We start from the raw sequence: 57,671 nt of genomic DNA on the forward strand, positions 1-57,671 counted from the left end.
TAAAAAAAACACAAAACCATTTGATATTAAAGGAAAAAATAACATAACACATAAGAAAAATAATCATGATGCATTATTTAATGGAAATATAATGTCATATTAAAACCAAATAAATATAACTATTTTTATAAGATTTACCATTGATATCAATTCACACAGTACGTATTATTTTGCCTCTTCAAAAATGAAGAATCTAAAAATTTTTCCTAATCGAAATTTAATATCACTTCATCTGGTTCTGCTGTTTGTGAAATCAATAAACAGTATAAAAAGGGGATGCCGTGTCATATCTTTATTTCCGGCCGATGGGCTATCATAGATATCGGTATAAGCTGTTATCGTTATTTATATCACTAGGTTGCTTAATAACAACAGAAACTGCACAAGCAGATTACGATGCATTAATTCAACAAGCCAGAAATGGCAATACCATCCCCATGCTGGAATATATTCGTCAGGAAGAAAAACAACATCCTCTTTCTTCCTCACAAATTACCGATTGGTTACAAGTTGCAAGTTGGGCCGGGCATGACGAGGAAGTCATTTCTCTCTGGCAACGTTACCGTTCAATGGCTATACCTGCGAGAGGTATGACTGCCGTTGCACGAGCATATCGCAATCAACGCCAATGGCCGCAAGCGATTCAGCTATGGCGCACTGCTTTGGCTTCTGAGGCACAAAACAGTGACATAAAAACGGGCCTGATTATGACGCTCGCCGATGCCAAACAGGATAAAGAAGCCCGGCGTCTGGCAAAAGATTTACTGGCACATCAGCCCAATGCTGCCAATTACCGCCTGATGGCCTATGTCGATCAAGCCGCCGGTCGTACATGGGATGCCATGCAAATGCTCTCTATCGCCCATGAGCAGTTTCCCGATAATAAAGAAGTTACGCTGGACTATCTGTTCAGCTTAAAAAGCAATCGAGTCAGTGCTCCTGCATGGCACTTAGGACAACAACATTCCACACAATTAACCTATGAACAACTGCTAACCCATGAACAACTACTAACCCAAGAACAACTGCGTAGGCTGGAAACCGACGCAGCCGCTGAATTAGTTCGCCTGTCGGTCATCCCCAATCGCAGCGAAAAAGAACGGTTTGATCTCGCTGATAAAGCACTCGCACGTTACGAACATATGCTCAACCAGTGGCATGCTCTGCCCGATGCCCAGCAAGATTATCAACGTGCCCGGATTGATCGTCTTGGTGCTTTACTCTCTCGCCATCGGATGCAGGAAGTGATCGATGAATATCAGAGCTTGCAGAAACAAGTCGGGCAAACGGAAGGGATGAATATTCCAGAATATGCGCAGAAATGGGCAGCTTCAGCCTATCTGAATCTGCGCCAGCCTGATAAAGCACGAGATATTTTGCGTTCCCTGAACTATTCCAATCGGAATATCCCGACGCTTGATAAATCATCATGGGACCATATCCCCCCGGAAGATGATATCGTCCTTTTCTATGCTGATGTGGAAAGCGAACATCACGATCAAGCACAGCAGCTTGCTGCCCACATCAAGCAACGCAACGCTTATAAGGTCAATGTTTTTGGTTCCCCTGTTCCTGTACCTAATGACGGCTGGCTACAAGGACAGCAATTTTTGGCAGAATCAGCGCAATTACGTAAAGATTTACCTGAGGCCGAAAAACGTTTTACCCATTTAGCCCGCACAGCTCCCGGCAATCAGAAACTGCGGGTAGATTTAGCTGCAATTTGGCTGGATCGCGGCTGGCCGCACCGCGCAGAGAGTGAATTGAAACAGGTTGAAGGGCTGGAACCCCGTAACCTGTCTCTGGAAATTCAACAAGGTTATACCGCCTTCGCTTTGCAGGAATGGCATCAGATGGATTTACTGGCTGATGATGCCATTACCCGTGCACCTGAGAATATGCTGGCTAAACGTTTTAACCGGCTGCGCAATGTACATCACATGTCAGAATTACGTATCAAATTCAATCAGGGCATTGACTCCGATAGTCCGAAAAGTGGCAAATACAGTTCAGATATTGACGCTGTACTTTATAGCCCGCCTATTGATGATAATTGGCGTTTGTTTGTCGGCGGGGCCTACAATCGCAGCCAGTTTTCAGATGGCCGGGGTTTGCACCATGATTGGCGCGGCGGTGTGGAATGGCGTTCACGGGATTTTTGGCTTGAAGGCGATATTTCTGCACATAATTATCGTCATGGTGGAAAAATAGGCTTACGCATTGCGGGATGGCATGATTTCAATGACCAATGGCGTTTGGGCGGTTCAGCAGAACGCCTTGCCCGCAACACGCCCTTACAGGCATTGAGCAATAATATTCACGCCAATGGCGGGCAAATTTATACTCGCTGGAGATATAGCGAACGCAGCCAATGGACTGCGCGTTTTGCTCCTTCATTCTTCTCTGATGGCAATCATCGGCTTGAATACGGTATTGACGGCCTTCAACGCCTCTATACCAAACCTTACTTTAAGCTTGATGCGATGTTGGAACTCAGTACCTCACAGAATAGCCGTCATCAGGATACGCCTTATTTCAATCCTAAAAGCGACTTTACGCTTCTGCCTCAACTGGAGGCTGATCACATCATCTATCGGCATTACCAAACTGTCTGGAGCCAGCAATTTGTGGCGGGCATCGGGCAATATTGGCAGCAGAATCATGACAATGGCCTGATCACAGTGCTGGGATATGGTCAACGTATTAAATGGAATGACGTCTTTGATGCAGGTGTGAGGATCACGCTGGATAAACGTCCTTACGACGGTAAACGAGAAAGTAATCTGCAAGCTGCTTTTGATTTAATCTATCGGTTCTAAAGGATTCTTTTATGATACACAACGCATTTCGCCATTGGTTGATGATATCGGCACTGCTAATTAGCCTGTTCATTCCCCAACTCCACAGGATGGCATACGCAGAAAAGCCTGACTTTGTCCCACCAGCACAACGTCCCCTTGCCATGAATGAACGCCCCTGGCCACAAAATGGTTTCGTTGTTCTGGCTTACCATGATGTTGAAGATGATGGTGCAGACCAGCGTTTTATGTCAGTTCGTACCAGTGCATTGAACGAACAATTTGCCTGGTTGCGGGAAAATGGCTACCAACCTGTTACCGTCGATCAAATTCTCATTGCTAATCAAGGAGGAACTCCCTTACCGCCCAAAGCGGTATTACTGACTTTCGATGATGGTTACAGCAGTTTTTACCATCGCGTTTTTCCTTTGCTTAAAGCCTATAACTGGCCGGCAATTCTGGCACCTGTCGGGATCTGGGTTGATGCGCCAGACGGAAAACCGGTCAATTTTGGCGGCTTGATGGTGCCACGGGAACGTTTCACCACATGGAAACAAGTTGCCGAAATGTCCCGCTCTGGTTTAGTGGAAATCGGTTCCCATACTTATCAACATCATTATGGAGCTGTCGGCAATCCACAAGGAAATACGGAGCCTGCCGCAGCCATCCGTATTTACGATCCGAAAACAGGCAAATATGAAAGTGATCACGCTTTTCGCCAGCGGATGGAGAAGGATATCGCAACTATCACTCAAAGGATCGTAACCGCCACTGGCAAGCAGCCGCGTGTTTGGGTTTGGCCTTATGGCATGGACAGCGGCGTTACACTGGAGATAGCCAAACGCCATGGTTACAAGATGGCCCTGACACTGGATGATGGTCTGGCGAACGTCAATAATCTTGATAACGTTCCGCGTATATTGCTTACCAATAATCCTTCCCTGAAAGAATTTGCCGAGCAGGTTATTCAAGTACAAAACAAACCGATCTTACGGATTGTCCATATTGATCTGGACTACGTTTATGATCCTGATCCCATTCAACAGGCAAGTAATCTCGACGAGCTGGTACAACGCATTGCCGACCTCCGCGTCAATACTGTTTTCCTGCAAGCCTTTGCCGACCCTAAAGGCGATGGCAATGTGCGTGAACTTTATTTCCCCAATCGCTGGTTGCCAATGCGGGCAGATTTATTTAACCGCGTCTCCTGGCAACTCCACAGCCGATTAAACATCAATGTTTACGCATGGATGCCAGTGCTGGCATTTGAACTGGACCCTTCACTCCCGCGCGTCATGAGTTATGACGAAAACAATCACAAGCTGTTTATCAATCCAACACAATACCGGCGCTTGTCTCCCTATAACCCGGACAATCGCCAGCAGATCAAAGAGATTTATCAGGACTTGGCTGCCCACGCTATTTTTCAGGGTATTTTGTATCACGATGATGCCGTCATGTCAGATTTTGAAGACGCCAGCCCGGATGCCATCAAAGCTTATCAAGCTGCGGGCTTATCGGCATCCATTGCAGCCATTCGCCAAAATCCTGAACAATTCGCCCGCTGGACTCGCTTCAAAAGCCAATACCTGATTGCTTTTACCGAGGAGCTAACACAGGAACTCAAGTCAGTACGGGGTTATCAGCTTAAAACTGCACGCAATATTTTTGCCCTGCCGGTACTAGAACCCGACAGCGAAGAGTGGTTTGCCCAAAATCTGGATGATTTCCTCGCTCATTACGATTGGGTTGCACCGATGGCAATGCCATTGATGGAAAATGTGCCGCTATCAAAAAGTAATCAGTGGCTGTCCCGCTTGGTGAAAACCATTGCACAACGTCCACAGGCTCTGGATAAAACCGTCTTTGAACTCCAATCCGTAGATTGGCACAAGCCGATGGATAAAAGAGCAATACCCGGACATCAATTAGCAGAATGGATGCGCCAATTACAGCTTAATGGCGCCCAGAATTTTGGTTATTACCCGGATGACTTTCTCAATAATCAACCAGAAATGAACGAGGTTCGCCCTGTTATTTCTCCTGAATGGTATCCACTTAATGATTGATCGAATTCTTGCTTTTATCGTGCTTTGCATTGTCTTGAGCATTCCTCTTGGCATCGCCGCGGCTTTTACCGGTGAAGTCATGCTGAACTTTGTCTTTTTTTGGCCGTTGTTCATGTCTGCTATTTGGATTTCAGGCGGCATTTATTTTTGGTTCTATCGGGAAAGGCATTGGAAACTTTTTGATAAAGAAGTGCCGTCTCTTAATGGTGATCCTCTGATTTCCATTCTGATCCCCTGCTATAACGAAGGGCCAAATGTCCGCGAAACATTGCTGGCAGCATTGAACCAGCGTCATCCCAATATTGAAGTGATCGCGATCAATGATGGCTCAACGGACAGCACCGCTGATGAACTCAATGCCATGGCAAAACAGCATCAAGCCTTGCGAGTCATACACCTGAAACAGAACCAAGGAAAAGCAACCGCGCTTCAGGCTGGCGCGGCGGCGGCTAAAAGTGATTATCTGGTCTGCATTGATGGCGATGCCCTGCTGGATCAGGATGCCGCCGTCTGGCTGGTCAAGCCCATGATCGATCACCCCCGCGTTGGCGCTGTTACGGGCAATCCCCGCGTTCGCACCCGATCCACTTTAGTTGGGCGCGTGCAGGTTGGAGAGTTTTCCTCCATCATTGGCCTGATCAAACGTACCCAACGGGTTTATGGTCAAGTATTTACTGTCTCCGGCGTCGTTGCTGCTTTTAACCGCAGGGCACTTGCTGATGTTGGCTACTGGAGTAATGACATGATCACGGAAGATATTGACGTGAGTTGGAAACTCCAATTGCACCATTGGTCTGTCTTTTTTGAACCCCGTGCCATTTGCTGGATTTTGATGCCTGAAACATTAAGGGGATTATGGAAGCAACGGCTACGTTGGGCACAAGGTGGAGCTGAAGTTTTCCTGAAAAATCTACGTAAATTATGGTCATGGAAATATCGTCGCATGTGGGTGTTATTTGCGGAATTTTGCTGTTCCGTTATTTGGTCATTTACGTTTGCCCTTTCTATCATTTTATTTTTCCTCGGCATGTTCTTCACATTACCGGAAAATATTCGTGTCTATACGCTATTTCCGCCCGGATATACGGGATTGATACTGGCAATCACCTGCCTGATTCAATTTACCGTCAGTTTAGTCATTGAACGACGCTATGAAAAACACGTTGCATCATCGCTTTTCTGGGTGATTTGGTATCCGATGGTCTATTGGATGCTGAATCTATTTACGACACTGGTATCTTTTCCCAAAGTGATGCTCATGGTACGCAGAAAACGTGCTCGCTGGGAAAGCCCTGATCGGGGAATAGAGAGAATCGAATCATGAAAAATCCACTGATTTTTACTGAACAAAGATTATTGCCTCGCCTGATTGATATTTTGCTGACCATTCTGGCCTGGGGCGGTTTTATCTATTTATTCATGCTGGGATTACTTAATTCTTCCCATAACGGCCCCAGACCTTTTGCTGCAATATTCACTTTAGAAGTCGGGGTAATCGCTCTTTATATCACTATTGCTGTATTTAACGCGCTCTTACTCATCGGTTGGGCAAAATACAATCAACGACGTTTCAGAATAGAACGTCGCCATCATCGCCCTACTTTAACTCATGCAGAAGTGGCAAAAAGTCTTACTTTGGAACAAAAATTATTAGATGTCTTGAGACAAAGCAAAGTTTCCAGTATCACTTATGACAATCATGGACATATAATAGGTATCAATGAAAAACCATCAACATAGAGATAGCAATCTATTAATCACCAAAGATATTATATCTTTGAGTTATCAACTTAACGCCAAATAACAATATTTGGTTAGCAATAGATTTCACAGCCTGTCTCAACGGGTGCTACTCATGCCATGATGGGATAGGCTCTTATTTTATTAATCATCTCAACACGATTATTTAGACGATATGAAAGGCAAATACTGGAACTCGTTATGCAAATGATTGAAAGGACTCATCATCTTTGTAAACGTATTGTTTTAAAACTTATGGTTTTTAAACGTATTGTTTTTAAACGTATTGCTTTTAAACATTGTGTTTCCAGATTATTTCTACGGGTATTGACGACCTTGTTCTTAATTAACGTAATATGTCATTCAGCAGCAATGGCTATGCCTGAGGTCAATGAGAAAATCGATGAAAATGTTGCACGGGTAGTTTCTGGGATCATCAGCTATACACACTGGCCTGCTACGCCGACGACGCTGCATTTATGTCTGGTTCCCCCGTCCAATTACATTAGCGTGTTAACTCACATTAATATGATTTCTGATTACACAGAATTACAAATAGAAACGCTGAATTTCAACGTAGGACAATTAATAGAAAAATGTGACATTATTTATTATGGTCTGGTCGATCCGAAGCTTCAACAGCAAGTGATTAGCCAGAAAAATGACAAACCCCTGCTTACGATTGCTGAAAATAACCCACACTGTGAAATCGGTAGCGCATTTTGCCTCAACATAAACAGTAATCAGGCAACATTCGGCCTTAACCTTGATATTCTGACGCGCAGCGGAGTGCGCATAAATCCGAATGTCCTGCAATTGGCGCGTAAGGTGGAATAACCTGTATGAAAAAGCGCTATTCACTGATGCCATCACGCCCTACCTTACGTCAGGCTTTTCACAGGATCCACCTGACCATTACATTCATCATATTGTCGGTAGTGGGTTTGTTCCTATCTTTATTGGCACTGCTTGCCATGCAAAAATATGCCGAAAATAGCCTGAAACTGATCTCCACGACCATCGCCCATACAGCGCAAGCTGCCGTGGTTTTTCAGGATAAAACTGCCGCAACCGAAATATTAGACATGATAGCGGTTCATAATGGTTTTACCGAGGCCAAGATTTTTGATGCCAAACAGCAAGTATTAGCCAGTTGGCAAGCAGATCAGGAAACCAGCACGGGTAATTTTAAAATGTTGGTCGAACGTTGGCTTTTTCCTGAACCTCTTATCCTGCCAATCTATCATCATCAACAAAAAGTAGGATCAGTCTGGTTAGTTGGTAACAGCGACCATATCATCCAATTTATTTATCAGGCACTGTTGGTACTGTTCGTCTGCCTACTGTTCAGTGCCGTGATTTCCCTTTATCTCTCCTTACGCATGCACGATGGTATTGTCAGGGCATTGCAGAATATTACCATCGTCGCCCATGACGTCCGTCAACGGAGAGCGTTTTCACGGCGAGTGCCTTCTGCCCACATTGCTGAACTGCATGAGTTAAGCCAGGTTTTTAACCACCTGCTCGAAGAATTGGAAGAGTGGCAACACCATTTGCAGACAGAAAAAGCCGTTTTAACCTGGCAGGCACAACATGATTCCCTGACCGGCTTACCAAATCGAGCCACCTTTGAGCGCGTACTTTCAACCGTCATGAATGATAAGTTCATGCGCGAAAGTGCAGCGATCTTGTTTATCGATGGCAACAGACTTAAATATGTCAACGACATCTATGGGCATGCAACCGGTGATCACGTTCTTGTCACTATCGCAGCCACTTTAAAAAGAAGGGTAAGGAAAACAGATACCGTCGCCCGACTTGGCGGGGATGAGTTCGCTATCTTACTGCCTTCCGCCGATTTGGAAGATGCCGAACGCGTTGCAAAAAATATCATTCATGCCATGGACACCCCCATTCTTCTCCCTAACGGCCAACACCTGCGTATCACTCTCAGTATTGGTATTGCCTTATCCAATGGTGATTTAACAGCGGAACAACTTTTGTCAGAAGCTGATGCAGCGATGTACCACATTAAGCAACGAGGCGGCGGCTGGTATGTCGCTGATACAGCAAAACTAAACTACCTATCAAGGAACTCATCATGAGTAAAAGTCGTTCTTTTATATTTATTTGTACATTTATCTGCACCCTTTTCCTCAGCGCCTGCCAAAATAACGGCAGACTGACAGCAGCACAAATCGCCGCCCTTAAACAACAAGGCTTTCAACAAACCGATGAAGGCTGGTTATTTGGCATGTCAGAAAAAGTATTATTTGGTAACAACCAGTTTCATTTACGCCCAGAAGGCGAAACAAAACTAAAAGAACTCGCGAGCGTTTTGACCAAAGTTGGCATCCACCACGCACGCCTTGATGGTCATACTGACAACTACGGAGAAGTGAGTTACAACAATCAGTTATCTCTTAAACGCGCTAACACTGTCGCAGATGCCTTGACACAGGGCGGTATGCAGCGCACTAATCTGACAACCCGTGGATTAGGGCCAAGCCAGCCTATTGCTGATAACCGAAGCTCAAAAGGCCGGGCAGAAAACCGTCGAGTCGCCATTGTGATAACGGCACCATAATAGCGACACCATAAAGTAAACAAAATGAATTTAATGCAGTGCTATTTGTGACGAAACTTCCAATAATATATTGATATACCAAATAATAATTTGGCCACGGATGGCAAAGATATTTTGTCTATTTTAATCCTCTCCACTCATTACAAAAATTTTTGCTCAATTCTTCACGTATAACCAAATAGCTATTTCCTGTCCCTAATTTCTTCCTGTAACATAGCCGAGGCGGTTTTATCGACACGGTTTTATCAAAGAAAGAACCGCCTTTTGTAAAGAATAAGTTAATAAAATTTTGCGCATTTAGATAACAAGTCTACGGTTAAGTTATGTGCTTTATCAAAAAGGAGAAATGATGGAGCTGGATCTGAAATCATTCCGATCTTTGTATCGAATGTTCGTGATGTTATTCATCACCATCACTATCAGCACAGGGTTTATATTCTGGAGATTATTCCCCAATTATCAGGACAATATACAGCCAGATAGGAAATTAGAAAGTATATTTATTTTACTGTTTTTACTGACTCTTTTATCTGCGGTGTTTTTTTATAAACACACCAAAACGATTACCATCCCAGAATATCGTTTGAAAAAAGCGATTAAAAACAAGCAATTCATTCCCTATATACAGCCCATTATTTCCAACAAAAACAACAAGATAATTGGATGTGAGATCCTTGTCCGCTGGCAGCACCCAACTCACGGATTATTGGCACCAAATAAATTTATTGCGCAAATTGAAAAATCAGATCTCATTATTCCTTTAACTCATCACCTAATCATCCAAGTACAAGATTACTTCGCACCTATCGCTCATCAATTACCTGAACATTTCAATTTTAATTTCAATATCAGCGCCAGGCACTATAAAGATGCCCGTTTGGTCGATGATTGTCAGTATTTTCTTAACGCCTTTCCGGAAGATTCAGTCAGGCTAATTTTAGAAATTACCGAGCGAGAATTATTAGAGCCAGATGAGAATACAATTAATCTATTCAATAAGTTGGATGAGTTAGGTGTATTAATCGCACTGGACGATTTTGGTACAGGTTATTCTAATTACAATTATTTACAAAAACTTAATGTTAACTTAGTAAAAATTGGTCATAACTTTGTCAGCAAAATGAATACCGATATGATTTCAAAACATATCGTAGAGAATATCATTGACCTTGCCCTGCAATTAAATTTAAAAATTGTGGCAGAAGGCATTGAAAACCAGCAACAGGTAAATCAACTAAAAAACTATTCTGTCGATTATTTACAGGGGTACTATTTTGACCGCCCGATGCCGTTGGAAGAGTTTGTCAGGAAATGGCTATGACGTGGCTTTCCCCTGCAAAAACAATCTTCCAATACTTTCAACTTTCACAGCACTGTTACTATGGTGACAATTTTTAACGATTTTTCGTCATTATTGATACTATTGTGTCAAATTTTCAGATCTGACCATTTCTGTTGCATATGTTGAGCAATGGTCGTCGCTAATGATTTATCAATCCCCAACTTATTGGCAATCGATTGAAAACGACGGGTTTCGTCATAAATTTCTTCGAGCATATTCAATAAAGGCGTAATGCCGGAGAACCCTGCATGCCCGGCTAATTGCTCCAACGCTATAGAGAGCATAAAAAAATGGGTCTACCCAAATAGAACAGTGCCGTGTAATAAGACGGTTTTTGTGTTTTATTAGGGTTCGGTTTCGGACAATTGAGTGCAATCGACTGTTGACATTCCGTGCAGTCGTCTTCGGAAAATGACACAATTTTTCTTGAGCAGAACATAATTCAGGAAGGAGTTTTCCCCCCTTCCTGTGGGATAAATTTATGGTAGGGAGGATATAATGAAAAAAACAGTTATTTTATTTTTTGTGGGGGCATCTTTACCTTCGATGGCGAGTGAAACCCTAGACGTAATAAAGCCAACCGTATTAGTTGCGTTGAAAAATGGCAATGAGCAATATCTTAGCGTATGTGATGCAATAAAAAATAAGTGTGGAAGAAGCGCCTGCACTATCCTGTTAATGTTATCGCTCAGTGTGTTCGCTGGTATCTGGCCTACGCACTAACTTAATATTTTTAGCCTATGCCTATTGGAGCTTTTCAAATATTTGTGTAATTAACTGTTTTTTATGTATTTAATTTATAAACTAAAACGAGTGGTAAAATGGACGATGAAGAAAATAGCAGGCGTATTTAAATGCAGCTCTCGAAAAAATGACAGAGGCTACTTATTGAAGCGTTAAGTAATGTAACCAAGGCCAGAACAATCCTGATAAGAAAAAATGAAGAATAAAAAAGCAACTCCCACACCTCATGATGCCGCCTTCAAAGGGTTCATGGCTCGGATCGAGAATGCCCGCGATTTTTTTGACATTCATCTGCCAGAAAAGATCAAGAATCTGTGTAATTTTAATACATTAAGACTGACTAATTCTTCATTCATTGACAGTCAGTTACGTTCAAGAATGTCCGATATACTCTATTCGGTGAAAACCCAACAGGGTGACGGTTATATTTATGTGCTGGTTGAACACCAGTCCACACCGGATAAAATGATGGCATGGCGAATGATGCATTATGCTTTTATGGCGATGAATCAGCATTTGCAGCAGGGAAATAAGGAGTTGCCTCTGGTTGTCCCCATTTTATTTTATCATGGTGATAACACTCCTTATCCATTCCAAAAAGTCTGGACGCAATGCTTCTCATTGCCTAAACTGGCTGAGGAAATGTACTTCAACCCGTTTCCGTTGGTTGATGTAACCGTCATTGATGATGATGAACTGGTCAATCATCGCAAAATCGCCGTGATGGAGTTGGCGATGAAGCACAAGAATTTGCGTGAGGGTTTTAAAACGGTTACTACACTATTAGCTCATGCCCTTAAACATAACTATAATAGTGACAACGATGTTGTTACTATTCTGAACTACCTGTTTGTTACGATGGATTCGCCACATTTTGAACAAGTGATCCAGCAATTAATAGAACAGGCAGATAGTCATCAGGAGGTCATCATGAGTATTGCACAACGATTGCAGGAAAAAGGTCGGGAAGAAGGTATTCAACAGGGTATGTTGCAAGGTATACGGCAAGGCGAAAAACAAGCATCAATTAATATTGCCCGTACCCTCTTAAAAAATGGCGTCAGTATTGAACTGATTATGGAAAGTACTGGCCTTAGCCGTGATGAACTTATTTCCCTGCAATAATATTTCTTTTCTTCTTGTTGTTTCCTTACCCGCTTTTCAGAGCGGGTAAGTGTAGCGACTCGCGTTTGAAATGCGAGCCGTTATAACTAACGATCCAAATCCTGAATGATATGAAGAATCAAATATAACACGCTGTTTTATTAGAATTTAATAAATTATCGTATTTATTCAACATAATTGGTAATTTATGTAAAAACACATAACCATCATGTTGAAATTCAATCATAATTTTATTGGAAGAAGATATGAAAAAAGTATCGCCATCAAAAAAACAACTCGAATTTAACTTTAAGTAATTCCCAACAAACTCATCAATATTATTAACATCCATTAGATAGACGTGATCTTTTGTATAGGAATCTTCATTGACGATAAAAATATCACCGGAAAGGTATTTCTTGAAATTGATTAGACCCAGTATTTCTGAATCCTCCATTCTGTCCCAATTGCCTATCTTACTCAAAAACTCAAACCTGCTTTCTTGTGCAAACCCCACGTAATTTAGTAATATCAATTCGCCACCAATAATAGGATGTAATATCAAATCAGCTTTATCCATTGTATATTTTTTATAGCTTTCCATACTACTTACCTTTGGCTTATCCAATATATTGGTTAACCATACATAAAATAACCTAATCTTTCCACCTTATTTAAAGGCATTTTTGGCTTCATTTAAGCGCATAGAATTATGCTTTTCAAGAATAATCAAAATGCTTTCACCAGACAATATCAGCTTACTATTTAAAAATAAGAAAAATATATCAAAATCTCTTATGCCAAACATTGAATTATGGCATCTGAATCCATGGCATATTAAAGAGGGAAGAGGGGGATTATAATCCTTGCAACCTGTGACATTAACCTTAGATAACGACTGCATTCATAAAAGCAGAATGTTAAGAGTTGGCGGGGACAACATCTGAGGTTTATCCTCTTGTTTTGACCCGCCTATATACCCGTTAGATTTTTCAGCCGAATATAAATTCAATATAGAGTAATTGTGCAAAAATCATTTTCAATGATATTCAAGACCCAAATTACTTGACATTGAGATTTCAAGTAATTGCAAAGTGGAGTAAGTAGATGTTCTCAAGTTGAATTACCTAACTTTCATAGGTATCAGGAATGGAATGTATAAGCCCGGCGTGACAAGGACAGGTCGTCCGGCTATCCAACGTGCCCGCTAATTTTGTTCCTTTATCCAGAAAAGAAGCAACACCTCCGACAATGGCATAATTTCCTGAATATCTGCCACAAGTCACAGTAGAACCTTCAATAGCTGCTTGTTTTCCATAAAATTTAATGTTGCTGGTTCCGGTAAGAATTGCACCGCCACACGTTGTTTTATCACCAACTGTCAGAAAATTTCCCTTTGCCATATTATTCCCTTCATTTTGATGTTTATTTAAAATAAGTCAGAATATTCCGACTCAGTTTTTTCCATCCTGAATCATTTTGCCTCTATCTATACTTACCCGACTTCGCCAATCAACAAATCAATGTCACCACTGAAAATTTTACTGGCTTTTCTCTACAATATTTTCGGCCAGTGATATGTGGCTGACAGCATATTTCGCCTGCCATGCTTTGGGGTTGATCAAATAATGTTGCCGGAAACGCTTGGAAAAATGACTTGGGCTAGAATAACCCACTGCGGCAGCGACTTCAATGACACTCATCCCTTTCTTCAATAAATCTTCAGCCGTGGTCATACGAACGTTTTCCAGATATTGGTGGAAAGTACGGAAAACAACAGCACGAAATCCCTCTTTTAATTTCCGCTCATTTAAACCCACTGCTTTTGATAATGACTTTATTGTCCAAGGGTAATTATAATCACTGTTAATTATTTTTATTGCATTGTAGACAGCGCGGCGCTGCAAGCCGTTAATCATATTATATTGACAATCATAAATTTGAGCTGTCACACAAGCGAGTATTTCTAATGCCTTTGCCTTCAAATAAACCTTTCTGACATTCCCACTTAATTGACACTCTTCTATTTGATTGACTATCTGCATAAATGGTGGATAGATAGGTCGTGCCATCATCAAGACATCACTATAACTCACATTCTTTTCAAAACCGGCGGTTAGTTTGGTAAAAGAAGGTAATTCCTGAGCTTCAATTTCATTCAGAGAAAAACGAATATCGAGAATATGCCATGCTCCACAGCCAAAGAAATTCATGCCACGTGTCATCGTGGGCGAATAGAAAAATATCATTGTTCCCGGATTAATATCTAAAATATCGCCATTTTCAATCGCCATTTTCCCTTTTCCACTCAGAACAAAAGCAATTGATACCGTTGGTGGCCCTTCACGATATTCTGTGAAGTCTTTATTAAGCTCAAGACAAATCCGGTTTATGTGAATTCCATCAGATAATTCCTCCGTTAACAATGGAGCACTTGTATTATTTTTCTCCATCGGTGAATGTGCGCAGTTATTATAGCCAACAGTGAAAATTCCTAATTTCTCGTTATAGATCGTCTTCATGAGATCCCCTGTAAAATTAGCTTTTTATAGCATGTTCTACAATTAAAACAACAGGTTGTGTGTATGTGAAATCGTCATTATGCTTTTATTTTATATACTTATACATAATGTAAATATCACGCAATTTATCATTAATGATAATCATTATCAATAGTACGCATTGCGCTACTTTTGTCCCTATCCCGTTAGCCTCATTTCACGACTCTCGTTAGTCTCCCTTTCTGTTTTTTCGTTTTACCACACTGTAAAGCATGATTGGAAAGGGCATTAAAAGAGTAATGATATGAAAAAATATGCTAAAGCGTCTGTCTTATGTTGTCTGATTTCACCTGTAGCTGTAGCGGGACATTCGTCTGCAACCACAGAAGATGTTTTGATTGTAACGGCTAACAAACGAGCAGAAACATTAAACAAAATTGACAGCAGTGTCCTGGTTAAAACTGGCGAAGAACTTGAGCAAGCGGGCATTACCCAAGTACAGGATCTTGAGCGGGCTTTCTCAGGTTTGCAAATCCGCTCTCGCGGTAACCGAGCCTATTCGTCAACCACAATTCGGGGTATCAGCTCACCCGATTACTATTCACCTTCCGTTCGAATTTATGTTGATGGCGTTCCCCAAGATCACCAGTTTCTGACACAAGAATTAATCAATGTAGAACGCGTAGAGGTGCTACGTGGTCCTCAAGGCACATTATATGGCGGGAACGCCCAGGCAGGTGTTATAAATATTATTACCCGTTCCCCAAAAGAAGGCCCCTGGCTTAACCTTGCCGGTAATTATTCTAAGCTGAAACAGGGCGGTTCTTTCAGCGGATCAATTCCTCTTATTGAAGACATTCTTTATGGTAGTGCCAGTCTGCGCTGGGTAAAAGAACCCGGACAAATTGATGCCCCAAATCGTGGCGATAAAAATATTGACTCCAGCAAAACCTGGCTCGGCAAAGGGCAACTGACATTTGCTCCAGAAGATTACCCTTTCAGCGCTGAACTTAGCTTTGCTCATGAAGATCTTAATTCACATGAAGAGCTTTATTTAACCGACGAACAATTCCGTCGGAAAGAATACGATGGCCCTATCCCTGATCTGACGCGTCGGGTCAACAGTTATGCACTGAAAGCTGAATATGATTTCGGCAACAATGTATTAACCAGTGTCACTTCCTATCAGGATCGCGATCTTTCCCGTAATTTCATCGGGGGTAAATGGAAAGAGAAACACCACGCGACAACCCAAGAGCTGCGTCTGAAATCCGACTATTCAAATGGGATTACCAGTGTTCTCGGTGGCTGGTTTTCTGATGAAAATAACAAACATCATATCGGCGGCTATGCCGATTACTATGGCGCGGCCACTAACACAATAAAAGCAAAATCACTGGCACTGTTTGGTGAAGTTAAATTACCGGTTGCTTCTCAATGGGATCTGACGCTTGGCGGTCGTTTGTCACATGAAAAATCGCAGATAACCTATGCAGGCCGTTCCGGCAAGATGGCGATTGACGCTTTTAATAACCAAGTTTCCAACAATGAATTCACACCTAAGGCGGCACTGGGTTGGCAGTTGACACCAGATAACCGTCTCTATGTTTCGGCAACTAAAGGTTATAAACCTGGCGGGTTCAATAACATTGTTTCCTTTGCCAGTGATAGGAAGCCTTACGAGACCGAAAACTCAGACAATTATGAACTCGGCTGGCATACGTCGTTCTTTGATAATGCGATAACGTTAAATAGTGCTGTTTATTACATTCGCTCTAAAGACAAACAGATTTATGTTGGCTCTGCTGGTATGCAGTCCATTCGCAATGCTGGCAAAGCGGAAAGTAAAGGTATTGAGCTAAACAGCCAGATTAGGCCAATACAAGGGCTCAGAATTTCGCTTGGTGGTAATGTCGGTAAATCCAATTTCACTCATGCGACCGATACAACAACTGGCGTCAGTTATAACGGTAAACGCCTGCCTTACGCACCCGATGTCATGCTCAATGCAAGTTTCGATTACCTGATTGATCAAACATTATTACCCGGAAATCTCTATTTAAATGCCAGTGCCCGCCACTATTCAAAAAGCTACTTTAATGAAGCGAATACCCTTGAACAAGGGGCATATACCCTCTATGACGCTGCATTAAGTCTGGAAATGGCCCATGGCGTCAATGTAAAACTCTATGGCGAAAATCTGGGTAACAAAAAGTACCGTGTTTCTGGTTTCCGACTAGGAAACGATATGTACATGATTAGTAAGGGATTGAATGTCGGGCTGGATGTGAGTGTTGCACTATGACCAACAATATCTCGACGGACAATTTCTCACACTCTCGTCATATCTCGTTGCTGCTTCTGACTTTGGCTGGTGTTTACACCATCCAAAGCACCATCGGTATGTTTACGTTACAAAGCATGCCCGCATTTCTGCGCAGCCACGGTGTTACCCCGGATAAGATAGGGCTGCTTTATCTGTTGATGTTGCCTTGGGCATTCAAATTTCTTTGGGCTCCCGTTGTGGAACGCTATCGTAAATCAGGCGGGGGGGACACCAACCCCCGCCGCATCATGCTCTGCGGTAATCTGTTAATTGCCCTGCTTTTTGGTTCGATGTCATTAGCAGAACCTGCCGAACATATGCCGCTGATTATCGCGGCTCTGTTTCTGATTACACTTGTCCTGACTGTAGTCGACACCACCACAGATGGTCATGCTATCGACCGGTTATCACCACAGCATCGCCCCTGGAGCAATGTCATGCAGGTCGGGGGAAGTTATCTGGGCGCCATTATCGGCAGCGGCCTGTTTTTATATCTTACTTCACTGTATGGCTGGCATATCGGTGCAGGCATGTTAGTCATCGTGATTCTACTGATGTCACTGCCTATTTTGTTCATTCGGGGATCTCAGGAAAAGAAAGAGCCGGGTGTTGCAAAAGCTTCGGTAAAACCATCCTTAAAGAATGCATTACGCCGTACTCCGGTTAAACAGGCACTGGTTTTAATACTGCTATGCATGATTGGCACACGCCTGTCACTCGGTATGTTCTCCCCGTTTTTGGTGGATCGCGGCGTAGATTTAACCCAGCTTGGCATCATTGCTGCCAGTGGTGGTGCATTAGCCGGATTATCCGGTGTCCTGCTTGGCGGCATCGTGATACGCAAATTAGGTGCCATTCAGACATTATTGGCGCTCATGCTGCTTGAATGTGTGGTATTAGCCGGTATTTTCTGGCTTGCCCGACAACCAGAAGCGCCTCTATCCCTGCTCTCAGCAGCATACGTCTTCATCACATTAATCACGGCTGCCAAATTTGTTGCCTTGTATACCCAGATGATGTCTCTGGCAGCAAGCACTCAATCTGGTGTGGATTTTGCGTTGATGCAGTCCGCAGATATGGGCATTGCCATCATCTGTTCAATGCTGGGGGGCTTGATCGTGACCAAAGCAAGCTATTCCTCCCTTTTCGCTCTTGCATCACTCTTTACCCTGGCCGGCCTGTTCTGGACATTACGCAAACACCGCGATTTCCAAAAGGGCAATATTCAGAAGGAAAGCACTTATGCTCAGTAATGACGCTTCTGTTCAGGGCTCACCAGAGCAACGCGCCGCTGATACTGGCGTCATTAAAGAGTTGTGGACGCTGATGCGCCCCTATCGCACTCTGAGTTACGTCGCGATTGTGCTTGCTATCGTTTCTGCCGGTTTGCAAATACTACCGGCAGCGGTTGCCGGGCTGATTACCCAATCTATCTATGATGGGCAATATGACACATTACTGAGTTACGGCGTCATGTTATTGGGTTTCACTTTTGCCGCCATGTTGACGTTCAGTGGTTCAACGTTTGTTTCTCATTTAATCGCCGCCGACGTTCAGGCTGATGTTCGCCGTAACATCAGCAGTAAGTTGAAGCTCGTTCCCTTGGGCTTCTTCATGCTGACCGACAGCACCGAAATCAAGAAGATGATGTTAGATGACGTTGAACAGCTTGAAGATGGTATTGCCCATATCATTCCAGAGATGTCAGCAACCTTATTCGGCCCACTGATCGCACTCAGTGTCATGTTAGCCATTGATTGGCGATTAGCATTGGCGGCATTCGCCCCGACTTTCGGTGCCTGTTTATTATTCATCTATATTCAGATGAAAGTTCAAACCACTACGCAGCGCTTTTACGCAGCCCAAAATCGTATCGCGTCAACAATGGGTGAAGTGATCAATGCCATTCCGGTGGTGAAAACCTATTCAGGCGGTAAGGTTGCACTACAGCGAGCCGAAGACGCATTTACCGCCCTGACACGGGTTATCGATGTTTGGGTTGAGAAAGTGCAGGTCAAATCCAGCCGGTTTTTTGTGCTGTCCAGCGCTAATCTGTTGTTTGTGCTTCCTTTGGCCGTCTGGTTATTTAACCGACAAGAAATTACTTTATTTGAGTTCACTTTCTTTATTCTGGCTGCGATGGCATTTGGCAATATTGCCTCATCCATGTTTTCTGTCATGACTCGTTTACAACAGCAAGAAGCATTAATCACGCGCTATCGTTGGTTGATGAATCAACCTGAACTCGCGCCATGTACTCAGAGCCAAACGCCTGCCGATCATAGCATTACGTTGCATAACGTCAGTTTCGCCTATCAGGATGAACAGGATAATGTATTAAATAACATCTCGTTTTCCATACCTGCCGGAAATTCACTGGCTCTGGTGGGCGCCAGTGGTTCTGGTAAATCCACAGTCGCCAGCCTGATCGCCCGGCTCTGGGACCCACAACAAGGCAAAATTACAGTTGGCGGCGTTGATATCCGCAATATGGATGAAACAACCCTGCGTAATCACATCTCTTTTGTGTTCCAGCGGGTATTTCTGTTCAACGATACGATAGCCAATAACATACGATTAGCCCGTCCTGATGCTTCACTCGCTGAAGTTGAAGCCGCCGCCGTCGCAGCACAAGCGCATCAATTTATCCAGCAATTGCCACAAGGCTATGACACCGTGCTTAACAACGGTATCAGCCTGTCTGTAGGGGAAAAACAGCGTATCGCGGTTGCCGCCGCTATTCTGAAAAATGCGCCAATTCTTGTCCTGGATGAAGCCACGGCTTATGCCGATCCTGAATGTGAGAAAGAGATGCAACAAGCACTCAACGCATTATGCCGTACCAAGACAGGCCGCCATAAGACAGTGATTGTTATTGCCCATCGCCTGCCAACTGTCCGCCATCTTGATCACATACTGGTCTTGGATAAAGGACAAATCATTGAGCAAGGAACCCATGATGAACTGGTCGCACAACAAGGCGCATATGCCAGACAGTGGGCGGCCTGGCGAGGCAGAAATACAGGAACAGGAGTAAATTAATCATGGGATTATTTAATCGCCTCCGGCAACACCTGCCACCAAAACTACAACAAGTTTGGTTCCGTGGGTTGTTATATAAGCAATTTGATACCATTGCGATTATGGCCCAACTGGCTATCGCTGCCTGGGCTATTACTCATTTAGACAAAAGTGGCGGGGAAAGTGGCAACGGTATGCTGCCACTGATTACTCTGACATTATTGGTTATTTTGCTATTGCTGCGGTTCGCTTTTATGACTCGCGCATTACGTAAACTCACCATCGCCGCTTATGGACTGGGCATCGAGATCCGTCGCACTTTGCTACAACGGCTTGTTGGTATGTCCGTAGCGACCATTCGGGGCTTAAGTGCCGGAAAAATAGCGCTGACGTTATCCGAAGATGTGCAATGGCAGGAAAATCAGTCAGCCTATACCACGCCACAAATTGTCTGCCAGATTATGATGCTGGCCCTTATCTATCTGGCTTTATTCTGGTTCGATTGGGTTGTTGCAGGCAGTGCACTCTTGGTATTGACGGTCGGACTACTCATCTTGGTCGCTATCCGTCAAAAACTCAATGAAATACTGCGCAGGCGGGCAGCGATGATGGCTGATGTATCCGAGGCGATCGTAGAATACGCTCAAGGCATGGCCTTTATCCGCGCGGCCGCGGCGACGACAACGGTTGAGCAACGTTTTGACCGAGAAATTGAGCAAATGCGTGTTGCATTCCGCCGTGGCATATTCAAAAGCATACCGCTACTGAGCCTGTTCTACATCGTCATTGATACCAGCGTGGTGGTTGGCATTCTGGCCGGCGCTCTGCGCTTTACTGCACCGGAAGCTCTCACACTTCCAGAGATGCTCATCACGATCCTGCTGTTGTTTGCCACGATTACCCCTCTGCGCGGGATTATTCCCCTGATCAATGTGACTGCATTGACACAAGTCGGCGAAACACATATTGCAGAGATAGAAGCAGTTGCAACGCAAGTTTCCGGGCCACTGGCAGCACCAATCCAATATGATGTTGAAGTTAATAACATCTCATTCAGCTATTCAGGCACTAACCAACCCGCTATCCAAAACGTTTCATTCTATGCGCCACAAGGCAGCATGACCGCCATTGTGGGACCAAGCGGCAGTGGTAAATCTACACTGGCCTATTTATTGCTCTCTTTCTATCAACTGGATAAAGGTGAAATTCGTCTGGGCGGGAATAATATCCATCATTACCAGACTCAGGCACTGTATGACACCGTGACAATGGTGTTCCAGGAAACGGCGCTCTTTCAGGATACTGTCGCGAATAATCTCCGTTTGGGTAATCCCAATGCAACGCAATCGGAGCTGGAACAGGCTGCCCGCCTTGCCAATATTCACGACACGATTATGGCCTTACCACAAGGATACGATACGCCTTTAGGTGTGGATGGCGGTACGTTGTCTGGTGGTGAGCGTCAACGGCTTGCGATTGCCCGCGCTATGCTAAAACAGTCTCCCGTCTTATTTCTGGACGAAGCAACCGCTTCTCTGGACCCCGAAAATGAGCGATTGATACAAGAAGCGTTTGATTCTCTTACCCAGAACAAAACGGTCTTTGTTATTGCCCATCGGTTAAGCACGATAACCCGCGCTGATCAAATATTGGTGATGGATCATGGGCATCTTTGTGATAGCGGCACCCATGATGAATTACTGAAACGTTGCCCGCTTTATCAGTCCCTTTGGAAAAATCACCTTGGTTCAGAAGAGCATTGGCACTTAAACCCGAATTGGTATCTACACCCGAATAAGGTGTAGGTGTAACCCACCCATTCTTTGACTTATTACGTTACTGCCATTTTTATAGGATTTCTTCATGCACACTGACTCTCTCTCTCCTGATTCACTGCGTCAGCTTATATCTGGCCTGTTGAATCAAAAAAATATTCTGGTGGGCGATAACGACGATTTAATTCGCAGTGGACTGGACTCAATGCAAATAATGGCTCTGCTAAACCAGTTTAGACGCCAAGGGCATCGGGTTACATTGCGTGAGCTTTACCAAAAGCCAACACTGCACGATTGGAGTCAGCTTCTGCAACGCGATACCCCTATTGCTCAAACAGTACCCCAAGAAGCAACGCCACAGCCACTGATTGCAGATGCCCGACCCTTCCCATTGACGGCAGTGCAACATGCTTATTTTGTCGGGCGTTCACCAGAACAAACGTTGGGGGGAGTAAGTTGCCACCTGTATCAGGAATTTGATGGCATTGGGTTGAAGCCTGAACAGTTGGAAGCCGCTATTCATGCGCTGATTCAGCGACATCCAATGCTACGTGTCCGTTTTTTGCCGGATGGTCGTCAACAAGGTATGACCCGTGCTTACTGGAAAAAATTAACTGTTCACGATTTGCGTAACCTACCAGTTAATGAACAGCGACAAGCACTGGACGACATACGTGAGGAACTGAGCCATCGGGTATTACAGGTTGAAAAAGGAGAGACTTTCGATATTCAACTGAGCCTGCTTGGTGATAATCAACATCGGCTGCATGCTAATATCGATCTGCTGGTCATGGATGCCGCCAGTTTTAGTCAGTTCTTCACTGAACTCGCGGCATTAATTGCCAAGCGCAGTTTACCTGTAATTGCTTCTGACTATGATTTTTGCAGCTATCTGACACAATATCAGGCCCAATTTAAGCAAGCCCGACAGGAAGCAGAAGCATTCTGGCGTAATCGGTTAGACGATTTGCCACTTGCTCCTCAGCTTCCTCTGGCCCGGGAGCCTTCCTTAATAAAAAACGTCCGGATTCAGCGCAGATGTTTTCGTTTGTCCCCTGAACATTGGAAACGTTTTAAGCAACTTGCCCAACAAAACGGTGTGACGCCAACGATGGCGTTAGCGACCGCATTTGCCGCTTTATTGTGCCGTTGGAGCAATACAACACAGGATGACGCAACACGTTTGTTGTTCAATTTAACGCTATTTGACAGATCCCCGCTGCATAGCGCGGTTGACAATATGTTAGCTGATTTTACCAACATCCTGCTGTTGGATATTCCCGGTGATCATTTACCGTTCTGCCAACTGGCTCAGAATGCACAGGCAACCTTTGCCGAAGCCTACGAACATCGTCACTGGTCTGGTATAGAAGTTCTGCGTGAACTCAAAAAACGGGGTAACCACCCACACGGCGCGCCAATTGTGTTTACCAGCAATTTAGGCCGGCCTTTATATGGTGAAAATACCCGTGATGTTCTGGGAAAACCAAGTTGGGGAAGATCACAAACACCGCAGGTATGGCTGGATTTCGTCGTCTTTGAACATAAAAACTCACTGAATATTCAGTGGGATAGTAACGATGAACTCTTCCCTGATGGTTTAATGGATACCTTATTCGCTGCCTATCAGGGGCTTATTGAGCATCTGACAGAAAACGCCGGGCAGTGGAATGAAACACTGCCGGATCTGATGCCTGAATCGCAATACCATCTGCGACACCAAATCAATAATACGGCTGAACCACTACCCAATGCCCTGCTGCATGAGGGTGTGTTCAGGCAAGCAGAATGCACACCCAATGCGGTTGCTTTGGTAACTCATGATAAAAAAATGAGTTATGGCGAATTAAGTTTAGCTGCCCGCCGATTAGCCACCGTGCTGCAAAAAATGCCGGTTATGCCGGGAGACCGTGTTGCCGTTAGCATGGAAAAGGGCATCGGACAAATTGTGGCGGTATTGGCAATCCTTTATGTCGGCGGTATTTACGTTCCGGTTCCTGTTGATCAGCCATTAAACCGACGCCGTGCTATCTGTGAAAGTGCCGGGATCAATGTCGTTATCATTGATTCTGAACAGCAAAATGAAGCTTGGTCACAAGATGTACACTGCATTTTCTGGCATCAGGATGAGCAATTACTGCCTTTAGCAAACATGGCTGAACGTGCTGTGACCGATCCGGCTTATATCATCTATACCTCCGGCTCAACCGGAATGCCAAAAGGCGTGGTTATCAGCCATCAAAGCGCTCTCAATACCTGTCTGGACATCAATCGCCGTCATCAGGTCCACAGTCGTGATCGGTTACTGGCACTCTCTGCCCTGCATTTCGATCTCTCGGTTTATGACATTTTTGGCATTCTCAGTGCCGGAGGGGCGCTGGTATTAATTAGAGAAACCCAGCGCCGTGACCCGTCAACCTGGGAAATGCTGATCAAACATCATCACGTTACGTTGTGGAACAGCGTGCCGGCGCTGTTTGATATGTTACTGACTTATTGTGAGGGCATGGAGGTCGATGCACCGAAAACCCTTCGTACCGTCATGTTGTCCGGGGATTGGATCGGATTGTCATTGCCTGGGCGTTACCGTGCGTTCAACCCTGATGGCGTGTTAAGTGCAATGGGGGGCGCAACGGAAGCCGCTATCTGGTCGAATGAATATATCGTCAAAGAAGTTGAAACACAGTGGCGCTCTATTCCTTATGGTTATCCTTTAGCAAACCAGCGTTACCGTGTCGTTGGTGAAAATGGGCGTGATTGCCCGGACTGGGTTGTCGGTGAACTTTGGATTGGTGGTGCGGGTGTCGCATTAGGCTATTTTAATGATGAAGAACGCACTTCCGCTCAATTCGTCACCTATCAGGGAGAGCGCTGGTATCGAACCGGTGATCTGGGTTGTTACCATCCCGAAGGCTGGCTTGAATTTATCGGACGCCGCGATAACCAAGTCAAAATCGGGGGATATCGAATTGAGCTGGGAGAAATTGATGCAGCCCTCAATCAAATCATGGGCATCAGTAAAGGAGTTGCCTTAACCAGCGGTGAAAAAGAGAAATCATTGGTGGCATTCCTTGAGTTGGAAGGTAATGCGTTATGCCAACGTGTAAATCGTGCTCCGCAGTTGCCTGCAAACTATCGTGATCTGTTTCCTGCAATGCAGGCTGTCACCCATGATCACAATAACAGTGAACATCAAACTGCAATATTTTTGCTGGAACATTTATCCCGCCACGGTATTACGTTTGCTTCACCGCAATCGCTCACCGATTGTCTGAAACATTACCAGCCTCAAGCGGAATATCATGGCTGGTTTGCCCGTATGTTGGCGTATCTTTGCCAATGCCATTATTTGGTTGAAAAGACGCAATTGGTTGAAACAGCACATCACGCATATCAGGCTGTTCTGCCACCCTCTTCATTCAATCATGAAGCAGGATACATCCCGGAGCGCTGGCATTCTATTCTGCGTAATATTCTTACCGGACAACAATCGGCAGTAACGTTACTGGATGATTCGCAATTTGCACCGGAACAACAGCTTTTTGCGCTACCCGAAACCCAGCAATGGCTGGCAGGATTAAAACAGGTAATCATTGCCCTCTCCCAACGCTTACAACGCCCTGTTACTTTGATGGAGTTCGACGCCCGCAGCGGCCTTTGTGCTCAGTGGCTGGCAGAACACGTTACTGACCAGCATTTGTCTTATCTCGGCTTTGAACGCTCTCAGGCCCTGATGAATCAGATGCAAACACGGTTACGTAATTATACTCACGCATCAGTACAGTATTGGTCAAAAAAAGGCTGGCCTGAACAAATTCCTGAGTCGCTACAGCATCAGGCAGATATTATCCTGCTAAACAATGTATTGCACCGCGAGGAAGATCCTGCAAGTTGCCTCAACGCATTAATCCCTCTGGCACAATCAGGCGCGTTGGTATTGGCAATGGAATTGCAACAAGCATCGCCTGTCTCTCTGATCACAACTGAGCTGCTCTCACCTCACGGTATTCAACTGCGCTCTGCATCACAGTGGTTATCGCTTCTTCCACTTCAGGCAGAAACCCCCATTACCGTTGGTAATCTTAATGTGTTGTTGATGCAATCCAGTGACAGTGTTGCTATTCCTGATCGAGAAAAAATTAAATCTGTACTGGCACAACATTTGCCGGGATATATGATCCCACAACGCTTACATGTGATTCCTCGTCTGCCCCTGACCCCTAACGGCAAAATTGATCGCAAGGCACTGGCACAAAACTTGCAGTCCGCGACAAAAACAGAAGTGCCGCATCAGAATGAAACTACCTTGTTGAATACGGTGGAACAAACCGTTGCCGACATTTGGCAACGCCTGCTGAATGCGGAACAATTAAGTCGTCACTGCGACTTTTTCCAACTTGGCGGTGATAGTCTTTTAGCTACACGTTTGATTGGTGAACTGGCACAACAAGGTCTTAAAGGCGAACTCAGTCACCTGTTCCGTCACCCGCAATTAGCAGCGTTCGCTTCTACACTTGTTCCTCTGTCTGAAACTTCATCAGAAGCGTACTCAACATCAGCAGAACAAGATGAATATCAGCCTTTCCCGTTAACCGAAGTTCAGCAAGCTTATCTGGTCGGGCGTCATTCTGGTTTTACCCTGAGTGGCGTTGGTGCGCATTTCTTTATCGAATACCGGATAGAGCAGTTAGATATTCAGCGCCTGAATCGAGTGTTAAATCGCCTGATCCAGCGCCATCCTGTGCTGAGAACGGTTGTTATCAACGGACAGCAACAGATATTGAAAGATGTTCCAATATTCTCAGTCAGACAACACCAATTTACTGATATTACTGAAGCAGACACATTACGCGAACGTCTGTCACATCAGATATTAGATGCCAGCCACTGGCCTGTGTTCGATTTCCAGCTTGCACAAGACAACAGCCTTGTCTCCCGGCTATTTGTCAGTCTGGATAATTTGCTGTTAGACGGGTTGAGCATGCAGATATTGCTGGCTGAATTAGAACAGTTATATCTCGACGAGCAACGTGAGTTGCCGCCTTTGAAAGTCACATTCAGGGATTGTGTGCTACGCCAGCAAAAAACGCCGGCCCATCAGGGTTCACTACAATATTGGCAGGAGCAAGTGAAAACATTACCACTGGCTCCGCAATTGCCATTGCGTGTTGCACCGGAACATGTTCAATCCCCGCGTTTTGTGCGTTATAGCGATCGTTTATCTGCACATGAATGGAATCAGCTAAAGCAATATGCTGCTCTCCATCAGATAACCCCTTCTGCACTTTTAATTTCAGCTTACGCGGCTGTTCTGTCTGCATTCAGCACCAGACCGGAGTTAACCCTCAATCTTACCCTTTTCGATCGTCCGCATTGGCATGAAGACATTAATCACATTCTGGGTGATTTCACTTCACTGTCACTACTGGCGTGGCGCCCGGAAAACAATTGGTTATCAAGCGCACGTCGGCTGCAACAACAGTTATGGCAGGATCTGGATCACCGTCATATTTCAGCCATCAGAGTGATGCGTGAACTGGCGCAACAACGTGGCCCCGATGCGGCCGTGATGCCGGTCGTTTTCACCAGTGCTTTGGGAACCCATGAAGGGCAATTCCTTTCACATTCATCATGGATGAAACCGGTTTGGGGTATCTCGCAAACGCCACAAATCTGGCTGGATCATCAGGTTTACGAATCTGACAATGAACTCTGCCTGAACTGGGATGCTGTCGAGGCATTATTTGAACCGCACCAATTAAAAAACATGTTCAACAGCTATATCGCGCTATTGCGTACCCTCGCTGCACAACCAGAAAGTTGGCATTCAGCATTGGAACAACTGATGCCACGTCAGCAATGCACAAATCCTTTCAAACCGGTTGAAGATAACGCTTCTGCGGTTATTGCGCCATCACCCCGTTCGGAAGGATTCAATCCGACGCTATGCAGCAAAACATGCAGCGAGATTCAACGCCTGTTTTTAGCCGTAACCCATCATCCCATTGATGCACAACAAAACTTTTTTGAGGCAGGAGCCAACTCGCTACAGCTAATTCAATTGCACAGCACATTACAACATGCGGGTTTTCATCATCTTGCCGTTACTGATTTATTTGCTTATCCAACACCAGAGACACTCAGCTTACGCTGCCGACAAGACGCACAAGCCGGAAATCAGCCATCGGTTACCCCTCGTCAGCGTCAACAACAAAAGCGTCTGCAACAACGGGAAAAACGTCATAAAGGAGCTGCACAATGACTGATTTAACGCCTCACTACGATAATTGTGATCCCATCGCAGTGATTGGCCTTGCCTGCCGCTTTCCGCAGGCACCAGATAGCCATGCTTTCTGGCGTAACCTGCAAAACGGGATTGAGTGTACTGCTGCACTCTCTCGCCAAACATTATTGGATGCAGGTATTCCTCCTGAACTCATTGATAATGAAAACTTTGTCAATCAGGCCGCGATACTGGAGAATGCGGAACAATTTGACGCGACGTTATTTGGCTATTCACGTCAGGAAGCAGAGATGCTCGATCCTCAACAGCGTCTGTTTCTTCAAACAGCCTGGCATGCTCTTGAACATGCGGGTTATGCGCCGCGTAATGTCCGCCTGAAAACAGGTGTTTTCGGCAGTAGCCGGATCAGCACCTGGCCTTCATGGTCACAATTCACCATGACCGATATCGGCAAGGTTAAAGGGCTACAAGCATTAATCAGTAACGATAAAGATTATCTTGCAACGCGTACGGCCTATAAATTAAACCTGAAAGGGCCTGCACTCACGGTACAAACGGCGTGTTCAAGTTCACTGGTTGCCGTGCATATGGCTTGTGAGAACCTGCGTGCCGGTGAATGTGATATGGCACTGGCTGGTGGCGTGGCAGTTTCTTTCCCACAAGAAAGTGGTTATTTGTATCAACCCGGCATGATCTTCTCGCCTGATGGACATTGCCGTCCTTTTGACAGTCAGGCCAATGGCACCTACGGTGGTAATGGTGTCGGTGTTGTCACACTAAAACGCCTGAGCGATGCCTTACGCGATGGCGATCCCGTCATGGCGGTATTGCGTGGCAGTGCAATTAATAACGATGGCAACGAAAAAGTAGGCTTTACTGCACCTTCGGTTAGTGGTCAGCGCAGCGTTATTACTGAAGCATTACAACTGGCAGATGTCAGTATTGATGATGTCGGCATGATTGAAGCACATGGCACCGGAACGCCCCTCGGCGATCCAATAGAAGTTAACGCATTACGCAGCATATTCTCTGATCGTAGTGCGGCAGTTCCGCCTTGTTATCTCGGCTCAGTGAAAAGCAATATAGGCCATCTTGATACTGCCGCAGGCATTGCCAGCTTGATCAAAACGGTTCTGTCCGTCTGGCATGGCTACATTCCGCCCACAATCAATGTACAGCAGGCAAATCCGGCATTGCGGCTGGAAGAAAGCCCATTCAGGCTGGCAACACAAGGGCAGCACTGGACGCAAGAGTTACGTACCGCCGGCGTTTCTTCATTCGGTATTGGTGGCACCAACTGTCATATCGTGGTGCAATCATTACCAGAAGAATTACTTCGTCACCGCGCCAATCATCCGCAAACTTCGTCTTTACTGCTCTCTGCGGCTTCTGAATCCTCATTGCGTCAATTGGCACAACGTTACGCAACCGCACTTAATGATGCCCCGGAACATCATGCCGATCTGGCCTGGACTGCATTGCAAGGGCGTGATCTTTCACTCCCCTGGCGTTTAGCCCTGACATTAACGCCACAAAGCGCTGCAAGCTTATCCGCCTTTGCGGACAGTCGCCCGACACCAGACATGTTTAGCGGGCAAATCAATAACGGCAGCAAGCAACTTTGGCAATTCAGCGGTCAGGGTTGTCAATGGTCGGGCATGGGAAAAGCCATGTATGACAGTTCTCCTGTTTTCTCCGCTATGTTGGATCGTTGTTGTGCTGCCTGTGCATCTGAGTTGGCACTGCCATTAAAAGCAGTGATGTTTGGCGAGCATGATACGGCGTTGGCTACCACAGAATACGCACAACCGGCAATTGTGGCGCATCAAATTGCGCTGGCGGCACATTGGCGGGCACTTGGATTACAGCCTGATTATGTGCTGGGGCACTCTGTCGGAGAATTCGCCGCTGCCGTTGTTGCCGGTATTTTCACGCCTGAACAAGTAATGCCGTTAGTCATAGTACGAGGCAGACTGATGCAAAGCTGTTCCCAAGAAGGAGCGATGCTGGCGGTTTTTGCCGACGAAGAAGATATTCTTCCCTTTACTCACTCACTGGCATTGGATCTGGCGGTTTGCAATGGCCCACAACACTGGGTTTGGGCAGGTACAGAGACAGAAATCGATATTCTGGCACAACGTTTGGGACAGCAACAGATTCGCTGCCAGCGTCTTAATATTGCCTGTGCCGCTCATTCAGCCATGCTTGATTCGGTTCTGGATACATTTTCCCAGCGCTGTAACGGATTACAGCCTGCCTCGGGAGACATTCCGCTCATTTCTACCCTGACAGCGGATATTGCCACTAATGAGCAATTAGGTTCTCCAAACTACTGGCGTAACCATATGCGTCAAACTGTGCGCTATTATCAAGCCATTGAGTTTGCCCGCCAGCAAGGTACTACCTTATTTGTCGAGTTCGGTGCTGATGTACAGCTAACAGGGATCGGACGTCGTAATCGTCTGCCACGGGAAACTTGGGTTGCCAGTACACAACGTCAAAGCCCCCCAGACACTGCTCAGCAAACGGCACTACTGCAACTTTACTGTGCCGGGGCAGATCTCGATTGGCCGCATCTTTTCCCGTTCACAGGGGGAAAATGCCATGCTCCGCTTTATCCATTTGATGAGCAACGTTACAGCTTCTCTGCTGCCAAACCTGTGCCGCTTTCAGCCAATGCCAATACCGGGTTTGACGTCAATTCTCTCATCGATCCGGCTATTGAACAAAACTCTGATGCTGCAATACTGCGGGCGCTGTATACCGACGCATTGGTATATCAATGCCATGGGCGTGCTGCTGAACAAGGTTTTAGTGCCATCGACACTATTCGGGCGGGTCGGTTGCAACCTTGCTGGCGTCCTTTGCTGGAACAATTATTAACCTACTGTGTTCAGCAGGGTTATTATCAGGAAGTTTCCGGGCCAACAGCCAGTAAAATGTATCGTCCTCACCGTGCGCTGCCATATGCCAAACGCCGGTTATTGGAGGCGAATTTACTCGCTGCTTTCCCTGCATTAATCCATGCTGGCGAACGCTTATTTGCGTTGCTAAGTGATCGTGACGATCTTCCCCGTCAGCTTCTGGCCGCAAGCGCTATTACAAAACGATCTATTACAAAAGCATGGCTTCCTGCGCCACAGCCATGCCCTGATACACACTATGCCCTACATTGGCGCACCATAAACATTGCGGATAAACCGCGATCTTCAACGGCATATATTCTCCGTTCTTCAACTGCGAATGACGAGATGATTCATCATTGGCGTCAGGCAGGGATTAATTTACAGGCTGACAGCGGAAATACGTTATTACTGCTTGAAGGCGATGATGTTGTTGAATTATGTGATCAGGTCATCAGCGAATTAAAACGCGATGAAACAGCACCGTTAACCGTTATCACCTGCTGTGCACAACCAGAAACCACTTTATCAAAAGCGGATATTAATCCGGCTCAATACGCTGTCTGGGCGTTGCTGCGCGTTGCGGTTGAAGAGTATCCCCATCGCCAGATTCAGGCGGTCGATATTGCTGATATCAACAATGCGGATTCTTTATCATTAGCACTTGGTTATCTGAATAAACACGATCATAAACAAAAGCGTTGGCTGAGGGTGCGCGGGGATCAAGTTTCTGTCCCTGTTTTACAACGTCAACCATTGTCGTTATCGCAACAACCGACATCGATTCCCCATCAGGGTTGGCACATAGTTACCGGTGGTATGGGCGGTATCGGTCAGATTTCTATTCGTTGGTTACTGGCTCAGGGCGCACGTAAGATTGCCGTGTTTGCCCGCCGCAAAAATGCAGGTTGGGATGATTTTGTACAAGCGTTGTCACTGAATACCGAATGTGAAATACGTTGGATCAACGTTGATGTTACTGATACATCAGCCCTGTTGAATGCAGTGAACACACTGGCACAAGAGGATGGTATCGCCGGCGCAATTCATGCCGCAGGTGTTGCTGATCATACTCAACTGGCAAAACTTGAACGTTTGCATCTGTCACAGATGTTATCCGTCAAAGCTCAGAGTGCATCCGCGTTGCAAGCGGCGCTTCAGCAACATAATGCCCAATATTTGCTGCTTCACGCTTCTGCCGCATCAATGTTAGGCGCTCAGGGGCAAGGTGCTTATGCCATCGCCAACGCTTATCTGGAATCTTTAGCGCTTACAGCACCGGCTCAATTGAAGGTAAAAACATTGGTTTGGGGTGTCTGGGGTGGCATTGGTATGGCCAGCGACCAGCGGTTAGTCAAAAAGCTGGCGCAAGATGGCATGTTACCATTCAGTGCAAATGAGGGTATCTGGCATTTCAATCAATCCCTGCGTACCGCATCCCCTTGCTATCTGGCAATGCGCTTAGATGAACATCATCCTGATATTCTGCGGCGCTTACAGGCTGACATTACCCATGCGGTCACAACGCCTGTTCTTTCAGTTCCTGCCAATAACACGCTATCTCAGGATAGTGAACAGCGGCTTAACTGGCTGCGGCAGCGTATCGCCACATTATTGCGATTAGAACAGCCTGATCGTTTGGAACCACAACAGGATTTACTACAACTTGGTTTGGATTCCCTGCTATTTCTGGAGCTGAATGCCGTCATCCACCAGCAATTTGGCTTCAGATTAACCGCTGAATCAGCTTATCAGAATATGACGCTGAAAGGACTTAATGCGCTCATTGGCGACGCATTGCCTGAGCAACCTGTGGTTTCTTCTCAGCCTGAAATCATTATTGACCATTCCCAACGTCATGCGCCCTTCCCTCTGACACCCATCCAGCACGCTTATTGGATTGGCCGTACTCAGGCCATTGATTTTGGTGGTGTAGCCTGTCACGTCTTATTTGAATGGGATCTGACACTGGATAATCTGACACTGAATAATCTGACACTGAATAGTTTTGATATCCAACGCTTTGAGAAAGCATGGAATGCTTTAATTCAGCGTCATGGCATGTTGCGCATGATCGTGGATGAAGAGGGACAACAAAGAATTCTGCCTGAAACGCCGTGGTATGTTTTATCACAGGATGATTTGCGTACGCTGGATGATACAGCCTGCGAACAGGCTTTGGCTCAGCGTCGTCATACCCTTTCCTATCAAGTACCGCCAGCCGAACAGTGGCCGTTGTTTGAAGTCTCGGTTTCGTTGCTTCCCAATGAACGTTGTCGCTTACATATGAATCTGGACTTGTTGCAGTTTGACGTACAGAGCTTCCGGATCATGATGGACGATCTGCAACTTGCTTATCGTCAGCAACCTCTGGCACCACAAACATTTACTTTCCGTGACTACGTGGTGGCAGAACAAGCGCAGCGTGAAAGTAAAGAATGGCGGGCATCATGGGCATATTGGCAGGAACAATTGCTTTCATTGCCACCTGCACCAAGATTACCGTTGAACCCACAACTGCCCCAACGCAGTCAGCCACAATTCACGACTCATGAAGGCCGATTGGCACAATCTGACTGGCAGATACTGAAACAAAACTGGAAAAAGTGGGGAGTGACGCCTTCTGCCGGCCTGTTGACTCTGTTTGCCCATACTCTTGAATGGTACAGCCGTCATCCGCTGTTTACCCTCAACCTGACATTCTTTAACCGGCAACCTTTCCATCCAGAGGTTCAGAACCTGATTGGTGATTTCACCTCAGTCATGTTGATGGATTTTGATTTACGCAAGACAACGTCCCTGCGTGCCAGCATGGAAAAAACACAGGCCTTGCTCTGGCAGCGGTTGAGCCATAGCCATGTCAATGGTGTTGAGGTATTGCGGGAACTTGGTCGCCAGCAAAATGGTGAAGCCCAAAACAGACAGCCGCTGACGCCCGTCGTTTTCACCAGTATGTTGGGGATGGCACAAGAAGGTGTCGCAATCAAACAATCCATCACCCAATTACTGGGCGATCCGGTCTTTGTCCTGAGCCAAACACCACAAGTCTGGCTGGATCATCAGGTTATGGAAGTCGATGGTGATCTGCTGTTTAACTGGTATTGCATGGATGATGTGCTAGAGCCGGGTATCATTGAAGCGCTGTTTGCCGCTTATAACGCGCTGTTAGTGCAAATTTGCCGCCAGCCTGAACACATGGAATGTTATGACCTGCATATTCCACCTGCTGGCTATACACGTTATGACTTCTGGCCACAGCATCCTGAATTGCGTCAGGCCGAGCAAAATCTGCGTGCTAAACCTGAAATACGATTAGCAGAAATTCAGCCACGTCAGGACGATACACAAGGTTATAATTTATGGCTGGTTGCCGAAAATAATTTATCGTTAGCGCTGCCAGAACCGCTGATTATAAACACCGATGTATTACCTCTGCCGACGTTTACAGAACAACAATCGTTTGAACGCTCCTGGCAACACATTGAGCAACAAGCATTATTTGGCCTGAGCCGAACTTTACTGCGCCATAACCTGTTCACCTATCCGCAACAATGTCACGCTCGCGAAGAGATCGAACAACGTCTGCAACTTGCGCCACGGTATCAGCGCCTGCTTACCCAATGGCTGACATTATTAAACAACCACGGATTGATTGAAAAAACCGCTGACGGATACCGCTGTTTGCAGCCGCTTAATCATATTCCTGCTCCTACAGCAAAACTGGATGATGCGGTGTGGTGCCAAACCATCAGCCGATATGTTGCAACCTGTATTGAACAACATGACACTCTGCTTACCGGACGAAGCAATGCACTGGAACTGCTGTTTGCCGATAAACAGACAACAGCCAGTCTCTACAGTGAGAACCCTGCACTGCGTTGCCTGAACCACGCTGCGGCTGAAATTATCCAACAATTGAGTCAGACATCTGAACATTTCACCGTATTGGAAGTAGGGGCAGGAACGGGCGCTACATCAGCAAAAGTTCTTAAACACAATGCACAATATATTGAAAATTATCACTTTACTGATGTTTCACCGCTGTTTCTGGATGATGCACGCCAGTTACTCAATCCCTATGGCGAAACTGTAAAATTCGCCCTGTTCGACATTAACCAGCGTATCGATTTTAGTCAGCATCCTGAATCGGGTTATGACCTGATTATGGCGGTTAACGTATTACATGATGCCATCCATCTGAAAAATACCCTACAACGTCTGTCACGGTTACTGAAACCGGGCGGGTGGTTATTGATCATTGAATCCACTAAACGCGAAAGTGCCATGCAACTCGCCAGTGTCGGATTTATTGAAGGCATTAATGCCTGGAGTGACGATCGGGGTGATAGCGCACTGCTGGAACTGGCAGACTGGCGCAAATGTTTGGAAACATCCGGTTATCAGGTTTCACTGGAATGGCCGGGACAAAATGGCCCAGAGCTGCATCAACAATTGATTCTGGCGCGGGCTGAACAGCAAGCACGGCTTAATGTCAGTGAAATAGCCGCACAATTTTCTGCCTTGCCTTATTCATTGCATGTTCAGCAACAAGAGCAATTGCCGCTGATAGTGACAACCAAAGAGAGCATGGTACAACCGTTAACCACAGAAACCGGACAACCGGAAACAGAGGATGACCAGCTCCATGCTATTGAACAGCAAGTCATTGCGCTTTGGAGTTCATTGCTGCCTCAGCCAATACAGCGCCACAGTGACTTTTTCCAAAGTGGCGGTGACAGCTTAATTGCCACCCGAATGGTGGTGCAACTGCGCCGTCAGGGTTACCAGCAGGCAAATCTGCAACAGTTATTCACCCATCCTAAGCTGAGTGAATTTTGTCGTACCCTGCAAGTTGTCGAGACAAATTCAGTGACACTGGTTACGCCGCAGCAAGCTGAACCCGTATCAGAGCAGATTTTGCCACTTACCGCACTGCAATATGCTTATTGGTTGGGAGAAAGCCAACTGTTCCAATTTGGTAACGGTATCGCCCACTTCTACGCTGAACTGGCTGTCAACGGGCTTGATCTGCCTCGTTTCACCACCGCGTGGAATCGTGTGATAAACCATCATGCGCAATTGCGCGGTTATGTGAAGGACGGGCAATACCACATCTTGCCGGAAGTTCCCTGCTATACACCGACGGTCATTGATTGCCGTAACATGATACCGAATGAACGCGAAACACAACTGAATCATGCCCGCGACACGCTGCGTACTCAAGGCGTTCCCAGCGACAACTGGCCGTTGTTTGATTTAACGCTGTACCATACTGATGACCGGACACATTTATTGCATTTGACCGTTGATCTATTGGTGGCTGATGGAAAAAGTCTGACGTTAATCTTGGGTGATTTACACCGTTGGTATCAGGACCCTGATTGGCAACCAGAGCCACCCGCCGCAACCATTGGTGACTACATGCAAGCACTGGAAGATGAAAAAGCGGGAGAAACCTGGCAACAGAGCCGACAATATTGGCTTGATCGCTTACCTTCACTTCCTGATGCGCCAGTGTTACCACTGAAAGATCATCAATCACAACAGCTCGATCAGCAATGTCTGACAGGGTACATCACCCCGCAACAATGGCTGCGTTTGCAACAACGGGCGGCGGAACATCGGGTATCACCATCACAAGTGATGCTCACGCTATTTGCACATATTTTGTCGGTATGGAGCAACAACGAGCATTTCACTATCAATGTGCTGCATGGCAACCGCCTGTTAATGCCGCAGCATTGCGATATGTTAGTCGGCAACTTGTCTACCACATCATTGCTGGAAGTGGATTTACGCAATATCGCAGGGTTCAGTGATGCGGCAAGCCGGATACAAAAACAGTGGTTAGCGGATCTTCAACACGCGCTGTTTGACGGGCAACTGGTTCTCAGAGAGAAAAATCAGCATCGCCACAACCTGAACGCCGGAATGCCAATCGTATTTAACGATACAACCAGTACAGCGGGTAAAGGGCCATCCGGGTTGGGAACACTGAATCTTTTTGGTGCGCAAACGCCCCATGTCTATCTCGACTGCATGCTAATTTCCAGCGCAGAGGGTGGTGTCACTATACAGTGGGCGATCTTGCCACAATTGTTCCAGCCTCAAGTTGCAGAAAACATGTTCGCCCATTATCAAGCCAGTATTGCAGCACTGCTTGAACCGGATTACCTATGGAGCGCCCCGCTTCCTGACTGGCTCCCGACATATGATCGTGCGTTATGCCAGAACAGCAATGCGACAAAAAACGTTTTTCCACCCCATACACTCTGTTCGTTACTTGAACAGGCAGTAAACCGTTACCCACAACACACTGCGGTAGTCGATGCCTCTCGTCAGATAGACTATCGTACTTTGTGGTCACAAAGCCTGACACTGGCGGCTCATCTGCAAGCACAGGAAAATCAGGATTCACCCCTGATTGGCGTGGTGATGGAAAAAGGCTGGGAGCAAGTTGTCGCCGTTATTGCGATTTTATTAGCTGGACGCGCTTATCTGCCAATTGATGCCGGTTATCCGCAACAGCGCATCCATCAGCTATTGGTATCAGGGAACGTTGATACTGTGCTGACTCAACCTCAGTTTGCTCAACAGATAAACTGGGCTGACGATGTACAAGTTATCTCTCTGGATGAAACATTACTGAACAGCTTATCGGTCAATACTGGCGAGCCACGTTTATCTGTACAACCTGAAGATTTGGCTTACGTTATCTTCACCTCCGGCTCTACCGGAAAACCGAAAGGTGTCATGATCGATCATCAAGGAGCCGTTAACACGATCCTTGATATTAACCAACGCATTACGCTCAATGCACACGATAGCGTACTGGCAATATCAGAGTTAACCTTCGATCTCTCAGTTTATGACCTGTTCGGCACGCTGAGCTGCGGGGCAAAACTGGTGATCCCTTCTCCGGGTGACAATCGGCAACCTGACAAGTTACTGGCATGGATACAACAAGAATCGGTTACTGTTTGGAATTCTGTTCCGGCATTTGTGCAACTGCTTGAGGAATATGCCCGAAGCTATCCCCAAGACCTGAATCCACACGCTCTGAATAGCCTGCGTTGGATATTGATGAGCGGTGATTGGATACCGACCAATTTGCCGGAAAAATTACATGCTATCCACCCTGCGCTGAACCTTCTCAGTTTGGGAGGGGCAACCGAAGCATCAATATGGTCAATCGCTTATCCTATCGTACAAGTTGATCCCAATTGGCGCAGCATCCCCTATGGGAAGCCTCTGGCTAACCAGACTTTCTATGTGCTTAATTCAGCGCTTTCACCTTGCCCGGTTTGGGTAACGGGTGAGCTTTATATTGGCGGACAAGGGCTGGCACTGGGTTATTGGGCTGATTCAGAAAAAACTGAACAAGCGTTTATCACGCACCCTAAAACGGGTGAGCGACTCTACCGCACCGGTGATTTAGGACGCTGGCGACCTGACGGAAATATCGAATTTTTAGGGCGCAATGATCATCAGGTTAAGATCCGTGGCTATCGCATTGAACTGGGTGAAATTGAACACCGTTTATGTGAGCACCCTGATATACAGCAAGCATTAGTCTTTGCCCACACTGCCTCAACCGGTGCACTACAACTTGTGGCTGGTCTGCGTTTAACTGACGAGGCGCCAGTATCTACAGCGCTTTTACCGGTATTGCCGCATTGGTTACAGCAGACCTTGCCTGTTTGGATGTGTCCACAGCGGTTTATTATTCTCGATACAATCCCCGTATCAGACAACGGTAAAATCGACCGACGCACATTGATTTCTCTGGTTGAAGAAGCGCAAGAAGTTAATTCAACACCATCAGATATTCTCAGCGCGACAGGGAAAGTCGTATTAAGCCTTTGGGAGTCAGTATTAGAGCAACAAGGCATCAATGTGCATGAGAGCTTCTTTACGCTTGGCGGAGATTCTCTGGCGGCGGTGCGATTAATGGTGAAAATCAATCAGACGTTCAATCGCCAATACCCGCTCAGCCTGCTGCAAACTTACGATACTGTACATTCACTGGCCGAATTTATTGAACACCAACCGGAAAACACGTGTCAGGGTGTGATACTGAACAAGGGAAACGCAGAGCAACCTGCGTTGTTCATCGTACATCCTATTGGCGGGCATCTACTGGGGTATCGCCATTTAGCTGCTCATTTCAACTCCCGACGCATGATTGGGTTAGCATTTGCGCCAGAGAGTTTAAACACCGATAAGCCTTCCGTTACTGCACTGGCTGCTGACTATATCAACCAAATCCGGGCCTTCCAGCCTAAAGGGCCTTATGCTTTGGCGGGCTGGTCTTTCGGTGGATTAGTCGCTTATGAAATGGCGCATCAGTTACGGGTTGCGGGTGAAAGCGTTTCTCACTGCATTCTGATTGATAGTTTCGCGCCGAATGTGCGCCCCGATCTGATTTTGGATGAGGCATTCTGTCATCGTCATTTCCTGCTCGATTTACAGGGCCAATTCCCTGATCTGGCGCTGGATAGCAATATCATCGCAGCTGACACAGAAACATTCCTCCAAGCGCTGCATGAAGCCTTGCCACAATCTGCCCAGATTAATAACTCTCTGACCGCACTTTATACCGTATGGCACCATAACCTGAGTGCATTGCTTAACTACTGCCCACCTCAGACGTCACAACCTTTCTGCCTTATCCGGGCAGTACAGGCATTACCTGATTTTATGGATTACCTCGATCCAACAACCATCACCGCCACTGATCTTGGCTGGCAAGCCTTCGGGCCGGTCAATGTGACACAACTTGATGGTGATCATTACAGTCTATTCCAATATAAACATGTCGGCTCTCTGGTTGCATGTCTGAAAAACATACTGAACTCAGTTCCAGCTATTGAGCCTGTTAAGGAGAATATATGATAAAGCCACGGCGGGTTCTGATTGTCGGTTCAAAATTTGGCGAGCTGTACCTTAATGCGTTTCTACAACCCCAGCCGGATCTGGAACTGGCCGGGATTCTGGCGCAGGGAAGTATCCGTTCGCAACAACTTGCCCGTGATTTCAATGTGCCGCTATTTCACTCATTGGATGAGCTGCCGAATGACATCGATATTGCCTGTGTCGTCATACGGGCAGAGGTTATTGGAGGCAAAGGCGATCAATTAACCCAGGCATTACTGGCAAGGGGTATTTCAGTTATTCAAGAACACCCTCTTGATACAGAAGCCATTAAAAGACACCAGTCAGTCGCTGACAAACATGATGCTATGTTTTGGGTAAATAGCTTTTACAGCCAATGTCATGCTGGCAGGAGTTGGTTACATGCGGCACAAAAAATTAATCAGTTATCACAGCAACGTCCGGTAAGTGGCTGCCTGACTACCAGCCGACAGTTACTCTTTTCTGCACTTGACCTGCTGTTACAAGCCTGCCATTGCCCGGAAGAGATAGAGATCGTTTATGCAGGCCAGCGGAGCAACGCATTTCATTGCTTTGAACTTCGCTTTGCAGATACAACCATAACGTTAAATGTTCAATCCTATCTGGATCCCAGAGATCCAGACATGCACAACCTGGTTATGCATAAAATGACGCTGATCTGGCCTGTTGGTTATCTGACGCAGGAAGCCAGTTATGGGCCGGTTATCTGGACGCCGGTTCTTCATGCGCCAAATCATCTGAATAATGAGCAAAGCCTCTATCTGAATGCCAGTCAGCCGGATGGCGCTTATCTGCACCAGACAACATCACACATTCTTTGTCCGGCAACCCAAAACTGGATGACGGCATTTGAATGTGATGGCGCTGACGGTGTGGCATTTCTACTCAACTCCTTGAGTTCTGTATTAAATGGCGCGCTCTGCCCACCCGCTTTTTCCTGTGGCTACCAACTGCGGCTGGCGGGTTTATGGCAACAAATTCTGCGCATTATGGGAGAGCCTGTTACCCAAGATTTATTGGCTCCAGTCTGGATTGATCCAACCCAACTGATGCTCACTAAGGAAGAACACTGATGGTATGGGCACTCCCTACACACCCGATGATTCGTCCTTGCCTGACGACTCACGGCAAACCCAAATATACTCTGTTAATTTGCCCCTTTGCAGGGGGCAGTAGCAGCGCATTCCGCCAATGGTCTACGCTGGAAAATTCAGACATCGCGGTTTCACTGGTCATTTATCCGGGACGTGACAACCGTATAAATGAACGAGCTGCCACCAGAATTGCACCATTAGCGCAGTCACTTTCTGATCTGATTGTGTCATTCACGCCTGCACAAAGAGAGAACTTAATTCTGGTCGGCCACAGTATGGGGGCTCAGGTGGCTTTTGAAACCTGCCAGCACCTTGAACAACATAACTGCTCTCCCAAGGCACTCATACTTTCGGGGTGTCATGCACCCCATCTTCAATCCCGCCGCCAGTTGAGTGGATTATCTGATCATGAATTCATGGAACAACTGATTGATATCGGCGGTTGTAGCCCGATCTTACGGGAAGATCCGGGATTGCTTGCGCTGTTTTTACCCATGCTGCGGGCTGATTTTTTTGCTACTGAGCATTATCACCATGTCATTCAACCTGATTCAGTGAAACTGCAAACACCAACGCTGCTGCTTTATGGCAATGAAGACAAAGAGGCTTCAGCTCTGGAAGTTCAGCAGTGGCATCACTGGCTTGCAGGTGACAAACAAAACCTTTCGTATTGTTGTCAGGAAATTGCCGGCGACCATTTTTACATTACTCAAAAACCACAGAGTTTTATTCATTACGTCACACAATTTATGCAATATGTTTATTCAAAGGAGTTCGCATAATGGCACTTTTTTCAACCCCAGAAAAAACACTAACGATGACGCCAGACTATCTTTGGAATGGCAAAACATTAGATCAACAACTTGCCGGATGGTCTAGTCTCTGGGGTGATAAAACAGCTCTGATCTGTCAGGAAGAGCAACTGACTTTCCATGAACTTCATCAAGCTGCGGAAAGGCTCGCCAGCGGATTATTCCACCAAGGAATACGCCGTGGTGATAACGTCATGGTACAACTGCCTAACCGCATCTCTTTTGTCGTCACTTGTTTTGCCCTGTTCAGGCTGGGTGCTCACCCAGTGTTATTAATGCCGACACAACGGGCACATGATATTCATGCGCTTTGCCAGATTGCGCATCCGGTAGCTTATATTATCCCTGATTGTATTCATGGATTTGATTACCGGGAAATGGCGCGAGAAGTTGCCGCATCGTGTCCCGAACTGAAACATATTATCGTTGATGGAGAAGCCGGAGAATTTACCGCATTGGCATCCATTGATGATAAACCACTCAATATTCCCGGCCCAAGTTATGGTGATATTGCTGTACTGCTGCTTTCTGGCGGAACGACAGGGACACCTAAATTAATTCCGCGTACTCACGACGCCTATACCTATGATTTCGTGCTTTCTGCCCGCCTGTGCTCGGTAAATCCTGAAAGCGTTTATTTAGCGGTATTGCCTGTTGCCCATAACTTTACTTTAGGCAGTCCCGGTATTCTGGGTACGCTTTCTCAAGGCGGATGTGTACTTCTAAGTGATACCGCTAGCTGTGATGAAGCCATGCCGCTGATCGAACAGCATCAAGTGACACATCTGGCATTAGTACCGGCTCTTGCCCGGCTCTGGGAGCAGGCTCGCGACTGGGAACAAAGCGACCTTTCATCCCTGCGCTGCCTGCAAGTGGGTGGTGGCAGACTCACACCAGAGCTGGCAGAACAAGTCATGGCACGCCTTGGCCCTTTGCAGCAAGTATTTGGTACAGCGGAAGGATTACTTTGCTATACCCGACTAGACGATCCCTGCGAAGTCATCATCAATACTCAAGGACGTCCGTTATCAGAGGAAGATGAGATCAAAATTGTTGATGCTGACCTGAAACCTGTCGCCCCCGGTGATATAGGTGAGCTGATTACACGAGGCCCTTACACCATTACAGGATATTACCGAGCAGAACAGCATAATACCGTCGCTTTCACCCCTGACGGATTCTACCGTACAGGCGATCTGGTTCGCATGACAGCAGATGGCAACCTGATCGTTGAGGGAAGAATTAAAGAACAGATCAACCGCAGTGGCGAAAAAATTTCGACGCAAGAAGTCGAAACATTATTGCTACAACACCCAGATATTGATGACGCAGTTGTCATCGCTGTTCCGGATGAATTATTAGGTGAGCGCATTTGCGCCTGCCTGCCAAAGAGTGGTAACCAACCAGAACCCGCACAAATGCAAGCATTCTTGCATCAGAAAGGAGTTCAGCGTCATAAAATCCCTGATCAATGGTTATTCGTGGCGTATTGGCCCTTAACCGCAGTAGGAAAAATCAACAAACTCCAGTTAGTACAAATGGCACAAACAGAGCACGGAAGCCCAATGCAACAATATCATGAACACACTATCGCTATTACCAGCACGCCATTAGATCTGATCACTCACTTGCTTTCAGACAATGATTCACAGCCTTGTATGCTCTATGAAATAAAAGGTGAATGGTCATTGGGGATAGGTTGTGCAGCAACTATCAGTGCAGATGCAGCAGGGCAATTGATTGATTCACAAGGTAATTATCATTCGTATGATATCAGTACCTTAAGCCAGAAGCTTGAGCAGGCACTCAACGCGATTCCGGTCAAAGACTGGCGTGCTTATGGAAGAACATTGTTTGAATTCTCCCATATGACATATGGCTTACTCTCAGAACATTTATCCTCAGAACATTCATATTTAGAACACCAAAATGAAAAATTAATTAAAATCACTATCCCACAGCATGAGTTGCGCATAACTCAAGGGCAGGTTCTGATACGAACACTTGAAGAAGCCCAGATCGCCTTATTGAGCGAGAAAGTCAGACAAGCTGATCAAGCAGGTACACCGGCGTTCCCGGCGACAAAAGAGATAGAAATTATCAACGCAGCAAACGCCGCAAAACATTATCAAGACAACGTGGCGAATGCAGTTAAGGATATTGCCACAGGCGATTATCAAAAAGTGATCCTATCACGCAAAGTTGAACTGGGTTCAGACATTGATATGGCACATAGTTACTGGCAGGGCCGTCAGGTTAACACCCCTGCCCGCTCTTTCTTCTTACGTGATGACGATTTCTCTGCTTACGGTTTCAGCCCGGAAACCGTGGTTGAGGCAGATGGCTCCGGTTGGGTCAGCACCCAACCCTTGGCAGGCACAAGGGCATTGACACATGACAAGGAACAGGATCAACGGCTACGGGCAGATTTACTTTCTGATCCGAAAGAAATCGCTGAACATGCCGTTTCTGCCAAGTTAGCATTAGAAGAATTGGCACCGATTTGTCAGGCAGAAACGCTTTGTGTATCAGAATTTATGGCTATTCGTGAACGCGGTTCGGTACAACATTTGGCATCGCGAGTAAAAGGATTACTGCAAACAGACAAAAATCGTTGGGACGCATTTATTGCCTTATTCCCGGCGGTAACGGCTTCCGGAATACCAAAGAAACCATCTTTGCAAGCCATTTCCCGTTATGAAGGTGAACCACGCCGGCTTTACAGTGGTTGCGTCATGCTATTGGATAACTCAGGCAGACTGGATGCTGCGCTGGTACTGCGTTCTCTTTATCAGCATAAAGGACGCTGTTGGCTCCAGGCTGGCGCAGGGTTAGTCAGAGATTCAAAACCAGAAAGAGAATGGCAGGAAACTTGCGAAAAACTTGAGTGCATTATGAAATATGTTCGCCCTTATGCCAGCAAAAAAGACTAAAAATCCAGTGGGATAAATCGTCATAACGCTTCAGGGAAAACCAGAGATAATTCTGGTTTTCCTAACAAACTGAACGGAGAAAACAGGATGTTTTCCTGAAATTCAGTGAGTCACAATAATGCCCAATAAAATTCCCACCGCCCCAAAATCAGCGTCGCTAAATGTGGTGTTGGCAATACCGATGTTTCCTAATACCGGTAACAGGAATACGGGTAGAAAAGTGATTAACATGCCTTGTGTAAAAGCACCCAGTATCGCCCCTCTTTTTCCTCCCATCGCATTGCCAAAAACACCTGCGGTTGCCCCAACAAAGAAATGCGGTACGACACCCGGAATAATTACCGTCATGTTGAGTAGGTAGAGAATAAACATGCCAGTAATACCGGCGGCAAAGCTACTCAAGAAACCAATCAGGACAGCATTAGGTGCATAAGGAAAAACAACCGGGCAATCCAAGGCGGGTTTGGCATTTGGCACCAATTTATCAGAGATCCCCTTAAATGCAGGTACAATCTCGGCAATCACCATTCTGACACCTTGTAAGATGATATAAACTCCCGCCGCGAATGTGATGGATTGCATCACCGCAAACATGAAGCTATTTTTTCCACCGCTGACTTGCCGGACAAAATCATCGCCAGCAAACAGGCAAGTGATGATAAAGATAATCGCCATGGTAAAAGAGATCGCCACAGGCGTATCACGCAGAAACAATAGACTTTTCGGTACGTTCATTTCTTCTGTGGAATGCGCTTTGTTCCCCAGTTTACTGCCGATAAAACCCGCCAGAACATAAGAGAGGTTCGAGAAATGCCCAAGTGCCACATCATCAGAGCCTGTGACCTTTTTCATGTAAGGATGGATAATGGCGGGAAAAAAGACCATTGAAATCCCAACGACAAGCGAACCGATAACGACTAGTGTCATCCCCTTTATTCCGGCTACTGACAGGATAACGGCCACCATCATCGACATAAATAAGGTATGGTGACCCGTCAGGAAAATAAATTTCCACGGTGTGAAACGAGCAATCAGGATATTAATAATCATGGCAAAAAACATGATCAACGCCATTTCTCTGCCAAAACTTTTCTGAGCGATGGATACAATCGCTTCATTGTTAGGTATTACCCCCTGAATCCCAAAAGCATGTTGGAAGATAGTCGCGAATCCTCCCAACGCATTAACAACTAATCCCGCACCTGCCCCTAAAATAACAAATCCCAGAATCGTTTTTACTGTTCCGGTGATACATTCTGTCACCGGTTTTTTCTGAACGGCTAAACCGATCAGGGCAATCAATCCGACCAGAACAGCAGGCTCTGACAACACATCGTTCATCAGAAAGCGGAAGAAATCCATACTCGCCTCCAATTACAATTTGCCCATTTCAGCCAATGCCGCAGATAAACGCACTCTCATCGCAGATTTATCCAACATATTTTCCAGCGCAATGATTTTCCTATCCGCATTCTGTATAAGCAATTGTTCAGCAATATCTTTCGTGCCAACAAAAATATCACTCACGGTTCCTTTGGCTGATCCCAAATCAATATGTTCAACACTGGCTTCCACACCTAATTCTTGCAGGATATTTTTGATGCTCATTTCCATTATCAAACTCGTGCCTAAACCATTACCGCAAACGACTGTAATTTTCATGATATTGCCCGCCATGTGGGTAGATATGGGTCAGTAACCTTGAACGATCGAAAAAATTTCGTCCCGGCTACTGGAATGCATTAATTGATTAATTTCTTGTTGGTCATCAAAAAGTTCAGCCAGCTCAGCCAACACTTCAATGTGGCTGTTGCTGTCTGTCGTCGCGAATACGATCAACAACTTAATGGGGTCATTATTTTCAGAGCCGAACGCAACGCCCTGATGAAATACGGTTAAACTTAAAGCAAGGCGATTGGCACCTTGTTCGGGCCTTGCATGTGGGATCGCAATGCCCGGACCAACAACGTAATACGGGCCAATTTCTTCATGGGAACGGTAAATGGCTTCAATATAGCTTGGTTCAATCGCGCCGTTATCAATCAGTGGCTGACATGCTATCGCAATAGCTTCACGCCAATCTTTTGCACAGGAAAACCATTGGATAACGTCAGAAGTCAGTAAAGTTTTCAGCACTCCATTTCCCTCAGCGAAATAGCCCAATGTATAAAAAGAATAGTCACTGAAAACCAAATTCACCGATGGAAAGCGATAAAAAGCACAGTAATACGGGGTAAATCACATTTTGGTATGACACAGCCAAACTCTGAATTTAATTTATGTATTAGTAGATTCTATAATCAGATTATATTTGCTGGGCGCCGGCCAAATTAACATTACCTTATACGACTGCGCCAGTTCTGTATGATAGTCTGGCGCAAATGTAAAAAAATCCCCAGACTGAAACGTCTGGGGATTGCAGGCTTTTTTGTTAAAAAACGATTTTATTAACGAACCAAATGCAAAAAGTGAATGTGTTTTTCGTATTGATCCAAAATATCATGGATGATCTGCTCCTGAGTCCATCCCATTAAATCGTAATCCTGCCCACCTTCTTTAAGGTAAACTTCCGCACGATAATATTTCTGCTCCTCGCTTCTTTCATCATCTTCAAAGCCTGCAAGGGCGAATGCAGGTTGGATATAACCCCTTAGACGCACTTCATACACAAAATTGAGATTTTCGCCAAAGTCCACTTCAAAATGAATGCGATCGTCCATTTCATCATTGATCACAACAATTTTGTTCTGCTTCCCCAACTCTTCGGCTACCATTTCCATTGCTTTCTGGATGATTTCGTTCATAAAACGTTTCACCTGCGAGCATTTAGGATAATAGACAATGTTTCTCAATCTCCGTTGCCACGGAATCGGATTGCGGCTGGCTGGCGGTGCGATTGTGGTCATTTGCTGGCTGTCTTTCTTGTATGCGTCAATCCGTAATGCTTTGAGTAAGCCATAGATGGATATCAATAGAATAATCGAGAAAGGAAGCGCACTGGCAATCGTGACGGTCTGCAAGGCAGACAAGCCCCCTGCAACCAATAATGCAATGGCAACAACTCCCATTAGCCCTGCCCAGAAGATCCTTTGCCAGACAGGTGTATGATTAGCGCCACCAGAAGCCAGTGTATCAACCACCATTGCGCCAGAATCCGCTGAGGTAACAAAAAACATCACAACCATTGCCATAGCAATGAATGACAGAACAGCAGGAAACGGGAAATGTTCCAAAAAGTTAAATAGCGCCAGAGAGACATCTGTCTGTACGGTATGGGCTAACTCTTTTGCTCCTTTATTGGCAATCAGATCGATGGCGCTATTACCAAATGCCGTCATCCACATCAGCGTGAACCCACTGGGCACAAACAGAACACCTGTCACAAATTCTCTGATTGTCCGGCCCCGGGAAACCCTGGCGATAAACATGCCGACGAATGGAGACCACGATAACCACCATCCCCAGTACAGCAATGTCCATCCCCCTAACCAATTACTGGATTTGGGTTCATAGGCATAAAGGTTAAACGTTTTGCTGACAATTTCCGAAAGGTAGCCCCCCGTGTTTTCCACAAAGGATTTCAGCAGGAGTACGGTTGGTCCCAAAGCCACGACCAGAACCAACAATAAAACCGCTAAACCCAAATTCAATTCAGATAGAATGCGAATGCCTTTATCCAGGCCGGAAACAACGGAAAGAGTAGCCAGTGCGGTAATCAGAATAATCAATACCACCTGCACTGTTTCATTGATAGGCAAATCAAACAGATGGTTAAGGCCCGCATTGACCTGAAGAACGCCATACCCCAAAGAGGTGGCAACACCAAATACAGTACCAATAACAGCAAAGATATCCACGGCATGACCAATCGGCCCATAAATTTTATCGCCGATAATCGGATACAGCGCAGAGCGCAGTGTTAAAGGCAAACCGTGTCGGTAACTAAAAAATGCCAGAATTAAAGCCACAATGGCATAAATTGCCCACGCATGAAGCCCCCAATGGAAAAAAGTCAGTTTCATCGCTTGTTTGGCAGCAGCAATACTTTCAGGCGTTCCCACCGGGGGTGACAAATAATGCATGACGGGTTCAGCCACGCCAAAAAACATAAGCCCTATCCCCATGCCCGCAGAAAACAGCATGGCAAACCAAGAGAAATAACTGAAATCGGGTTCAGCATGGTCAGGGCCGAGTTTTATATTGCCGTATCTGGACAAACCCAGATAGGTGACCGAAAGTAAAATTAAAGCAACAGCAAGGATATAAAACCAACTGGCATTAACAAATATATCCTGCTGTAAAGCCTTAAACCATTGGTCGGCAAGTTTGGGTTTCAAACCGGCGAATGTCACCAGTGCAATGACGAAAAACGCCGAGAAGAAAAAAACTGGTGGGTTAATGGAAGTTTTAGTCTTTACCTGACCAGTATTATCTTGACTCATAATTATCCTTCAAAATTAGTATTCGACACTATCTCCTATTTACTCCAATAAGCAATATTTTGTAGAGATTTCTATGACATACAGATAATCCCGATAAAGGGTTATCTACCTTGCAGACATCTTGTGTTCATAATTCACTCAGTCCACGTGACGGGTCACCTTAACATAAAAGTAAAAACAACTGTACTTACAGAGGGATATATCGAATGATGGCAAGAGGAACTTCGACGATGAAATAAAAATCAATAAAATTATGGAGATCACAAAAATACGTATCAAATCTAGTTTTATAACAATCAGTTAGTTACATTTTTTATTCAAGATTCACGTTAATTTAAATCCATTTGGTGTGATTATTTTGTCCCGATATAAAATAAAAAAACATGATGAGAAAATATTCATTGAATTGCGTCAATTAGATAATCAAGGAAAAGAAGTGCGGGAATTTGTTAATACATCGTGGAATACATATACTTTTTACGGATTTTGCAGATTTATCCTTTACTTACCCATTTTTTTCTTTTGTTTATTTTGGTTCGTATCATCATTGGAAAGTAAACAACAAATCTATTGAGTAGAAGGCGGGATCACTCCCGCCGTCCTCTGTAGCAGCTCAAGATATAGACATGTGGTTATGACCAATAATAGAAAATATCCTTCAAAGAGCCTGGTAGAAACGTGTTTTTCCCCAGAAAAAACCAAGGAATATTTATACCCTTCGTCTTTCAAGTTGCCTCTTTGTTGGCTGCACTCACTCACCCCAGTCACATAGTTATCTATGCTCCCGGGGATTCGTTCCCTTGCCGCCGCGACGCAACTTGAAATCCATTGGGTATATACCGGAATGCCTTCGAAACACCACAAATAAAATCATGTAAAACAAAACGTTGGAGTAGCGCTTTGAAAGCGCTTAATTATTAAGATCCTGTAAATGAGACTGCTTTAATCTGAGAAATTAAACCCAAGTAGAAATCTTCCGTGCTTGCTGTCTAATACAAATTCATCCCAGCGAATTGCATGCCACATAGGAGGAGTCATATTTAATTTATAAATCGAGGCTGTTGTAACATAGGACTGTAATAGATCTAACAATCCCGGTACTAAATTTGGTACTGATTGCTTCCATTTTTCAGCAACATCCGTTCTGAAAAACCATTTTTCTATACCCGCTTGCAAGTCCTCTTCACTTATTTGTTCTAACGTTACATGCCAATAGCCTGCATATTTAACCCCCTCAGGTGGCAGTGGTTCCTTGGTATTCCCCAATGCCAAGTATTCGTTTATAATTTAAGCTTACAAATTTTTAAAGGATATTAATTGTGAGCAAGCCAACATAAAGAGTACCGACGTTTGATCATTTACCGCCTAAAGCAATCAGGCCGACTCCTCAACCTAAAAATCCTCCTGCATCACAGGGTGGAACTGGTAAGACAGGAGACGGTAAAAAGTAAGGAGTTTTACCATGAGCTGCGATGATATTCTTGAAGAATTTTATATTCACACTACCTAGAGCAGCTTTATGCAACCGCTACCGGAAGGATTGATAGACTGTTCTCTGTTCTGACTTTCATCTTCGGCTCTGCTATTGTCCTGAAAGCCAACCCCTTTGTTTTTGGTGTCCTAATTGTCATTCCAACAGAAATACAGACAACCTATCAATTTGGCAGAAACTCAGGGGCAACCAAAAAGAGAGCTATTGATTATTTGAGACTGCATACTGCTGAATCAAAATATAATGATGAAGAAGACCTGAAAGATAGAATGATTGACATTAAGTCAAAAGATGAAATCATTTGGTCGTCATTACAGCATATTACTTTGTTGAAAACCCAAATAAAACTGAATATTGAAACTGAGCAACGAGAAAAACTCTCTTTATTCGAGGAATTAGTGAAAGGTCTTCTTTGTTAACTCCTCATCGAATAATGCTAAACCTCCAGCCGGAGGTTTATATTTTTAAGGTTTGGCACTCCTCTCCCCCCTCATTATTACTTGTGATTATTCTTCTTTCGGAGAGTAATTCCAACCGGATGAGCCGCCAAAAGTTGCTCCACCGTATCCACTACTTTGAGTGCCTAGCGTGCCTGAAGATTTAGCACCAACACCAAGTGCTCCTTGTGTTTTCCCTGCACCATCTAAAGGAACTAATCCTTTAGTGTTTCTCATCTGTTGCCTAAAACTCCAGGTAACATCAGTGATAATCATACTTTTCTTAAGCGTATCAATATCATTCATATACACTCTTAATGAATATGGAATGGTAAAATCCTCGGTATAATTTACAGAAAATATATTCTGTTTTCGAAAGACCGAGCTACCTGCGTAGTTAAGCGCCTTAACAGAGTGAGTTGTACAGTTAACTCCAGTCACATCATAAATATCAATGATTTTCCCAAATTTTTGGGTGGACTCAGACACTGAATTACCGCCTATTTTTGTACCCGTGTGCCATAGGCTTTTAAAATATCCCATTATTGCGATAATATCGGCATCTCTGATATTATAAACTTGAGCTTCCATTCTATAAAGTTCGGTTGACATATATTCAATTGCTTCATTATCCTGCAACCAAATTAAAATGCCATCACCAGTTATTCCTAATGGACCGGTATCGGCATAACGACCATAGGTAAACACATTTATTCCATTTTCGGTATGAACAGAAATAAAGGTATGGCCTGTTCCCTTTGTTTCTACCCATAAAAAAACACCCTTAGGTAACCATTTGCAGGTAGTGTCATATATATTTAACGTATATATATCAAGTTTATCCAAGAGTCTTGATTGTCTAATTATATCTCTATTGTTCATTTGTGCTCTTCCTTGCAAGAATATAAATAATCATCATTGAAACAGGAAACAAAATAAATATCCAGTTTAGCTCTCGATTTGGAATAAATTGAAAAAGAGTTGAGAAATTCAAAATATAAATAAATGTGGCACTGTTATTCAATAGTCCGATTAAAAAGGTAGAAAGAAGCATGCGTAATCTGCGCTTTAATTTGTTTCGAAACAAAAATATTGCAGTACAGAGAATAAACAATAAATTGTTAGTCAGCATCACATAATCAGTGGCGTGAATAAAAAAAGATAGATCAGATGAGGTGTATTCCTTGCTTGACCATAGAGTTATTATTTCTTTGATAGTTAAATCAAGAGAAATGAATCCCGCATTGCTAATAACAAATAAAATTATTATTATCAGCATATTGAACAATGACTTAATCTGCATTCATCCCTCCTTATCATTTTTTTGTCAAATCGAAAACCAACCTCAATGAGAAAATTCTTTATCTTATCCATGATAATTTTACACTTGTGATATACCGCAAGGCAGGATATACCAGAATTATTTATCTATTCCAGTGTGATTAACGATAAAACGGCAAAATCGTGATTAACATTGTATATTAAACAAATAGATATGGTTACCTATGTTACATTTTGCTTAAGACAATATATTCAAATCACACTGACGCGCTCGCTTGTCTACTCCGTGTTACCGGGTTAATGTATTAGCTCGGTAACACGGAAAGTTGGAAAAACAAGGCAACCGCATGAATGCTAATGTGGTCAACAAAAAAAAAGACCCAGCCAATCATGACTGAGTCTTTAAAGTTTGATTTTCAGATTACTGTCTTACAAACTGCTTTTCGCTAGCTGAACAATATCAATTAACGGTTGTGGCCATACACCGAGGATCAATACCAGTAATCCGGTAAGCAGTACTACAATCCCGCCAGAGGTGAATGCCCAGTTATGTGGTGTATCGCGGTTCAGTGTTTTTGGGGCTGGCAGGTACAAACTCACCATCACACGCAGGTAGTAGTAAAGGCCAATCGCACTACCCAGAACAACTGCGCCAGTCAACCACCACAACCTTGCTTCAACACCGGTTGCGATGACGTAGAATTTCCCGATAAAACCAAAGGTTAATGGTATCCCTGCCAGTGACAGCATCATGATAGTCATAACAGCTGACAGGATTGGCTTATGCCAGAACAGGCCACGGTATGAGAACAGTGAATCTGCATCTGGCCCTCTGTATGGGCTGGACATTAAGCTGACGATACCGAATGCCCCGATACTGGCAAGCAAATAACCCACCAGATAGATACCCGCAGTCTCTTCTGCCAGTGTGTGATCTTTGATAGCAACCAGCACCACCAATAAATAGCCCAGATGTGCAATGGACGAGTAACCCAGTAATCGTTTGATATTACTTTGTGTCAGAGCCAGCAAGTTACCAAACAGGATAGAGGCAATAGCAATTATCGTCAGCACAATACGCAGGGTTGCACTATCCGTCACTGGTGCTTCAAGGAATAAACGCATAACCACAGCAAAGATAGCAACCTTGCTTGCCGTCGCCAGAAAGGTCGATACCGGTGCTGGCGCGCCTTGATAAACATCGGGCGTCCACAACTGGAAAGGCACAAGGGAAAGTTTAAAGCCCAATCCCACAATCATCATGCCCAGCCCTGCCAGAACCAGCGGCTCATGCAGCTTGCTGTCACTCAGGTTCTTACCCAGTGATGCGAAGGATAAGTCACCAGATTCTGCATACAGCAGCGCGATACCGAAAAGCAAGAACGAAGATGCCGCCGCAGACAGCAGCATGTATTTGATACTTGCTTCCAGAGAACGTTTCTGGCGGTACGCATAGCCCACTAAACCAAACAGTGGCAGGGTAATCAGTTCAATCCCGATAAACAGTGATGCCATATGATTAGCCGAAGAGAGCAGAATTCCCCCGACAGCAGCAATCAGCACCAGCAAATAAAACTCTTCTTTATTATCGGGATAATTCTCCAGCCATGAGTAGGCAAATGTCGTCGTTGCAAGGCTCGCAATCAGCACCAGTGCTGTATAGAACATCGCAAAACGATCCACATGAATCAGAGGCGTGACATCCATCGGCTCCTGCTGTCCCACAAAATAGAGAGAAAGCAGGGCCAGGTTAAGACCAATCACCGTCAGGGCGACATTGGTGAAATGATCACGTCGCCACGCAATGGACAGCATCACAACCACCACCGTCAATCCGACGATTAATAGCGGCAACAGTGCGATCAATTGTTCAGAAGTTATTGTCATGGCGAATTACGGCCTTGTAGTTAAAAGTGAAGCTGAATACCAATTCTGGATGTTACTCATCGCTGCGGCAGAGGTATCAAGAACTGGCTGCGGGTAAACACCCAAAATCACCAGCAAGACAACCAGCAGCAGCAAAATGGAAATTTCACGAGCATCCATCTGCGGCAATGGTTTATCGGTTTTCGGCGTTCCGTAATAAGCTTTCTGCATCAGATACAGCGCGTAAACAGACGCAAAAACCAAACCAAATACGGATACCGTAGTAATCAGGGTGAATTTGCTGAAGCTACCAAACAGGATCATGAATTCACCGACAAAGTTACCGGTTCCCGGCATACCCAATGTCGCTACCGCGAAAAACAGGGATATCGCAGGCAGAAGTTGAATTCTTCCCCACAGGCCGCCCATTTGACGCATGTCACGAGTATGCAGACGTTCATATAACTGACCACACAGAATGAACAGACCGGCAGCCGATAGACCATGTGCAATCATCTGAATGACCGCCCCCTGATAAGCCAGTTGGCTACCGGTATAGATGGCGATAAGTACGAATCCCATATGGGAAACACTGGTATAAGCAATCAGACGTTTGATGTCAGTCTGGCTAAAGGCCATCCATGCACCGTAGAAGATACCAATGACACCCAGCCACATCGCAATCGGCGCAAAATCCGCAGAAGCTTGTGGAAACAGGGGTAAACTGAAACGTAACAGACCATATGCCGCGGTTTTCAACAAGATCCCCGCGAGGTCAACTGAACCCGCTGTTGGTGCCTGACTATGGGCATCCGGCAACCAACCATGCAGAGGCACAACCGGCATTTTTACTGCGAATGCAATAAAGAAGCCCAACATCAACAAATATTGGATGGTATATGACATCGGCGTATTCAACAGTTTTTCATAGTTGAATGACCATTCACCCGTTGCATCATGATGAATGAAAGCCAACGCCAGAATCGAAATCAACATCACCAGACCACTGGCTTGGGTATAGATGAAGAATTTCGTTGCCGCTGTGATACGAGTTTTACCTTCTGAACCTCTATGACCCCAAAGTGCGATCAAGAAGTACATCGGTACCAGCATCACTTCCCAGAAGAAGAAGAACAGGAACAGGTCGATGGCAAGGAAGACCCCCATCACCCCACCGAGTATCCACAACAAGTTCAGGTGGAAGAACCCTTGGTATGGCTGGTTTTCATTCCACGAACAAAGAATAGCCATCAACCCCAGTAATGCAGTCAATACCACCATCAGCAAGGACAGACCATCCAGTGCCAGATGAATGCTAATGCCAAAACGTGGGATCCACGGAAGCAGAAACTCTGATTGCCACTGTGGAATACCCTGAGGGTTGGTGAGTGTATAACCGCCCTGCAACCACAGTTGCAGGGAAAGTAACAATGTCAGCCCCATCGCCAGAAGCGCTATCCAACGCGGCATACGAGTGCCGAAGCGCTCCGCCTGCCAACACAGCAGGCCTCCGATGAAGGGCAGTAGAATTAGCCAAGGTAATAGCATGGCGCAATGTGTCCCTTAATTAAACCAAAAGCAGCAGAGCTAAAACCAGCACTGCACCCAACCCCATAGAGGTAGCGTACCAACGGACTTGTCCGTTCTCACTCCAACGCAGCCCTTTATTACCCCAGCGGGATAATATGGCTGGAATGTTCATCAGTGAGTTCAAAGGATCATTCTGCAACAAGCGGGTAATGCCTTTGAATGGTTTCACGAATACCCAGTCATACAGCGCATCAAATCCCCACGCATGGAACCACCATGTGGAAAAGAAACGCCCCGGCGCACTGTTTGCAGTGGCATTGACCACATTACGTTTGCCAAGATACAGCGCGGCCGCCAGCAAGATACCGACAACAGCAACGACGCCAGAAATAATTTCCAGTGTCACTTTGCCATCATGTCCTGTATTGCTTTCTGGCAAAACGCCTGTCAGAGGTAGCGCAATTAACGCACCAACAAAGGTGGACAGCACCAACAATACTGACAGTGGTAAAGTGTGGGTAATGCCTTTAACTGGGTGAGCATGGGTATTTTCTTCACCGTGGAACACAATGAAGATCATGCGGAAGGTGTACAAAGAGGTCATCAATGCCCCAGCCAACCCTGCCAGCATCAGGTTCATATGACCATTTGCCAGTGCGCCCCACAAGATTTCATCTTTACTGTAGAAACCTGCGGTCAACAGTGGCAATGCCGACAGTGCCGATCCACCGACAAGGAAGCAGGCATAAACAAACGGAATTCGCTTGCTTAAGCCACCCATTTTGAAGATGTTCTGTTCATGGTGGCAGGCCAGAATCACAGAGCCAGAAGCCAGGAACAGCAATGCCTTAAAGAATGCGTGGGTCATTAAGTGGAAGATAGCTGCATCCCAGGCTTGTACGCCCAGCGCCAAAAACATGTAACCAATTTGGCTCATGGTTGAATAAGCCAGCACACGTTTGATATCCGTCTGTACCAGCGCGGCGAAACCGGCCAGTAACAGAGTTACTGCACCAATCACACCAACCAGATGCAGGACATCTGGTGCCATTAAGAACAGGGCATGGCTGCGGGCAATCAGATAAACACCCGCAGTTACCATCGTCGCGGCATGGATCAGCGCAGACACTGGTGTCGGGCCAGCCATCGCATCTGCCAACCATGTTTGCAATGGCAACTGCGCTGATTTACCGACTGCACCACCCAGAATCATCAGGGTTGCCCAAGTGATCGCGGTAGAGCCTGCTTCGATATGTTGTGGAGCCAATACCGCCAGCTCGCGGAAGCTCAACGTACCCAATTGGTCGTAAAGGATAAACATCCCAATGGCAAGGAACACGTCACCCACACGGGTCACGATGAAGGCTTTCATTGCCGCTGCACCATTGGCCGGGGTTTTGTAGTAGAAGCCGATCAGCAGGTAACTGCACAGACCTACCCCTTCCCAACCGAGGTACATTAACAGCATGTTATCTGCCAGTACCAATACCACCATACTGGCAATAAACAGGTTGGTATAAGCGAAGAAGCGGGAATAACCCTCTTCACCACGCATGTACCATGAAGCGTAAATGTGGATTAAGAAACCAATGCCGGTCACCACACCCAACATAGTCAGTGACAGCCCGTCCAGTACCAGATTCATGGGGATACTGAAATTATCCACGGCCATCCAGTTCCACAATGTCTGGCTGTAGACCAGCCCCCCTGCTTC

At 45.5% G+C, this 57,671-nt stretch carries 33 protein-coding genes (1 of these 33 running past the window's edge); 20 read left to right on the forward strand and 13 right to left on the reverse strand.

The genetic code is table 11. The features are described 5' to 3' along the window. The first annotated feature begins 281 nt into the window (after window positions 1–281). From pgaA to AB204_RS00040, 8 genes are all read left to right on the forward strand, one after another. The gene (gene pgaA / locus AB204_RS00005; protein ID WP_200898182.1) at window positions 282–2,819 is read left to right on the forward strand and encodes a poly-beta-1,6 N-acetyl-D-glucosamine export porin PgaA; all 2,538 of its coding nucleotides are present in this window, start codon (window positions 282–284) and stop codon (window positions 2,817–2,819) included. Between the two features lie 11 nt (window positions 2,820–2,830). Continuing rightward, the gene (gene pgaB / locus AB204_RS00010; protein ID WP_047961346.1) at window positions 2,831–4,867 is read left to right on the forward strand and encodes a poly-beta-1,6-N-acetyl-D-glucosamine N-deacetylase PgaB; all 2,037 of its coding nucleotides are present in this window, start codon (window positions 2,831–2,833) and stop codon (window positions 4,865–4,867) included. Further along, window positions 4,860–6,191 carry a poly-beta-1,6-N-acetyl-D-glucosamine synthase gene (gene pgaC / locus AB204_RS00015; RefSeq protein ID WP_047961347.1) on the forward strand — a complete coding sequence of 444 codons (1,332 nt, stop codon included), beginning with the start codon at window positions 4,860–4,862 and terminating at the stop codon, window positions 6,189–6,191. The genes pgaB and pgaC overlap by 8 nt, the downstream gene beginning before the upstream one ends. Beyond that, window positions 6,188–6,607, forward strand: a complete 420-nt coding sequence (pgaD, locus tag AB204_RS00020; RefSeq protein ID WP_047961348.1) for a poly-beta-1,6-N-acetyl-D-glucosamine biosynthesis protein PgaD — start codon at window positions 6,188–6,190, stop codon at window positions 6,605–6,607. Before pgaC ends, pgaD begins: the two co-directional genes overlap by 4 nt. 378 nt (window positions 6,608–6,985) lie before the next feature. Beyond that, a complete protein-coding gene (locus AB204_RS00025; RefSeq protein WP_235427996.1) occupies window positions 6,986–7,444 on the forward strand; it encodes a YfiR family protein in 459 nt (152 codons plus the stop codon). 5 nt (window positions 7,445–7,449) lie between these two features. Next, window positions 7,450–8,712, forward strand: a complete 1,263-nt coding sequence (locus tag AB204_RS00030) for a diguanylate cyclase domain-containing protein (RefSeq protein ID WP_047961349.1) — start codon at window positions 7,450–7,452, stop codon at window positions 8,710–8,712. Then, a complete protein-coding gene (locus AB204_RS00035) occupies window positions 8,709–9,194 on the forward strand; it encodes an OmpA family protein (RefSeq protein WP_047961350.1) in 486 nt (161 codons plus the stop codon). Before AB204_RS00030 ends, AB204_RS00035 begins: the two co-directional genes overlap by 4 nt. Before the next feature lie 397 nt (window positions 9,195–9,591). Beyond that, a complete protein-coding gene (locus AB204_RS00040) occupies window positions 9,592–10,515 on the forward strand; it encodes an EAL domain-containing protein (RefSeq protein WP_235427997.1) in 924 nt (307 codons plus the stop codon). Between the two features lie 107 nt (window positions 10,516–10,622). Here the strand turns inward: AB204_RS00040 and AB204_RS00045 are convergent, their stop codons facing one another. Continuing rightward, entirely contained in the window at window positions 10,623–10,820 is a 198-nt protein-coding gene (locus tag AB204_RS00045) for a hypothetical protein (protein WP_047961352.1), read from the reverse strand. Between the two features lie 214 nt (window positions 10,821–11,034). Between AB204_RS00045 and AB204_RS00050 the strand changes: the two genes are divergently transcribed. After that, window positions 11,035–11,259 (forward strand): hypothetical protein, encoded by a 225-nt coding sequence (locus tag AB204_RS00050; protein WP_047961353.1) that lies wholly within the window; start codon window positions 11,035–11,037, stop codon window positions 11,257–11,259. Window positions 11,260–11,475: 216 nt separating this feature from the next. Next, on the forward strand, window positions 11,476–12,405 hold the full coding sequence (locus tag AB204_RS00055; protein WP_047961354.1) for an Rpn family recombination-promoting nuclease/putative transposase: 930 nt from the start codon (window positions 11,476–11,478) through the stop codon (window positions 12,403–12,405). Window positions 12,406–12,523: 118 nt separating this feature from the next. On the opposite strand, the gene AB204_RS00060 is transcribed toward AB204_RS00055, so the two are convergent. The 3 genes from AB204_RS00060 to AB204_RS00070 form a co-directional block, all read right to left on the reverse strand. Then, window positions 12,524–12,988, reverse strand: a complete 465-nt coding sequence (locus tag AB204_RS00060) for a hypothetical protein (protein WP_047961355.1) — start codon at window positions 12,986–12,988, stop codon at window positions 12,524–12,526. Window positions 12,989–13,511: 523 nt separating this feature from the next. Further along, window positions 13,512–13,787, reverse strand: a complete 276-nt coding sequence (locus AB204_RS00065; protein WP_047961356.1) for a PAAR domain-containing protein — start codon at window positions 13,785–13,787, stop codon at window positions 13,512–13,514. A 138-nt stretch (window positions 13,788–13,925) separates the two neighbouring features. Continuing rightward, window positions 13,926–14,906: a helix-turn-helix transcriptional regulator gene (locus AB204_RS00070; RefSeq protein WP_047961357.1), complete on the reverse strand. Its 981-nt coding sequence runs from the start codon at window positions 14,904–14,906 to the stop codon at window positions 13,926–13,928. Between the two features lie 283 nt (window positions 14,907–15,189). Between AB204_RS00070 and AB204_RS00075 the strand changes: the two genes are divergently transcribed. From AB204_RS00075 to AB204_RS23830, 9 genes are read left to right on the forward strand one after another with little or no spacing between them, the layout of a single operon-like run. Next, window positions 15,190–17,190, forward strand: a complete 2,001-nt coding sequence (locus AB204_RS00075; RefSeq protein ID WP_053067795.1) for a TonB-dependent receptor — start codon at window positions 15,190–15,192, stop codon at window positions 17,188–17,190. Further along, window positions 17,187–18,464 carry an MFS transporter gene (locus tag AB204_RS00080; protein WP_047961358.1) on the forward strand — a complete coding sequence of 426 codons (1,278 nt, stop codon included), beginning with the start codon at window positions 17,187–17,189 and terminating at the stop codon, window positions 18,462–18,464. Before AB204_RS00075 ends, AB204_RS00080 begins: the two co-directional genes overlap by 4 nt. Beyond that, window positions 18,454–20,253 carry an ABC transporter ATP-binding protein gene (locus AB204_RS00085; protein ID WP_047961359.1) on the forward strand — a complete coding sequence of 600 codons (1,800 nt, stop codon included), beginning with the start codon at window positions 18,454–18,456 and terminating at the stop codon, window positions 20,251–20,253. The genes AB204_RS00080 and AB204_RS00085 overlap by 11 nt, the downstream gene beginning before the upstream one ends. Window positions 20,254–20,255: 2 nt before the next feature. Further along, window positions 20,256–22,037 carry an ABC transporter ATP-binding protein gene (locus AB204_RS00090; RefSeq protein ID WP_047961360.1) on the forward strand — a complete coding sequence of 594 codons (1,782 nt, stop codon included), beginning with the start codon at window positions 20,256–20,258 and terminating at the stop codon, window positions 22,035–22,037. Between the two features lie 58 nt (window positions 22,038–22,095). After that, the gene (locus AB204_RS00095; protein WP_047961361.1) at window positions 22,096–28,269 is read left to right on the forward strand and encodes a non-ribosomal peptide synthetase; all 6,174 of its coding nucleotides are present in this window, start codon (window positions 22,096–22,098) and stop codon (window positions 28,267–28,269) included. Continuing rightward, window positions 28,266–40,049: a hybrid non-ribosomal peptide synthetase/type I polyketide synthase gene (locus AB204_RS00100; RefSeq protein WP_047961362.1), complete on the forward strand. Its 11,784-nt coding sequence runs from the start codon at window positions 28,266–28,268 to the stop codon at window positions 40,047–40,049. The genes AB204_RS00095 and AB204_RS00100 overlap by 4 nt, the downstream gene beginning before the upstream one ends. Then, entirely contained in the window at window positions 40,046–41,143 is a 1,098-nt protein-coding gene (locus tag AB204_RS00105; protein ID WP_047961363.1) for a Gfo/Idh/MocA family oxidoreductase, read from the forward strand. The genes AB204_RS00100 and AB204_RS00105 overlap by 4 nt, the downstream gene beginning before the upstream one ends. A 26-nt stretch (window positions 41,144–41,169) precedes the next feature. After that, on the forward strand, window positions 41,170–41,946 hold the full coding sequence (locus AB204_RS00110; protein WP_047961386.1) for a thioesterase II family protein: 777 nt from the start codon (window positions 41,170–41,172) through the stop codon (window positions 41,944–41,946). A gap of 35 nt (window positions 41,947–41,981) precedes the next feature. Continuing rightward, entirely contained in the window at window positions 41,982–44,909 is a 2,928-nt protein-coding gene (locus tag AB204_RS23830; RefSeq protein WP_047961387.1) for a salicylate synthase, read from the forward strand. Between the two features lie 102 nt (window positions 44,910–45,011). Here the strand turns inward: AB204_RS23830 and AB204_RS00120 are convergent, their stop codons facing one another. The 5 genes from AB204_RS00120 to AB204_RS00140 all read right to left on the reverse strand — a co-directional run bounded on the left by AB204_RS00120 (window position 45,012) and on the right by AB204_RS00140 (window position 50,617). After that, complete coding sequence (locus AB204_RS00120) at window positions 45,012–46,271, reverse strand: PTS ascorbate transporter subunit IIC (protein WP_047961364.1); 1,260 nt, start codon at window positions 46,269–46,271, stop codon at window positions 45,012–45,014. Window positions 46,272–46,283: 12 nt separating this feature from the next. Further along, window positions 46,284–46,571 carry a PTS sugar transporter subunit IIB gene (locus AB204_RS00125; RefSeq protein ID WP_047961388.1) on the reverse strand — a complete coding sequence of 96 codons (288 nt, stop codon included), beginning with the start codon at window positions 46,569–46,571 and terminating at the stop codon, window positions 46,284–46,286. Window positions 46,572–46,601: 30 nt separating this feature from the next. After that, window positions 46,602–47,045: a PTS sugar transporter subunit IIA gene (locus tag AB204_RS00130; protein WP_047961365.1), complete on the reverse strand. Its 444-nt coding sequence runs from the start codon at window positions 47,043–47,045 to the stop codon at window positions 46,602–46,604. Window positions 47,046–47,356: 311 nt separating this feature from the next. Next, window positions 47,357–49,351, reverse strand: coding sequence for a choline BCCT transporter BetT (betT, locus tag AB204_RS00135; RefSeq protein WP_047961366.1), 1,995 nt, complete (start codon window positions 49,349–49,351; stop codon window positions 47,357–47,359). 942 nt (window positions 49,352–50,293) lie between these two features. Then, window positions 50,294–50,617, reverse strand: coding sequence for a hypothetical protein (locus AB204_RS00140; protein WP_053067797.1), 324 nt, complete (start codon window positions 50,615–50,617; stop codon window positions 50,294–50,296). A 438-nt stretch (window positions 50,618–51,055) separates the two neighbouring features. On the opposite strand from AB204_RS00140, the gene AB204_RS23285 reads away from it, so the two are divergent. Next, window positions 51,056–51,262, forward strand: a complete 207-nt coding sequence (locus AB204_RS23285) for a hypothetical protein (protein ID WP_047961367.1) — start codon at window positions 51,056–51,058, stop codon at window positions 51,260–51,262. An 87-nt stretch (window positions 51,263–51,349) separates the two neighbouring features. Here AB204_RS23285 and AB204_RS00150 read toward each other — a convergent pair whose 3' ends face one another. From AB204_RS00150 to nuoL, 4 genes are all read right to left on the reverse strand, one after another. Continuing rightward, window positions 51,350–52,162: a hypothetical protein gene (locus AB204_RS00150; protein ID WP_053067798.1), complete on the reverse strand. Its 813-nt coding sequence runs from the start codon at window positions 52,160–52,162 to the stop codon at window positions 51,350–51,352. 828 nt (window positions 52,163–52,990) lie between these two features. Next, on the reverse strand, window positions 52,991–54,448 hold the full coding sequence (gene nuoN, locus AB204_RS00160; RefSeq protein ID WP_047961369.1) for an NADH-quinone oxidoreductase subunit NuoN: 1,458 nt from the start codon (window positions 54,446–54,448) through the stop codon (window positions 52,991–52,993). A gap of 6 nt (window positions 54,449–54,454) precedes the next feature. Beyond that, a complete protein-coding gene (nuoM, locus tag AB204_RS00165; protein WP_047961370.1) occupies window positions 54,455–55,975 on the reverse strand; it encodes an NADH-quinone oxidoreductase subunit M in 1,521 nt (506 codons plus the stop codon). A 19-nt stretch (window positions 55,976–55,994) separates the two neighbouring features. Further along, window positions 55,995–57,671 carry the 3' portion of an NADH-quinone oxidoreductase subunit L gene (gene nuoL / locus AB204_RS00170; protein WP_047961371.1) on the reverse strand. The gene runs 168 nt beyond the window's last position, so only the last 1,677 of its 1,845 coding nucleotides appear in the window; its start codon lies off the right edge, out of view — the gene reads right to left on this strand; it ends in the stop codon at window positions 55,995–55,997.

Source organism: Xenorhabdus khoisanae (assembly GCF_001037465.1).
Classification (GTDB): domain Bacteria; phylum Pseudomonadota; class Gammaproteobacteria; order Enterobacterales; family Enterobacteriaceae; genus Xenorhabdus; species Xenorhabdus khoisanae.

Excerpts from the sequence above, each read along its gene's own strand:
- pgaB (WP_047961346.1), top strand. The coding sequence starts at position 2,831 with ATGATACACAACGCATTTCGCCATTGGTTGATGATATCGGCACTGCTA.
- pgaC (WP_047961347.1), top strand. The coding sequence starts at position 4,860 with ATGATTGATCGAATTCTTGCTTTTATCGTGCTTTGCATTGTCTTGAGC.
- pgaD (WP_047961348.1), top strand. The coding sequence starts at position 6,188 with ATGAAAAATCCACTGATTTTTACTGAACAAAGATTATTGCCTCGCCTG.
- AB204_RS00025 (WP_235427996.1), top strand. The coding sequence starts at position 6,986 with ATGCCTGAGGTCAATGAGAAAATCGATGAAAATGTTGCACGGGTAGTT.
- AB204_RS00030 (WP_047961349.1), top strand. The coding sequence starts at position 7,450 with ATGAAAAAGCGCTATTCACTGATGCCATCACGCCCTACCTTACGTCAG.
- AB204_RS00035 (WP_047961350.1), top strand. The coding sequence starts at position 8,709 with ATGAGTAAAAGTCGTTCTTTTATATTTATTTGTACATTTATCTGCACC.
- AB204_RS00040 (WP_235427997.1), top strand. The coding sequence starts at position 9,592 with ATGTTATTCATCACCATCACTATCAGCACAGGGTTTATATTCTGGAGA.
- AB204_RS00045 (WP_047961352.1), bottom strand. The coding sequence starts at position 10,820 with ATGCTCTCTATAGCGTTGGAGCAATTAGCCGGGCATGCAGGGTTCTCC.
- AB204_RS00050 (WP_047961353.1), top strand. The coding sequence starts at position 11,035 with ATGAAAAAAACAGTTATTTTATTTTTTGTGGGGGCATCTTTACCTTCG.
- AB204_RS00055 (WP_047961354.1), top strand. The coding sequence starts at position 11,476 with ATGAAGAATAAAAAAGCAACTCCCACACCTCATGATGCCGCCTTCAAA.
- AB204_RS00060 (WP_047961355.1), bottom strand. The coding sequence starts at position 12,988 with ATGGAAAGCTATAAAAAATATACAATGGATAAAGCTGATTTGATATTA.
- AB204_RS00065 (WP_047961356.1), bottom strand. The coding sequence starts at position 13,787 with ATGGCAAAGGGAAATTTTCTGACAGTTGGTGATAAAACAACGTGTGGC.
- AB204_RS00070 (WP_047961357.1), bottom strand. The coding sequence starts at position 14,906 with ATGAAGACGATCTATAACGAGAAATTAGGAATTTTCACTGTTGGCTAT.
- AB204_RS00075 (WP_053067795.1), top strand. The coding sequence starts at position 15,190 with ATGAAAAAATATGCTAAAGCGTCTGTCTTATGTTGTCTGATTTCACCT.
- AB204_RS00080 (WP_047961358.1), top strand. The coding sequence starts at position 17,187 with ATGACCAACAATATCTCGACGGACAATTTCTCACACTCTCGTCATATC.
- AB204_RS00085 (WP_047961359.1), top strand. The coding sequence starts at position 18,454 with ATGCTCAGTAATGACGCTTCTGTTCAGGGCTCACCAGAGCAACGCGCC.
- AB204_RS00090 (WP_047961360.1), top strand. The coding sequence starts at position 20,256 with ATGGGATTATTTAATCGCCTCCGGCAACACCTGCCACCAAAACTACAA.
- AB204_RS00095 (WP_047961361.1), top strand. The coding sequence starts at position 22,096 with ATGCACACTGACTCTCTCTCTCCTGATTCACTGCGTCAGCTTATATCT.
- AB204_RS00100 (WP_047961362.1), top strand. The coding sequence starts at position 28,266 with ATGACTGATTTAACGCCTCACTACGATAATTGTGATCCCATCGCAGTG.
- AB204_RS00105 (WP_047961363.1), top strand. The coding sequence starts at position 40,046 with ATGATAAAGCCACGGCGGGTTCTGATTGTCGGTTCAAAATTTGGCGAG.
- AB204_RS00110 (WP_047961386.1), top strand. The coding sequence starts at position 41,170 with ATGATTCGTCCTTGCCTGACGACTCACGGCAAACCCAAATATACTCTG.
- AB204_RS23830 (WP_047961387.1), top strand. The coding sequence starts at position 41,982 with ATGACGCCAGACTATCTTTGGAATGGCAAAACATTAGATCAACAACTT.
- AB204_RS00120 (WP_047961364.1), bottom strand. The coding sequence starts at position 46,271 with ATGGATTTCTTCCGCTTTCTGATGAACGATGTGTTGTCAGAGCCTGCT.
- AB204_RS00125 (WP_047961388.1), bottom strand. The coding sequence starts at position 46,571 with ATGAAAATTACAGTCGTTTGCGGTAATGGTTTAGGCACGAGTTTGATA.
- betT (WP_047961366.1), bottom strand. The coding sequence starts at position 49,351 with ATGAGTCAAGATAATACTGGTCAGGTAAAGACTAAAACTTCCATTAAC.
- AB204_RS00150 (WP_053067798.1), bottom strand. The coding sequence starts at position 52,162 with ATGAACAATAGAGATATAATTAGACAATCAAGACTCTTGGATAAACTT.
- nuoN (WP_047961369.1), bottom strand. The coding sequence starts at position 54,448 with ATGACAATAACTTCTGAACAATTGATCGCACTGTTGCCGCTATTAATC.
- nuoM (WP_047961370.1), bottom strand. The coding sequence starts at position 55,975 with ATGCTATTACCTTGGCTAATTCTACTGCCCTTCATCGGAGGCCTGCTG.